Origin of the sequence: Burkholderia sp. WP9, from assembly GCF_900104795.1 — a bacterium.
Taxonomy (GTDB): Bacteria; Pseudomonadota; Gammaproteobacteria; order Burkholderiales; family Burkholderiaceae; genus Paraburkholderia.
This window is the reverse complement of record NZ_FNTG01000002.1, coordinates 1-57,671: the sequence shown is the minus strand read 5'-3', so window position 1 is coordinate 57,671 and position 57,671 is coordinate 1. Positions and strand designations below refer to the sequence as shown.

Here is a 57,671-nt window from a genome sequence, read left to right as displayed (position 1 = left end):
TTTCACGGCTGCGCCTTATTTTCAGAGCATCGATACGCCGGAGAATCATCGCGCCGTGCGACATCATCAGGCGCGCTTCGGCGCGCACACGCCAACCGACATGAACTGGGAAGCCGCCTACTATCAGATGCATATGTTCGCGGAAGCGTTCGCGCGTGCCGGCTCGGATGAGCTCGGCACCATCATGCCGCATCTGCTCGGCTCGGAGTTCACCGCGCCGCAAGGCCGGGTGCGCATCGATCCGGTCAATCATCACATGGCTCTTTATCCGCGCATTGGCCGCGTCAATGCCGATGGCCAGTTCACTATCCTGCGCGAATCGAAGTTCGCCGTCGGCCCGGATCCCTACATGACGCGTCAGACGCTCGGGGACTGGGTCACGAAATTGAGCACGCGGGACTACTGACGTGAGCGCGCGCCCGGACAGAGGCCAACGCAGCCTCACGAGTTCGATCCTCGAGCGCAATGCGCGCGTGGTCGTTTTTCATCCCGACGACGACGACGGGGTGACGCTCACGAACCACCTTCGGCGCATGGGCTTTCAGGTCGAGCGATGCTGGCCGCCCGTGGACACGCTGCCGGAGCGCGTCGACCTCGTGTTCCGTGCATTGCGGCCTGACGAGCGCGCGCCGAAGGGCGAATGGTCGGGACCGGATGCGCCGCCCGTGATCTGTGTGGTGGCCTACGAGAATCCGACCTTCATCGATCAGGCGATCAAGCTCGGCGCGGATGGCATCGTAACGACACCGGTGCGCGCTTCGGGATTGCTGTCCACGGTGGTGATGGCGCTATATCACGCAAAGCGTTCGCGCCAGCACGCGCAGCGTATCGCCAAGTTGGAACAGAAGCTGCTCGACAGCCGGCATTTGCAGGAAGCGAAAAAAATTCTGATGACCATGCATCGCGTGAGCGAACGCGAAGCGTACGACATGCTGCGCGCGCAGGCGATGGAGAAGCGCATAACTATCGACGACATCTGTCACTCCGTCATTCAGGCAGGCGAAGTGCTGCAGATTTCTCGCGGCATGACGTCAGACGAGGGGCGCGATAAAGAGTGAGCGCGCTGTCGCTCGATCGATTAACGGACACGCAAACACCTGCACAGGAGCTTCGAACATGGATCTGCAACTGAAGGGTTTGAAGGCGATCGTGACCGGCGGCACCAAGGGCATAGGGCTCGCCATTGCACGCACGCTCGCAGCAGAAGGTGCCGAGGTCGCCATTTGCGCACGCGATCAGGCTGCCGTCGAGGCGACCGTTAGCGCGCTCGCCGAACTGAGCGGCGCGCGCGCATCGGGCGCGGCAGTCGATGTATCGGATGGTGCCGCGCTGAAAGCGTGGGTCGAGCGTATCGGCTCGGAGTGGGGCGGCCTCGACATCGTCGTGGCGAATGTGAGCGCGCTCGCAATCGGCAACGACATTGAATCGTGGCGCAAGGAATTCGAAACCGATCTGCTCGGCACCGTCAATCTCGTCGATGCGGCGATGCCGTATCTCGAAGCGAGCCGGGCCGCGTCGATCGTCGCTATATCGAGCGTCTCGGGACGCGAGATCGATTTCGCCGCGGGTCCTTATGGTGTGTTCAAGGCCGCGCTCGTTCATTACATGCAGGGGCTCGCGAACCAGCTCGCGTCGAAGGGCATTCGCGCGAACACGGTTTCGCCCGGGAATGTGTATTTCGAGGGCGGCGTGTGGGACTGGATCGAGCATAACGACGCGGCGCTATTCGAACGCGCACTCGCATTGAATCCGACTGGGCGCATGGGGCGCCCGCAGGAAATCGCTAACGCGGTGGCGTTCATCGCGAGTCCGGTGGCGAGCTTTGTGAGCGGGACGAACTTCGTCGTCGATGGAGCACTCACGCGCGGCGTGCAGCTCTGACACGCGGTCAAATCAACAGGAGCATGGAATGGAACGAGGCAGTGCGATGGATATCGATCTGGACGCCCTGACGGTCGAGGCCGTGCAGGCGGGTTTCAAGGCGGGCACATTCACGGCCGAGCAGCTGGCGCGCGCCTGTTTCGACAGAATCGAGCGCGACAACGGCAAGTACAACGCAGTGATTTTCCTGAACCCGGCGGCTATCGACGACGCGCGCCGGATCGACGAACGGCGCGCTGCCGGCGAACCGCTGGGTCCGCTTGCCGGCGTGCCGGTCGTCATCAAGGATCCTATGGACATGGTCGGCTTTCCGACTACCGCGGGATGGGCGAAGTTGTACAGCAAGAGAGGCGGCGTCGACCTGATGCCAGAGCGTGATGCGCCGGTCGTCGCACGGATGCGCCGCGCGGGTGCGATTCTGCTCGGCAAAACGAACGTGCCGATCCTGAGCCACACCGGCTCGCATGCGAACGATAGCTGGGCGGGCCCCACGATCAATGTCGTGATGCCCGATCGGGTGCCGGGCGGCAGCAGTGCGGGCACGGCATCGGCGGTGGCGTCGTGCATGGCCGTACTCGGCCTGGCGGAAGAGACCGGCGGATCGATTCAGAACCCCGCATCGGCGCAGAACCTCGTCGGAATCAAACCGACTATCGGGTTGGTGCCGAATGCGGGCGTGGTACCGCTGTCGGGTAATCGCGATGTGGTGGGACCCATTGCACGAAACGTGTGGGATGCCGCGCTGTGCCTCGACGTGCTCGCGGGCTATTCGAGCGAAGACCCGAAGACACTCGCGAGCGTCGGCCGGCAACCGGAAGGCGGTTATACCGCGGCGCTGGACCCGAAAGCGCTGAACGGCAAGCGCATCGGCCTGTATGGCCCGGGCTGGCGCAATCAGCCTTTGTCCGATGAAGCTGGCGCGCTGTATGAGCGGGTGAAGGACGAACTTGTCGGTCTGGGTGCGATTCTTGTCGACGATCCGTTCGCGGGCTCGGGGTTCGCCGAACTGAGGAAGCCGACTCCGCCGCTGGCGCATTTCGATGCGCGCGGTCTGGAGTCGATTCCGTACGATCTGGAAAAGTATCTTCAGCGGCTCGGCAAGCATGCGTCGCTCAAGACCTTCGCGGAATTCGCTGCGGCGACGAAAGATGACGATGCTTTTGGGGCGCAGGGGATCCTGCGATATCTGCATAGTCTCGCGGATTTCACGGCCGCGCTGGCTGATCCATCGGTGCCGCCGGAGATGCCTGAGTTTGTCGAAGTGAAGGCGCGCTATCTGCGGATTTTCAATGCGGTGATGGATGCGCAACAGCTCGATGCACTGGTGTTTCCGCAGATGCGAGGTGAACTGCCTCCGCTTCACGGTCAGGATGTCATTCAGGAGACGACGGTAGGCGAGATCAATATTGCGGGCTTGCCGGGGATTGCGGTGCCTGCGGGGTTTTATGCGTCGGGTGCGCCATTTGGGTTGATTTTTGTGGGGCGGCAATGGGATGAGGGGGCGTTGTTAGGGTTTGCGTATGCTTATACGGCCCTCACTCCGCGCTCGGATCGGCAACGCGACGAGCGTTGATCACGATGACGTCACGCGCCAGGGTCATTCGCATCTCACCCACGGCGAATCTACGGGGCGGTCCGATCTCCTGACCGGCCCCGGTTAACCGGCGGCTGTGACGGCTTCAGGTCGCGAGCTCGCATGGAATCGTCCACTTTCACGAGCTCTCGTTGATGCGGCGAGGGCGATTTGCTGACGACGGGCTTCACGGGATATCGCGCTGATGTGGTGGTAGAACGGCGCAGCTTTCTTGGAGGTGACTGGCTCGCCGGACGAAGCCCATATGGCCGATCGAGTGCCGGGCCGAAGTGAACAGTCAACGGGTAATTGATAAGTTTACATAATATAAATTATCACCCATTTGTATGTCAGGGCTTTTTAGTAATGTCCGGTTCTGGCTCATTAGATGGAATGGTCGCCTCCCGCCTTAACGGTCTGTCCGGCGCCGCGGTCTCGCTTCCAGAACGTGCGACATTGCAGGTCCGGCAGTCCTGCCGTCAAGGAGAATCTGATGGAACCCACGATCATTGCCATCGATCTGGCGACGCGCGTCTTCCAGGTCCATTTCGTTGATTCTGACACCGGCGCAATCCACAACAAGGCTCTCAAACGCGCGCAGCTACTACCGTTCTTTGCCAACCGGCCTGTATCCCGTGTCGTGATGGAAGCCTGTGGCAGCGCTCATCATTGGGCAAGGCAACTGGCTCGGCTTGGCCACGATGTGCGGCTCATTGCAGCGCAGTTCGTGCGGCCATTCGTCAAGTCGAACAAGAACGATGCCGCGGACGCGGCGGCAATCTGGGAAGCTGCGCAGCGTCCGGGCATGCGGTTCGTGGCCGTCAAGACCGAAGATCAGCAGGCGATGCTCGCGCTTCACCGGATGCGGCAGCAACTGGTACGGTTCCGCGTCATGCAGGTCAACCAGATGCGCGGTCTGCTCTACGAGTTCGGCGTGATCCTGCCGTCAGCCCGCTCACAAAGCTCGCCTGCCCGGTCTGCTGCAGCGCGGCTTGCTGCAGCATCAGATCTTCCGCCTGCGGGTCGTAATAGAACAGCGTCGAGGACGGTTGCAGGCTCGGCGGCAGATTTTTTAGCAGGTTTTGCGGCCCCACCGAACCCAGCGCCGAACCGTCCAGCGAGCCGGTAACGTATGATGCCTTGCCAGCCACCGGTGTCGGCAGAGGCACTCCTACCGAGCTTGGCGTCGACAGCTTCAGCCCGGGCAGATTTACCATGCTTAATGAAATAACCTGAGACGGCGCATTCACACGCGGTGTGTAGGTGTTCGCCGTGGTGATGCCGTTGATGAGCTTCTGCCCGGTCAATGAGACGGACGTCCCGATCACGTTACCGACGTTCTGAATCTCCCCGTTCGCCGTAATCGACAGATTCGGGGCCTGGATCGTCGCGGCGATGTTACCCACCGGCGTCGGCGGATCTATCGTTCCCCCGGCGCTCGAATACGCCTTCCCGTACAGCGCCGTGCATTCGGCTACAGAGCCGCAAGCCCAGACGTCGTGACGCTTGTCCGGACTGAAGTCGCCTGTTTCCTGCACCCAGTGCGAGTGCCAGTAGGCGTTCAGTGTCTGGGCCTCGTTCACGACTGGGCCTGCAACGTTGATCGACGCGCTCGTGCCGGCCGCGATCAGGCTACCGATGTTGGTCAGGCTACCTGCGTTGATCTGCAGGTTGTTTCCGGCGCTGATGACCGACGAGTTTCCTGTTTGCTGGTCGACATAGCCTTCGCAGTAGCTTTCCTTGTATCCACCGGCCGTCATGCAGCCACTGTACTGCTCCGTTGTGCCGTAATTCTGATGAACGGGTACGGGCGGTGGCAGACTATTTGTAATTGCACCCGATACATTGAGCGTGATGTCGTTGCCCGCGACGATGTTGCCTGAAGTGTTATTCAGGCTGCCGGCCGGAGTAGTCGAACCCGCTGTGGTGCCTACCCCACCAATGACGATGTTGTGGCCTGCAAGGAGACTGCCATACGTGTTGTTGATCTGCCCAGCGGCAATGACAAGGTCATTGCCTGCGAACACTGTGGCACTCTGCTGTGCATATGAGAACGTGGTTGTGTTGGGATTGCCACCCTGCATGGCATTGCTGGGCTGCGTCGTCGTGACCGAATTGTATTGCCCCTGGTTGCTAAACGATTGTGCCCCGCTGGCGTTGAAATTGTTGCCGGCGTAGAGCAATCCACCGTTAACGAGATTTCCACCCGACAAGGTCATGTTCCGGCCGGCTACGATCTGCCCTTGCGATCCAAACGTCGTGGTCGTGCTGGTCGAGCTCGGAGGCACGTTAGCGCCCGGATTGAACGAGACCGTCGACTCCGGCACCACCGGTCCAGAAATGCCGACACTCACCGTCCCATAAATTCCTACGAGACCCAGCGCATTCATCTGCGCCATGAACGCATCGAGCTGGGCCTTGTCGACCGTATCTACAATCGTCGCGGTGGCATTGCTTACCGGTGCGTTGTTGAGCGACTGCAGGTTCAAATTGACGTCGAGTCCTGCGGAGATCGTGCTGCCGGCATTCGACAGCGTGCCTGCCGTGATATTCACGCTGCCGCCAGCGGCGATCACGCCAGGTGACACCGAGCCGGGCGCCGTAGTAGTCCGGTCGATCCCCGGCAGGGCAATGTACTGATGTTGTCCGGATTCAGAGTTGCCAACTTCCAGATACTGACAGGCACTAGCGTCACCGTAGCACGTGCTTCCACCGCTTCGAACGTCGACGTATCCACCACTCAGGTTCGGCAGCAGTGTAGAGATCGTCGCCGTCGACGAAGACTGGCTCAGATAGCAATCACCCTGGCTATTGTGACAAGTCCAGCCAGTAAGCATCCCGACGACGATCTGATTCACGAGGTCCGGGTTTGCCGAGGCGCCAACCAGTTGTGTTGATGTCTGTGTCGCGCCCTGCAGGGCGTCATTGATCACCGCGCCCGCGTTCATGCTGATATTGCCGCCGGCGGAAATCGTCCCGACCGTGTTGTAAACAGTCGCGCCTGTATTCAGTGAGAGATTGCCGTTCGCATGGGTCGTGCCGTACTGATTGTCATAGTTGCCACCGCCAGTGAAATTCAAATCTCCCAAGCTTTCAAGCGTGCCGCGATTCGTCACGCTTCCGGTCAGATTGAGGTTATTGCCGGCGTGCGCCACGGCACCAGCGCCATTAGACAGGTTGCCGTTAAGTCCCAGGTCGCCGCCGCTGATAAGCTGTCCGCTGTTGTTAATCGTGCCGTTGCTCGAAATACTCAACGAGCCGGTCGAATTCATCACGGCCGAGTTCGAGAAGCTCTGAAGCGCATTGATACTTACGTTCCCAGCAGTGAGGTTCCAGTTGCTCGAAATCGCCATTGAACCGACAGTCAGCGAAAGCGTGTTCCCAGCGCTGATAGTGCCCTGCATCGACCCGTCGAACGACATATTGGCTGCAGACACCGAGGCGTTCTGTATTGCGAGCACCTGGCCACCCGCGTTGTAGAACGCTCCGTCGCCGCCATTAACGGTCAGCGACAGATTGCCGGCTGCGGGCCCACTCGTAGTCCCGGCATTGCCCGAAAATATGAGGCCGTTCTGATTATTCAACGAGTCCGTATTGACGCTTAGCGCATTGACCCCCATCAGCGCACCGCCCACGTCGCTCAGTCCGGCCGCCACATTGATGTTAGTCGTCGCACCATTTACCAGACCTGCGTTCGTGAAGTTCGACGCGTTGATAGTCGTCGTGCTGGTTGACGCGAGCTTTCCGCCCGACGCGTTCGTCACGTTCGGCGCCGACACGAACAGGTTGCCGCCCGCCAACACATTACTGGCGTTATAAAACCCATTCCCGGAGGTCAGCGTAGCGGTCCCAACCGCATCCACCGCCGATCCCACCAACGATAGCTGATTCGAAGCCGATGCCGTCAACTCTCCACCGACAATCGCCGTCCCCAGCGTCACATTTGTACCGCTGAACTGCATGTTCCCCGTCGATACCATCGACGCCTGACTCGCGTCGAGCGTTCCTTGCGCGGTCACCGAGACGTTCTTCGAGCCACCTTGCGAGCCAGTCAACGTGACATTGCCGCCGCTCAACGTGAACTGCCCCGCCACCGTGCTCGTGCCGCCCAGCGTGAGCATCTGCCCGGCGCTCATCGTCGCATCGCCGTTCGACGATACGCCGGCCACGGTCACGTTGCCCTGCGTCCCCGTGATATTCACCGTGCCCATCGACGACACCGCGCCGGCCACCGTCGCGTTGCGCGCGGCCTGGATCGTCACGTTGCCGCCGGATTGCAGTTCACCACCAAAACTCACACTGCCACTCGTGGACCTGGCCGTGACATTACCCACCGCCGTCGTCGCGCCAAACGACATATCGCCGACTGAAGTCGCCGTAAACAGTCCCGCACCCTGAATCCCGCCGAGCGTGATGCCGTTGCCCGCGCCGATCGTGATGTCCTTGCCGAACGTCAGCGAGCCGCCACCGTTCACCGAACCGCCCGCGTTGATCGTCGCGAGACCGAGGCCGAGGAACGAGCCCGCCAACGTCGTGGTGCCACCCGAGTTCAGCGTCGTGTCGCCGTTAACGAGTTCACCATCGAGCACCAGCGCGCCACCGGACGTGGTCTTCAAATTTCCCTGACTCGTCACCGTACCGCCGACGCCAAGATTGCCGCCCGTCGCAGTCAGCGTCACATCGGAATTCGCACCGACAGTACCGCTTGCCGTCAGGTTACGGCCCGCCGTCACAGTGAGCTTGCCGGTCGCCGAAGCATCACCGGCAATCGTCGCATCGCGCGCTGCTGTCACATTGACCGCCGCACCGGACGCAAGCGCGCCACTCACTTTCACGTCGCCTGCGCCGTTGTGTCCTTGTGCCTGCAGCGAGATTGCGCCGCCGGCTTGCGCGGAACCCATCGAGAGATCATTGCCCACCGTCGCGTTCAACGCGCCATTGGTTGCGACACCACCGGTCACGCCGATGCTGCCGCCCGCGTTCAACGTCGCCTGCTGGCCGAATGCAACGGACGCCGCGCTGATCGAACCGCCAGCCGTCAACGTGCCCGTGTTCTGTGCACCGATGCCGCCAGTCAGCGTCATGCCGCTGCCCGACGTCAGTTGCGCGTTGCCGCCCACCGTCGTCGCGCCGGAGAACGTGAGTGCCTGCCCCACGTTCGCATTCAGATTGCCTTGCGTCGTGACATTCGCCGCACTCGCGTTGCCGCTGGTCGCAGTGAGCGTCAGATCGCCTGCCGAGTTAACGTCGGCGAGCGTGATATTGCGCGCGGCATCGATCGTCGTCGTGCCGCCTGCGTTGATCGCACCGCCCACGCCGACATCGCGTGCCGCCTGCAGCACCAGCGTGCCGAGCGCCGTAGCCGTGCCGCCGAGCGTTACGTCACCGCCGCCAGCGTTACCATTCGCGGTCACAGCAAGATTGCTTGATCGAGATACCCGGGCCTTCGTAGATGCCACGGCCGCCGGCGGCCTTGCCGATCGCGTGGATCGCCTGTTCGTACGACGCGTAGTATCGCTGCGCGTCGGCTTCGGTGGTGGCCGCTTCGCCGAGCATGTCGTACGAGTAGCGGAAGCCGCGTGCTTCGTATTTGCGGCTGTTGGCGAGCGCCTCGGAGATGTTCTCGCCCGTGACGAACTGCTCGCCCATCAGGCGCATCGCCATGTCCACGCCCTTGCGGATCAGCGGTTCGCCGCCCTTGCCGATCAGACGCGTGAGCGCCGACGAGAGGCTCGTCTCGCTATTGGTCGTCACCAGCTTGCCGGTGATCATCAAGCCCCAGGTGGCGGCGTTGACGAACATCGACGGCGCCTGGCCCATGTGCGATTTCCAGTCGCCCTTGCTGATCTTGTCGCGGATCAGCGCGTCGCGCGTGGCGCGATCGGGAATGCGCAGCAGCGCTTCAGCGAGACACATCAGCGCCACGCCTTCCTGGCTCGACAGCGAGAACTCGTGGATCAGACCTTCGACGCCACCGCCCTTACTCTTGCTGCGCAGCGTTTCGACGAGCTTGCCGGCCATGGCCTGCACGTCGCCCGCGAGGTTGGCCGGCAAGCGCGCCTGACCGAGCAGGAACGGCAGGCATTCCGGTTCCGGACGACGGTACGCCGCCGTGATCGCGGCGCGCAGCACCGATTGCGGTTGAACATTCTGGGCCAGCTCCAGAAACGGATGTACAGGCTGACTCACCGATGACTCGGGTGTCGGATCGACTGTCAATGCGTCTGAGCCATTCGTGTCGAGCTTCTCTGGCGGCGGACTTGCTTCCTCGACGCTGTCTAGATACGTGAAGATCGCTTGCTTGATAAGCCAGTGTGGCGTCCGGTCGAGTTGCGCGGCCGCTATCTTCAATCTCGCGCGCAGGCCTTCGTTTACCTTGACGCCTAGGGTAGTGCTTGCCATGTGATCCACGTCGTTTCAAATATTGGAGTTACTGATAAGGGCTGGCACGCCTCCAACGCTTTCCCCTCAACCAGAGCACCGGGCGGAATACTTTTAAAGCTTGCGCGGCAATGCTCGTCCCAAGGAAAGCGGTCAGGTAAAGCGATTCATTGATTGCGTCCGCAGGTTGTGGGGTGCGCACGCAATCGTGGACCTTCTCAAACACGGCGGCCTGATGGGAGGAGACTGGCGCCTACGGTCAGTTCGTTTGGCGTGTTCCGTCTACCCACGGCGGTACAGCAATTACGTACCATCTGCAACGCAGCTAAAACTGTCCGCCTTCGATACGTCTCCGCTGCCTTTGTATTTTGGATATGCTCCTTGAACACACAAGGGTCTGGTCATCTGTACTGATCCATCGCTCCCGAGACGCGTCGCAACTAGCCCATTGGGTTGCTGCCCCTGCTCGACCCAACTCCGCATAGCCGAAAGAGCACCAATGGAATTCGCCCCCTTTAGCGTTGAATACTGATACCCGCAGTGACCGACACCGGGCAGTATGTACATCTGGGTATTGCTAGCGGAGGCGCCTGCGGCCGCTACGACAGTTTTCTGGAAATTGATGTTGTCTTCGATAGACAGCGCGCCGTCGTCCCCCCCCTGAAAAACAAGCAGTTTTTTACCCTTCTTCAGAAAAGCTGCTACCGCAGATGGGTCGACATCAACGGAGTATGGCTGGTTGGCCGCAACAATCTGGCCATAGCCAACGTCGGTATTGAAGCTGGCTGGATTGTAGTTTGGACTGTTGAGAATGGGATACGACATCCACTGAACACCCAGATACTCCATTGCGGAAAAAAGTGATAATGTCCCGTAAAAGCTGGCCTGAGAGCCCCAACCAAATTTGTTATACACGACCGCACCGTCTGCCAACGTCAGATCTGACGTCACACTTTGAACGGTTTTGATCTCATCCGGCGAGAGGAAGGTGAGTTTCGTTGCATCGAATTTGCACGCACCCGGGTTACTGACAATTCCATCCACGATTCCATCCAAGGCGTCGCACTGTGCAACATATGCGTCGTAGACCGCCTGCCATTTGTCATTGGTAAGCGGCACCAGAGCTCCGTAGCTCGCGACCTTGGTAATCCACCCATTCAGGTGAGGCACAGGTGCCTGCGCGACGATTCCATCGTAGTTATCCGGATAATGCGATGCCGCCATCATCGCTTCCGTTCCCCCCTTCGAACACCCATCGAAATAGCTCTTTTCGAGCGGCTTACCATAGAATTGTGAAATAGCGGCTTTACCAAAATCGAACGTTGTTCCAATTGAGCGGTACGAATAATCCAGCATCCCTTCGGGGTTGTTCGCAAGCGCAGCGCCTGAATTTGCGGGATCTGGCATGTCATGCCCGCCGTTTGAGGCAATGAAGGCCAAGCCGTCGTTTAGGGGTTTGCCACTGTCCCAAGACAGCGATGTTGGCACAGGGCCGTCCAATCCGCCGCCGCCACTTTGCACGACCCCGCCGTTCCAATTGACGGGCAAAAGCGCCACCATCTGGAATGTGGGTCGTCCACTTTCTGCTGCGGTCACTTGGCAGTATTCGGGGGCAGCCGATGTCGCTGGAACGAATGAGGCGCCCTGCACCGTTGCTGGTCCAATGGTCTCTCCTAAAAAAGCGGCGCACTGAGTGGCAGGGTTGACGGCAGCCGACTGCCCTGGAGCGCTTGAAACTCCGCTGCCGTCGCAGGCCGATAGCAGCAATGCGACAGATCCCACAATCGGACCCATAGTCTTCGTACTTTTAAGCGTCTTCAGACAACTCAGCTGTCGTGTGATGATTGAACCCATTTGCTCCTCCGTTCTATCTCAGGAACTGCGTTTATGTTTCCTCGAGCAAGCGAGAGTTACGCTGCGCCTGCCGTATGGAATGCGGTTCATCGCATTCGATACGGTGTCCCAAGTAAATGTCTCAACTTGCTTTCCTATTTGCGCCTGAGCGCAATTCGTGCGATCTAGACGCTTTCCAACCCAGACGGGTCCACAGACGCTGCGGTATCCTGTTCCCTCGTTTTCTCCAGCAGAAACAGCGGTGCGCAAATGCCCGATACCAGATGGATCAATTGCTCGTCTACATGATCGTATGCGTGCCTGTGGTGCAGGAGATTCAGCGATCCGATCACGTTGCCAGCGCACCAGATGGGGACGTTGAGCACCGAGTGCAAACCGCGCTCGATCAGCAACTCGGCCTCGGAAAACACGCAGCGAATGTCGGCCTCGTCGCTGCCGATGTAAGGCAGTCCCTGGTCCAGCACGCGAGCCGACCAGGGCCCCTTGCCGGTAGTCTTATAGCCTCCCGGTGCACTGATGGTGTCGTCGGTCGAGAAGATGCGCCGCATCAGGCGCTGCTCCTTCAGGTACACCAGTCCTGTCAGCAGCCCGTAGCCATACACTGATCTGGCCAGGTGCGAGATGCCTGACCACTGGGTCGCGGCATCCTTGGCCCTCCCTAGCGCATGTGCGGCCTGTGACAGATGCGTCAGTGTCTGCTCTCGTGTCATTCGGTAATACCCTCCAAAATGGCGCCTTGCGTGTTTTTGCCGAACAGCAGAATGCCCAAACCGCCGACGATGAGCACCGCGGTAATCAGCACGAACACACCGGCGAAGCCAAGTAACGGGTAAGCCGCGCCGACGATGGTGGGCGACGCGATTGAGCCAATCCGTGCGAGCGCCGAAGCCGTGCCCATGCCGGTGGCGCGGATGTGAGTGGGGTAGACCTCGGCCGTGTAGGTGTATTGACCGGCGACGACGCCGTTCATGCCGAAGGACAGCACCAGGCTGTAAAGGATGATCTGCGTGTCGCCGACAGCAAAGGCCAGTCCCAGAGCGGCCAGGCACGACACCAGCATGTAGGCCAGAATTGTATATTTGCGGCCGATCCTGTCATTCAGATACGCGGCGGAATAGTAACCGGGAACCTGCGCGAGATAGATCAGGATCGTGAATGAGAAACTCTTGGTAATGGTGAAACCCTTGCTCACCAGCAAGCTGGGAATCCACACCAGGAAAGCGTAGTAACAGAAAATGACCGCGATCCAGAAGACCCAGACTACGATGGTCGTCGTCAGGTACTGCGGCTTGAACAGTACAGCCAGCCGGCCGAAGAAACTGCTCCGCTCAATGGCACCTGCCGTCGCCGTATCGTGCGGCAACCGTTGCACTGCTGGCAGGGGTTGGCCGGTGGCGAGTGTCACTTGCGCCTCGATCGCATCGCATGCGCGTGCCGCTTCATCGTGTCGGCCCACCTGTTCGAGCCAGCGCGGAGATTCGAACAGCGCGCGACGCATCCACAGCAGTAACACCACCGGCAGCGCCGCGAGGATCATCAGATAGCGCCAGCCATCGGGGCCCGTCGGCACAACCAGATAGCCCAGCAGCGCGGACAACACGAAGCCGAAAGAGAAGAACCCGGCGAGCGCCCCGGTGAAGCGGCCGCGATATCGGCTGCTGACAAACTCGGCCAGATACGGTGCGATGATCGCGCCCTCTGCCCCCATGCCCACACCGGCGATCATCCGCAGAATGTAGAACTCGTGGAAGTTCGTCGCAAACGCGTTGGCGAAAGTGGCGACGCAAAACAACAGCAGCGCCCACATCATCACGACCTTACGGCCGAAGCGGTCGCCGACCAGCCCCGACAGCAGTGCGCCCGCCATGAAGCCAACATACGTACTGCTGGCGATCCAGCCTGTCTGGGCGCCGGTCAATCCCCACTTCACGCGCAGGGACGGCAGGATGAAGGCAATGATGCCGGCATCCAATGCTTCAAAGGCCAGCCCCAGGCCGCCGATGATGAGAAGCTTGAAGTGAAAGCGACTGAACGGCAGCCGTTCCAGGCGTTCCGATACGGTGTACATAGACGTTTCCGAGGGACGATCGATTAGCGGGCGGTTAAAGGATATTTTTGTGGATCACGCCGTCTTGCATGACCAGCTTGATAGATGTATCAGGCTGGGTCAGCAACCCGATGTCGTCGAGGGGATTGCCGTCGATCAGCAGCAGGTCGGCATAGGCTTGCTCAACGATCTCGCCCAGCAAGCCGGTGTGATTCAGGATTTCGGCACCGATCAGCGTGGCCTGTTGAATTGTTTTGGCATTGCCGAGCACCTTTGCGCGAAGCAGCAGTTCTTCTGACTGCATGTGGTGCGTTTCGCCCAGCAGATCGGAGCCAAAACCAATCTTGACGCCCGCACGGTCAAGCACCTTCAGCGCCTCCAGGCCATTGGTGCGCACATCCGCGATTTTGCGAACCGATTCGGGCGGCAGGCCATATCTGGCGCCGTCGTTGGCCAGACCTTCGTACGTAATAAGCGTGGGTACCATGAAGGCGCCTTTTTCCTTCATTAACCGGGCGGCGGGTTCGTCCACCAGGTTTCCGTGCTCGATGGTCCGCACGCCGCAGTGGATCGCGCGAGTGATCGCCTTGGGCGTATAAGCGTGGGCCATCACATAAGTGTTGGCGTTGCTGGCTTCTTCTACGATGGCGCGCAACTCGGCTTCGGAGAAACCCATGTTGATGATCGGATCGTTCGGCGAGGCCACGCCACCCGACGCCATGACCTTGATCTGCGTCGCGCCCTTCAGGATTTCCTCACGTACTGCAAGACGGCAGGCATCGACGCCATCGACCACGCGAGCGATGTTGCCGATCTTGTAGGCGCACGCGCAGGGGTCCTCGATAATGTCATTGCGGCCGCGGAAGTCGCCGTGACCGCCGGTCTGGGACAATGCCTTGCCGGCACAGAACAGGCGCGGCCCGGTCACTTGCCGAGTTTTGACTGCCTCGGCCAGCGCCCAGTCGGCGCCGCCGGCGTCGCGCACCGAAGTAAAGCCGCGATCCAGCATGCCCTTCATGATCGGCAGGGCGCGCAGTAGCGCCAGCGCGTTAGGCATGCGGGCAACCACACCCAGATTGAAGGACGACGCCATCACATGCACGTGACAGTCGATCAGGCCCGGCATCAGAGTCATGCCCCGGGCGTCGATTTCCAATGCGTCATCGCAAGTCAGATCGGCGCTGCCGATTTTCTCGATAGCGCCGTTGCGGATCAGCACGCCATGAGTAAAATGCAATTCAAGCTTTCGCGTATCAAGAATGTGGGCGTTTCGAATAAGGGTGGGTCGCATTATGTTTCTGAGCCGCAGGACGCGAACTTTGCTGTCTTCATGTCGCTGACTGTAACGAAGACAAAAATGTCACCTTTCGGCGTAATGGCGCCGGGCATTTTCGCCGTAATGACGCCACTGGAAACGGGCAATTCGAGGGCTCGAACGGGGATCAAGGTTGCTTGATTTTGCCTCCTTTTGCAAGCTCGGTTCTGAGTGTTTCGACGCCCGGTTTGAGTCCGCGATAGCTCTCGCCGTCGAGGACGATTTTGTGAGCGCCATGACGCAAGCGGTCGAGGGTTGCAGCGCCGATCATCTTGTTACCTGGGAATGCTTCCCCCCATTCTGGGAAGTCCAAATTCGACGTTAAAATCGTTGCTGCGCGCTCATAACGCTCGGCGATCAGGTCGTGGAAGTCTTCATCGTCTGGCGAACGCAGTGGCTTAAGACCAAAGTCGTCAATGATCAGAAGTGGAAGCTTGGCGAGATACTGGAAACGACGGTCGTAAGTGCCCACGGCTGCCGCGCTGCGCAGGCTTGCTAATAATTGGCTTTGTGTTGAGAACAGCACATCGTGTCCTTGCCGAGCTGCAGCGTGTCCGAGGGCTTGCGCAAGATGGCTTTTCCCCGTTCCGCAAGGCCCGGCAATCAGGACCGCCACCTTCTCGTCAATAAATCGGCACGTGGCGAGATCATGGATAGCGGATCGATTCAGCCCTGGTAGCCGGTCGAAGTCGAATCCTTCGAGCGTCTTCTGGCTACGGAAGTTGGCGCGTCGCATGCGCAGGCTGAGCTTCTTGTTATCGCGCCGGGCTACTTCGTCGTGAATGAGCAGCGAAAGGAATTCGGTGAAGGCAAGCTTGCGATCGATGGCCTCGCGGTTTCGCGCTTCCAGCGAATCGAGGATGCCGGACAAGCGCAACTGCTTAAGCAGTGGAGTCAATTCAGGAATGGGATGCATGGCCGGCCTTATTGGAGAATGGTTTGTGTGTTGCGGCAGAAACGGCCGCCTTCGGTGTAGGTGCTCGCCAGCGCATCAAAGGCGTTTAACAGCGTCAGCTGATCCAATCCCTTTTGCAGAATGGTTTTAACGGCCGTGTAGTGCGGCGTGCCGTAGTGGTTGGCGCGCGAGCAGGCAGCTTCAAGGCGGACTGCTCCGTATTTCTGTTTGAGCCGCAAAACGCCTTGCACCGAGCGCATCTTGATTAAGACTTTGTCGCCGAAGAGCGCCTGAACCAGGGCATAGCAGGCAGGCCCGATCTGCTCAGCAGCTGCCAAACACCACTGGGTGTCCTGCAGTTGCCACGCCTGGGCAGCGGATGGCAGATGATCGTCTACCGTGCGACGGCCGCCTGCGCGAGTAAGGCGGGCGTGGGCTGCGACCGATTCCTGCCCGCGATACAGCGTCACCATGGTGTCGGTCGCCTTGAGCCACAGTTCCTGGCCGACCAGCCTATACGGGACCGAGTAAAAACTCTGCTCGAACTGGACATGAGCGTCGCGGTGCACCTTGGCCTTCGCCCACACGGCAAGCTCCGGCAGCACGTCCGGCAAGCTGATCAGCAGGCTTCGTTCAACTTCCGCGAAGCGCTTGAGCGGCATGTCGCGAGTCGTACCGTGAATGCGGTTGCCGGCTTCGTTCATCACCCACGCGTGTACCTGGCGATTGGCGTCAGCCACGCCACGAAACTCGCGTAAGGGCAAGAAGCCTCGCTTCACAAATTTGACGCCCGATTCCACGATTCCCTTTTTTTGCGGATCCCTTGGCGGACAAGCATCAATCTTGAAACCGTATCCTTCTGCGCACTCGCCGTACGCGCGTTGCACCTCGGGCTCGTAATAGCACGCGCGCGTGATCGCACACTTGCAATTGTCGATGATGACCCGAGCCGGCACACCACCAAATGCCTCGAACGCGCGCCGGTGACATCCCAGCCAGGTTGCTACCGTCTGGTCTCGGACAAACTCAACATATTGGTGGCGCGACCAGGCCAGGGTCATGACGAAGAACCATGTCTTGTGGATCTCGCCGGTGAGCGCGTCGGTCATCATCGGACCAGCGCCGAAATCAACCTGGGCCGCTTCGGCCGGCTTGAATTCCAGGCGCAGCGGCACGTCGGGCGTGTGCGATGCATCTATATGCAGAAGGAAACGATAGACCGACGAATAGCTGCCGCCGTATCCGTGGTTGCGAACGAGCGTGGAGTGGATCGTCGTGCATTGAACTCCGGTTGCCCGCCACTTGGCGATCTGCTCCCGCCACGGTTCCAACGTTGAGACGCAGCTCGATGGTAGCGGCGCCTCTTTGCGATCCAGGAAAGCGGCCATTACGTGTTCGTCGGGCAAAACCGCTTCACGCGCCAACCATCCGTTCCTGGCGGCAATCTCCCGCACCTGCGCAATCTTCTTGCGCCCCATGGTCTTCGATCGTGCGATATCCCGGTCAGAGTCGCCTCGGCGCATGCGCACCAGGATCTGTCGGTATTGGTACATCTCGAACCTTAGGTGAAGCTTCACCTAAGGTTCGTTAGGTAAGTCAGAAAATTAGGTTCGGTTGAATATGAGGCAGCGGATTGGGGAGGCCCTTCCCGGGGTTGTGAGGCTATCGTCTGGCCCGGGAAGGGAACTTGGGAGCGAGGTCACTCGCTCGAATGCTTCACCTAATAAACTCAAAGGCTTTCCAGAAATTTGAGCAGTGAATCGGGTGGGCGATAAAAAGGCACCTTGACTCTGGGCGCTTTCACCGCCGCAAGTGCTCGGCGCTTCATTGCCTGATCTGCCTCGACATAGCCGTGCGTCGTCAGGGGGCTTTCATGTCCGAGCCAGAGCGCAACCTCGGTGATACCTACACCGGCCTGCAAGAGATGCGTGGCAACCGTGTGCCTCATGGAATGCGGGGTAATATGGCGCTTCAGAAGCGATGGACAGGTCTTCGCTGCTGCCGTCAGTGCCAGCGAAAATCGTTCAGCCACGTTTGCGCGCGTCATTGGTCCGCCATGGCGACTTGGCAGCAGCGGCTGTTCCGGTTGTAAACGCTGGTTACGTATCCAGGTGCGTATCGCTGCCGCAGTTTCACGCCATAGGGGTACGGCACGCTGCTTCCGCCCCTTGCCATGCAGGCGTACCCACGGCGTCGCAGCGAGCGTTACATCGGCTACCCGCATTCCTGTCAGCTCCGACACTCGGGCTCCAGTGTTGTACAGCAGTGCGAGCAATAGACGGTCGCGCTGCCCGAACCACGTATCCGGATCGGGCGCACCCAACAAGGCGTGAACTTCCTCACGTGAGAGAAATCCGAGAAGCGGTCTCTCGAAACGTTTCGTTGGGATCGAGAGAATTTGTTGAGCCAGGTGCAGTGCTTGCGGACATCGCATCGTGACATAGTGGTAGAAGGTCCGTATTGCGGAAAGCCGGGCATTGCGACTGCGAATGCTATTGGATCGTGCAGTTTCGAGGTGGTCCAGAAAGGCAGTGATCAATGTGACGTCGAGCTCGTCGAGAGTTAACTTCTCGGGCGGCTTATGCAACACTTGCTGAGCGTAGGTCAATAGCATACGGAAGGTGTCACGGTATGATTCGACCGTTCTTGCACTCGCATTCTGCTGCTGCATTAGCCGCTCGACGAAGAACCGCTGGAGGAGCGAGGCAAACTCCTGTGGCTGGCTGGTGACAAGGCTCATGTCGATTCTCCTTTGGCATACTGATGAAAGCGCTCTCCAACGATTGCCATCAGTTCCGGCACCGCCGTACAGTACCAGTAAGTGTGGGCAACTGAAGCGTGGCCGAGATAAGTCGAGAGCGCGAGGATTGCGTGGTCAGCATCGATCCCGTGGCGGTCGGCGCGCAACAGACTGTTGGCGACAAAACTATGTCTGAAGTCATAACAGCGATGATGCGCATAATCGCCTCGTGGCAACCACCCGAGTCGACGGCATAGGGTTTCCAACGCGCACTGGAGCGTTGGTACGCCGGCTGCCTTACCTTTGTCGAGCAGAAAAAAACGGTCGCTGCCTGGCTGGCGCACGAGGCGATCACGCTGTTGAGCATACGTGCGTAGTGCCTCTGTGGTGCTCGGATGCAATGGAATCAAGCGGCTTCGATGCCCTTTTGCTTCCTGGACCAACAGCAGTCCCTGATCAAGATCGACGTCATTACGTGTCAGGCGTGTGGCCTCTATCGGGCGTAGTCCACTTGCTGCGAGCAGCCCGATCATGGTCTTGCAGGTCGCAGGACGCAGGCCATCCCGAGGCTGCAGGCCGGCGGTAGCTGCCATCAGCATCGATACTTCCTGTTGAGTGAAAATATGTGGCGTCAATCGGCGATAGGCTCTGCCGAGCAACCTTCCTGGCGGCACCTCGGTCACTGGATCGAAACGCTGCCAGTACCGCGCAAAACCCCGCAGCAGCTCAAGACGCCGAGCCCAAGTAAAGTATTGACTTCGTTTCGTCGATTGAGCCCATGCCACGGCGAGTTCGACGACAAGGTGTGACTGCGGGGGCGTCTGCCGATCAGCGAACCGCCCGAATTGCCGCAGTCTGGGCGCGTCGCCCACGACATTAAATCCAGCGTTGCGCCGATACGCAAGGTAGTCTTCGATGCGCTCGGTCCAAAGTCGGGGCGCATTCATGATCGATGCTCCGGCCATGGTTGCGCTACCTTGCGCAGACGATCAAGATCAACCCTGGTGTAAAGCGTCGTCGTGTTGAGATGTCTGTGCCCCAGTACATCGGCAACTTCTTTTAGCGATGCCCCACCTTGAATGAGGCGGGTTGCTGCCGTGCGTCGCAACACGTGGACGCCATGAAATCGCTCGTCGAGGCCTGCACGTACAAAGGCGCCTCTGATGAGGTGATTGATGGCAACGGCGTCAATCGGCATGTCGTACGGCGCGATTTGCCGGACAAAGACGGCACGATTACTCGTATCGGGCCGTCCGTATTGTAAATAGCGGACAAGTGCGTGGGCCGTTTGTACCGGCAGCGGTAGCTTGCGTTCTCGTCCGCCCTTGTTATGAGTCAGCGTCACCGTTCCATTCTGCCAATCGAATGATTCCAACTGCAGTCGCACGACTTCCATGCGACGTAGCGCCAAATCGGTCAAAAACCGTGCAATTGCGAAATCGCGCATGCCAATCGGTTTGGTCAAATCGAACGCTGCGAAAAAGAGATCCAGTTCCCTCTCGGTCATCGCAATCGGCAGAGGCGCCGGCATTGGTGGCGCCATCTTCGGGATCGCAGCGAAGAGAGCACGAGTGTCATCTCCGTTCAAGCCACGAAAGCGCAGATAACTTGCGAGATCAACGCAGTAGCTACGACGTGTCCCGTGACTCCGGCCTTTGAAACAGCGTGCGGTGAAGTCCTCAATATCCATTGAAGTCAGGTGACCGGCAGACACGGACCCCTGACCCTGACCGAAGACAGAGTCGAGGAAGCGGCGAATCCGCCAAAGGCGGTTACGGCAAGTGGTCTGCGCGTAACCGCAACTATCCACCAGATAATGCCTGTACAGTTCTAGTTCGATGTCGACCGGCGTATGCAACTGAGGTCGTACGGTGCTGCACAACCCTTCCTCCTTGAGAACGGCCAGAAGATGGCGGAGAGCCGCGCGTACCGTGTTGACATGGCGCATACACGGTCGCGGACATCTGCAATGCGGCAAATGAACATCGACAAACTCCGTCACGAGAGCATCATCGATATCGGCAAGGGTCAACCGCTTGTTCTTGTTCAGCCGATGCGTAAAGTGACGCAAGGAGGCCAGATAGTGTTGAATCGTATCGTCCGCATATCGCAGGGCAAGCAAGTGATCAACGTATTTGGAGACGATGGCGTCTACGGGGCTCCCGATAGCTATGCCACAGCGCGATGAGTCCGCCGCCAATTTGCTGACAGTCATGATGTCCTCCATGAACCAACGTATGCATCGGTAGGAGTACACCGAAATTAGGTGCGCTTCAACAAAGGTCGCATCGCGGCTCTCTACGATACAGTCCGCGTACAAGGGCACTCACCGTGTCGCCTCTGAACCTAATTTCCGCCCGTGCCTAACGAACCTCCGATTGGCCACGGCCTCTCCCGGCAAAAGGCCGGGAGTCTAGCCGATCAATGAAGTTCGAACCCTCGCTGCTCGTCATCTGGGTGGCGCCATTACGCCGCAAAACTACTGGCGCCTTTACGCCGAAAACGCCGTGGCTCCATTACGCCGGAAATCCGGTGGCGCCATTACGCCGAAAACGAAATGGCGCCTATATGCCGGAAATTCACAAAAAACGGGGGGCTGCATGTTTGTGCCTCGGATCTCCGCCAAATACTTCTACCCCTATGACCACTACTCATACGAGCCATGCGAAGACGCTGCCCTACCATCTCTGAATTGAATGCCTTCCTGGTGTCGGCGCGGTGTCTGTCTTTCTCGAAGGCGGCCAAAGAGCTGTTTGTGACTCAAAGCGCAATCAGCCGACATATCGCAGAGCTCGAGAATTACCTTGGGCATTCGCTGTTCATCCGGGCGAGAAACGGCCTCGCGCTGACCCAGATTGGTGAGAACTATCTGAGGGAGGCGAAGCCCGCAGTGGAAGCGCTGGAACGCGCCACCACGCAGGTGATGTCGACAGCCAGGCACACCCATCTGCTCAATCTGTCCGTGGCGCCCACCTTCGCAGCGAACTGGCTGCTTTGCAGGCTGGAGACATTCAGAGCACTCAATGCGGACGTTTCGATCAACTTCGTGCGCTATCACACCATCGACAACATGGAAAGCGGCCCGGATCACGACGCGTCGATTCAATACGGCTACGGGGATTGGGCGATTGCGGAGGCCACCTACCTGATCGGCAATGAAACCAGCGTCGTCTGCTCGCCCGGTTACCGGGACCGGGTTGCCATCGAGTCATTCGCGGACCTGAGAACCTGCACGTTGCTGCAACACAATGAAATTCCGTCGGCCTGGGAGGACTGGTTCATCGCATACGCAGGCGAGGACAAGGGAGCACGTATCGGCCCAAGTTTCAATCTCTTCACACTGATCATCCAGGCCGCTGTGTCCGGGCTAGGCGTGGCGCTGGTGCCCTCCTGCCTGCTGGGGGACGTCCTGGCCGGCGGACAGCTGATCGAGCCCTTCACGCAGCGCTTCGAAAGCCCGCTCGGCTACTACCTATGCGCGCCGAACTGGCGCAGCAACATCGAGAGCTATCAGCGCTTTCGTGAGTGGATAAGCCACGAGTGCTGGCACAACGGACAAACCCAGCGTCTGCTTACGGAACAGGAACAATCGGAGATCCAGCAATGCCGCTATTGTCAGTGCGACCAAAAGTGACATCCGCAGGTGCATGGCCTTCGCCTGGTCATATCACTACCGTGTATGCCATCTCGCGAAGCAATGCGTACACGAACTCATATCGCTAGATCAGGAACTTGGACCAAGGTGTGGCGGATTCTTCGCGAATCACGGCCAACCCTCTCTCGATGCTCTGCGCTCGGAGCGAGGCGCGGCATTCCAGCCGGGGACGATTGTTAGAACGATGTTTGCGTCAAGCTATCTGTTGACGCTGGTTACGGCATTGGGAATCGGTCGGTATATACCGACGCAGACATGAGCCTCGGTGAGCCGGCAACCTTCCCCGGAGTTCCGGGTCTGGGTACAGTCTAGAATCGCAGGCACTTCAAGCTACGGTGCAACTCCCTGCGCGCCAGGCGCCCGCCGCACGTGCCTGAGCGCGGATAAACGTATGAAAACGGCAAATCGACACGAAACGCACCATTATTGGAGTACTGATGAGAAGGATAGAAATCGGTCAAGTAGTGGGCTCAAAGGAGGCGGATTAACGGCAAGATAACTCAATGCTATGACCGAGGCCCTGTATCACCGGATGACCGCTGATCCAGTAAATCGGCCACCTGGCCTCCGAAGCGACGCCCCAGGCGAACGTCGCTTTGTGGCCGAACCCGGGCCATGCAAACGTCGCAGGCTCGCTGATCGCAGCAGATATGCGAAAGGCATGCACCGACCCATTCCGGTCGGCCAGCCGCAGAATTCGAACGGCGGCTATTCGAGGATGAGCTGCCGCACATGGCCACAGGCATTCCCCATTCAACCGCCTCGCGCAGGCAGGATTCCCGACGCTGGCCCCTCATCCGCAGACGCGATCCCGGTCATGGAAGCGTTGCATCCAGTAGGGGAAGGGAACTGACGGTTCAGATACTTTATCGAGCCGCGCGCACTGTTCGGAGGTTAGTGCGAGATTCTGTGCATCGAGGTTAGCTGCGAGTTGCTCGCACGAGCGGGCTCCGATAATGACAGAAGTGATCTGCTCGCGCGCAAGCAACCAACCCAATGAGACTTGAGCCGGCGTGGCCGCCAGTTCGTCGGCGACTTCACGCAATACTGCGAGGATCGGCTCCGCCCTGACTGTATCAACCGGCGGAAAGTCGAGCTTCGCACGCCGCCCGGCAGCTTCGCCATTCTGCGAGTACTTGCCGCTCAAGTAGCCACCTGCGAGCGGACTCCAGACCAGAAGGCCCATTCTGTTTGTGGCTGCAACCGGCATGATCTCGAGTTCGATATCGCGGCTCGTCAGCGAATAGTGCACCTGATTGCTCACGACATGAGCCCGATCAGTACGGGACGTTATCCCGACGGCCCGCTCGAGATCGGCTGCACTGAAATTGCACACGCCAATATGGCGGATTTTGCCCTGCGTGACGAGGTCGTCCAGCACACGAAGCGTCTCGTCGAGCGGAAGAAGCGCGTCACGGTCATGCAACTGGAACAGGTCGATGTGATCGCGACCGAGTCTCTTCAGGCTTGTCTCGACCGAGCGCATGATGTGTGAGCGGCCCAATCCCACTTCGTTCTGGCCGGTGCCGGTACGTAGCCGAACCTTCGTCGCGACGAGCATTCGATCTTCGTCCAGCCCCTGCGCTTTCAGCACATGGCCCACGACCTCTTCTGAGCGACCTTGCGAATAGGCGTCCGCCGTGTCTATCAGGTTGACTCCACGTTCCACGGCCATCGCGACGAGCCGGGCGGCCTGATCGCTATTCAAGCCGGCAATATTGCCCCAGATGCCCGAGCCAGCACCGAACGTCATTGCGCCCAGGCTCAGCCGTGAGACGCGTAGCCCGGTTCTGCCAAGTGTGCTGTATTCCATCGTGTATTCCTTGTTTGAACGAAAATCTGATGCATCGGTAGAGTAAAACCTGGAGTCCACGCGTCGCGCCCTCGGCTCTGGTCAGATTCGACGCAACACAAGCTCGCGCAGAACGGTCTCCAGTTCGACGTGGCCGCGCAAGATTTCGTCAGAGCTGCTTTCGAAATCGATCCAGTCTTCGTTGAAGCCGTCCAGCATGCGCATGCGAGGTAGAGGATGCTTCATGCCCTGCTTGCGGAACAGCGCTTCCCACGTCTGCCTTTCGACAACTTCCGCACGCACCTGACGACGCAACACGCCGGCGAAAGCGACTGCGAGATCGTTAGGACTCACCCGGCGTGGGCCCTCAAGCTCGACGATGCGCACACCGCGCCACGTCTGCTGAAGCAGTTCAGCAGCAACGCGGCCTACGTCCGCGGTGGCGACCATCGGCACCGGCTTGTCGAGCGGCTGCAGGTAACTGGCAATGACGCCATCGTCGCTTGCAGACGCAACATCCCACGCGGCGTTCTCCATGAACCAGGCAGGCCGCAGGAAGGTCACAGGCATCGGCATCTCGCGCAGCGCCTGCTCCATCAGCGTGCGTTGAGTGAGCAGGTTGACCTCGTCGGCCTGTGCGCCGATCGTCGAGAGGCAAACGACCTTGTCCGGCCGCGCGCTCAGGAGTGCGGCGGACACAGCCTCAATCACTGTGCGCGCTTCAGGAAACCCGGGCTCCGGATCGAACTCCGAAGGCGGCAGGATGAAAGCGCCTGTCGCGCCTTCGAACGCGGCGGCGAGCGACGAAGGGTCTTCCATGAAAGCCGTCGCGATCTCGCAACCTCGCTCTGCCCACGCCTCTGCCCGCGTCGCATCGCGTACGACTGCGCGCACCGGCTGACCAGTAGCCAGCAGTTCGCGGGCCAGTGCGCCGCCCACCTTGCCGGTGATTCCTGTGATTGCATACATTGCTCGTTCTCCATGTGTGGATATATCGGGTGACGCAGCGTGGATGTGCCGACGGTCAATCGCTCAGGCGCGACCCAAACCGTCGTAAAAGGCCTGCTCGAACTGTCCGTATAGGTTCACGACGCGCGCATCGTAGAAGGGCAGCATCTGCGTAAAGAGGGATCCGGCGACCCGATTCACCGGATCGACCCAAAAGTAGGTGTTCAACAACCCGGCCCAGCTCACGCTGCCAGCGCTTCGTCCGTGGGGTCCTTGCTCTGTATTGATGTCGAACGACAGCCCCCACTTGTGCGCGGTCCCCGGAAACTGATCGAAGCTGTTCGACCACGACGGCTGCGCGGTCCTCATTTCCGCGACCTGCAGATCGCCAATGTGATTGCGGAACATCGTCGCGACGGTGTCGGCGCGCAGCACGCGTTCGCCGCCATACGTGCCGCCGTTCAACAGCATCTGCAGAAACGCCATGTAATCGCGCGGTGTGCTGAAGAGTCCGCCTCCGCCCATGAAAAATTCGGGGCGCTGGTTGATCTCGAACGGCTCGGGCGCAAGTGAGCCGTCCGCCTGACGCCTGTGCATGGTCGCGACGCGCTGCTTCTGCTTGCTACCGATGAGAAAGCCCGTGTTGCGCATGCCCAGTGGATCGAAGATGTGCTCGCGGAAGTAGACTTCCAGCGACTGATCGGTCACGGCCTCGACCAGTTTGCCGACCCAGTCCATGCTGATGCCGTACTCCCAGCGCTCGCCCGGCTCGAACTCGAGCGGCGCCGCGAATGCACCGTTCATCGAATAGCCGATGTCCGGCATGCCCGTTACCGTCTCGTACCGACTGAGCTTGTCGCTCCAGATGCTGTAGGTAAAGCCGGAGGTATGCGTGAGCAGATGACGCACCGTAATCGCATTGCGCGCAGGACGCAGCTTCGACTGCCCCGAGACGTCGAATCCATCGAGGATTTGAGGCGACTTCAACTGCGGCAGGATCTCGCCCGCAGGTTGATCCAGCCGCAGTCTGCCCTGTTCGATGAGCTGCATGCACGCGGTTGCGGTAATCGCTTTTGTCATCGACAGGAGCCAGAAGACTGTGTCAGGACTAATAGCCTCGCCGGTGCGAGCATTCGCCCGGCCACACGCTCCCTCGTAAACCAGTCCGCGGTCCGTTGCGCCCATGGCGACAACACCAACCACCGTGCCGTCGTCCACCGCCCGTTGCAGGCATTGATCGATCGAACTGTGGGCCGGGTGATCGGCCAGCGCGGCGTCGCCACTCGCACGCTGCGGTACTGCCCGCGCGTCGCGGCTTGCAACGCCACCAAGTGTCGCAAGAGCCAGCAGGCTCGACGCTCCCTTCAGGAGGCGACGACGATCCGTTTGAACTGCCATTTTCCGTTCCTTTCCGAATGAATGAATCGCGGCATCACAGTGCTTCGGTGGGGGGCGAGCAACGCGCGCCGCGATCGGTTCCAGTTGATGCGTCCAGCGGTCGCCAGAGCAACGATGAAAATGGGCTGTGCATGGCGATTTCCTTTCGATTGGCGAGACCGGATGTCTCGGTGAGACGTATTCTGGACAAGCACCAAACGAAACAAAATGATATGGATGTCATCAGATAAGTGACAATGCGTCACCTATTTGGCATGATCCATGGACAGGTCCAGCACTGCTGCGCGGCGCAGCGTTCGCATTCAGGTGGTCGGTCGCGCTTTCAACACGTCTTAACCCGAGCAACCATGAGATCCAGTAGCGAGAAGCTTTCCGGCAGCATTAGCGTGTTCGCCGCCGTAGTGGATGCGGGAACGTTTGTGGCCGCTTCGGAGGTAATAGGAATGACGCCGCCCGGCGTCAGTCGGGCAATTGCGCGGCTGGAAAAAAGGTTGAACATCCGGCTCTTCAGCCGAACAACGCGCTCCGTCTCCCTGACTGAAGAGGGCCGCCGCTTTTACGAGCAGGTCATGCCCCATCTCGCCGGACTTGAGGAAGCAGCGGCCGCTGCGGCAGGCGGCGCGTCCGCTGTGCGTGGAAAGCTGAGAATCAATCTGGATCCTGTCGTCTACCGGACCATCCTCGGGCAACAACTCGATGCGTTCATGGACGCACACCCCGAACTCGAAATCGAGTTCATCGCGCGAGACAGTCTTGGCGACCTCGTCATGGACGGCTTCGACCTCGCCGTGCGATTCGGCGAACCGAAAGCGTCTACCCTGATCGCGAGAAAACTGCTCGACACCCGCATCGTGACGGTCGCTGCGCCCTCGTACGTTGCTCGCTGGGGACGGCCGGCAAAGCCCGAGGACCTGCAAGGTCGAAGCCACAGATGCCTTGAATTTCGCAACCCGGAGACAGGCAAGCCGTTCCAGTGGGAATTTCATCGCAAGCGAAGGCGCATTGTGGTCGACACTCAGGGACGACTCACGGTCAATGATCCGGGTGCCCTGCTCAACGCATGTCTCGCCGGTTCAGGAATTGCGCAGATGTTGCGGCTCGGTGCCGAGCCTCTGATTGCTGATGGCCGATTGATCAATCTCTTTCCCGAATGGGTAGACGAACGGTATCCGTTATACGTCTACTACGCGTCCCGGCACCACGTGCCGGCAAAGACCCGCGCTTTTCTTGACTTCGTGGTGGAACTGACAGGCAATCACGAGCGCGCCGGGACGCGCTAATGCTGTCGCGGCGGACTGGCGAGGCCATATCGAATGGCCGGTTACGTATGGGTTGCGGTCTGCCATGATCAGGTTACGAACGTCCAGTGCTGGCCGAACCGTGCCTCATGCAAACCGCGTGGACTTCCGAATCCAGAACGGTTGCGATCGGCAGCACGCGACCCGTTACGGCGCGTCGACCCCGCGTCACAACTATGGCGGCTGTCAAAGCTCCAACGGCCGTTCGTCGACTGGCGACAGTTCATTCGAAGCGAAGCGACCGCCTAGGGATGGCAACCCTGCCGGATCGCTATTTTGTGATGCGTGTCGGGTGCGGCTTTAAGGCGCTGCGCCCCGGGCTTCGTCAAGAATCCATTTCGCAAATGCCTGTAGTGGCCGTGCACTCAACTCGAGCGGTTCAGGAAGAACAAGGCAGAAGTTTTTGGTAATCGCTTCGCGGTCCGGCCAGGGCGCAACCAGGCGCCCTTGTTCGAGCTCTGCCCCGATGTAAAGACGCGGCACCAACGCGACGCCCAGACCAGCTACCGCCGCCTCGATCAGCATGGAATGGAGATCGTAACGTGCCCCAACCGCCGAATTGGTCAGCGCGATGCCGGCCTCGTGTGCATAAAGCTGCCACGCGTCCGGATTTTGCCGCCTGTGAAGGCGCGGCAATTCGTCTAACGCCGGCTTCGCGCCTGCGTCTGCGAGGAGCGCCGGACTACAGACCGGTACAAGCACCTCTTCCAGCAGTCGATGCAGATGCATACCCGCCCATGCCGGATGCTCGAAATGGATCGCTGCGTCGAAACCGCTTCCGGAAAGAATGAACGGTTCCATTCGTTCGGCGATATGCACGGTGATGGTCGGATGCATATTTTGAAACCGTTTCAGGCGGGGGATAAGCCAACGGGTGGCGAAGGTCGGAATTGCGGCGATATCAATGCTCGCGCCTTCGATAGGCTGCCCCATCAGATATAGGCTGTCCCGCTCCAGCCGATCCAGAATCTCGCGAACCTGCACCGCGTATCGCGTGCCGTTCGGAGCAAGCCGCACCCGATTTCCAACGCGCTCGAACAGCGCAACACCCAAAAATGCCTCCAGGCGACCGATCTGACGACTAACGGCGCCCTCGGTCAGCGCCAGTTCTTCGGCCGCGCGGGCGAAGCTGCCGTGTCGAGCGGCGGCCTCAAAAGCCTGGAGCGCGGAATTGCTTGGGATCTTACGTCGCATTGGGGTCTCCCCGATTGATATGCGTTGGACGCCAGCTTGAGCAAATGTCACCGAAGGCTGACTTTATATCGTTATATACGCCGAAAGTCTCAGATTAGCATTACGTTATCGCAATGAACACGGATCGTTTGCAGCAATCTGCTTACGCGCCACGAGGGATAATCTGATGATCTACACCGTGGAATGCAGCTTCGCCGATCCAAGCAGCGAAGCCGAATGGAACGACTTCTACAGCCTTGAGAAACTGCCCGCCCTCATCTCGGTGACCGGCTTTCACACGTCACAGCGCTTCAAGTCGTTAAGCGATGGTTGCCCGGTCTACCTTGCCGTCCACACGATCGACGGTCTCGATGTATTAACGGGAGAGGAATATCGCCAGAAAGGCGGCGGCAATTTCGCAAGGTGGCAGCAACACATTACCGACTGGCACCGAAATCTCTACAGCGATATCGGCCTTGCGCCAGCGGTAAATGCAGACGAACTCCTCGTGCTTTGTGCAAACGGCCCCGAACCGCTGATCCAGATGGGTCTCACACCGTTGGCCATGCGAGCAGTTGCGTTGGAGAAATTTCCGGAACACCGTTGGCTCGCAAAACTGCCTCGGCGAAACACTCAGCTTGTCGGGAGCATGCCCGAAGGTGTCCACCTCTATTCGCCGATGACGGGACAACTGACACGCCCCCGCACCGTTTCGACCGGACAGGAAAAATAGGTCCGCGATGCCCAATGTCACTTTCTATATTTCTACGGGGCAAATGCCGTCTGATGAGAGGCTTGCCGAGCTTTCCCGCGACTGCGTCGAACTCTGTACGAGTGTCCTTGAAGCAGCGCTCGAAAACGTTCATGTCATCTATGTCGACGTTCGCCATGGGCACGGACATCCCGTCTTCGCGGAAGTCCAATATCGCCTTGAGACGTTTCGCACGCCTTCGGTAATGAACCAGTTCATGGAAGCCCTGGACGACGCCATTGCGCGCTGCACGGGTCTCACGGCGCGCATCCGTTGTTTTGGTTATGCCGCGTCGAACATTCACGCCCGCAATTAGGAAGTCTTCTGGAGAAGAGTTGTGTCCACCATCACGTTTCCAAGTCAGCGAGCCGGGGATTTCACGATCACCGCGATCAGCGACGGCTACCTCACCGCTAGCCTGGAGTTCCTCTCGAATATCGCCCCGTCCGAAGCCTCCAGAATACAAAGTGATGCAGGCCAGAAGGAGCCTGCCGCCGTGCATATCAACTGCTACGTTGTACGCGGAGCGGGTCGCACAATTCTCATCGACGGTGGGGCTGGAGGCATCAAGCAATGGGGAGGTCGCCTGAGAACCAATTTATCGCTTGCTGGCGTCGAACTATCCGAGATCGACACAATCCTGCTCACGCACGCTCATCCCGACCATGTCGGAGGGCTAGTGGACGCGGCCGGACAAATTACCTTTCCGAACGCGGAGCTTGTTGCTCATCATCGAGAGGTCGAATTTTGGCAGGATGACGGGAATCTAAGCCGCGCCAGCGAGCGTGCCCGCGGCAACTTCCTGATAGCGCGTCAAGTGTTCGACGGCTACCGCAACAAGCTCCGTACTTTCGATGAAGGGGAAGTGCTCCCCGGTATCAGAGCGATGCCACTACCGGGACACACAGATGGACACTCCGGATATCTGCTTGAATCCCGCGATCAGAGCCTGCTTGTCTGGGGAGATATTGTTCATTTTCCTCACATCCAGATTGAACGGCCAGACGTATCGATTGCATTCGATCAAGACCCTTCCCTGGCAGTCGCCACACGATCACGGCTTCTGGACCTGGTCAGTTCGGAGGGACTGTTGATCGCCGGTATGCACTTGGGGGAACTCGGCTTCGCGCGAATAAAGCGAACAGGCCAGAGCTACGGTCTGCTTTACGAGACAGAAGCATGATACGGCGAGGAGGATCAGTCATGTCTGAAGCTACTCCAGCACTCCGCACTGAGCTACCGACGAACACTGCGATGCCGTGTCAACGGCGTTGGCCTCTTGATCCTTTTTGAGCGGCATACCCACCGCACTAGCGAACGGGCCAGTGACGAAGCGTTCGTCTTTGATAGTCGAATGGCCGGTTACGGAGGCCAGAGCCGACGCCTGAATGTCCGATCAACGGTATACGTGACCAGCCGCTTGTGGCCGAACCCGGGCCGACGCAAACCAAGCAGGATCGCTGACCGCGGCAGATATGCGAAAGGCATAGGCCGACCCTTCTCGTCCGCCCGGTGGGGCCAACCCAAACGACGGTTTTCGACCGAAAACCGGCCGTTGAACGGGCAACCGGCGTCCCCCGTGCCGCGCTGGCGCCCAAGAATGTCTGAATTGGCTCGGCGCGTCGTTCAGATTTTGGGCGTCTGCCAGAGTACGACGCGAACTGCTCGCCATTAGCCGGCTCGTCGATGATACCGACGCAGAGGTGGCCGCCAGCGCGCCCCTGTGACTTTTATCTAAAAAGGAAAAACTACGCCCAGACCACTCGCGGCCCGCTTCTCAGGTGAGTTTTCGCGAACGGAGCGATCTGAATATGTCACTTGTCGGCTCACTTGTGGCTACTTACGATCAATTCGACCAGTCGCGGTGGGACTGCACGGCACTGCCGGTGCGGACCCGATCTTCTCTCTTTCAGCAGATGCCCAGCATGATCGACCCCAATAAAAGCAGGCGTGCCAGCCTTGCGGTATTCGCGCTGCTCTACCTTGGTTATTGCATCTCGTACATCGACCGCTCGGCGATTGCACTGTCGCTCGTTGCTATCGGCAAGGAGTTTCACGTCGGCTCGGCAGCGCTGGGCGTTGTCATGAGCACGTTCTATGTCAGCTACGCGGCCATGCAGATTCCCGGCGGATGGATCGCAGATCGCTGGGGGAGCAAAAAGGTCATCGTCATATCCGTCGCGTTCTGGTCGGTGTTCACGTTGATGACGGGTCTCGCGTGGTCGCTTGCTTCGCTGATCGCGATCCGCTTTATCTTCGGTCTCGGTGAAGGCGGTTATCCCGGCGCCGCAGTGAAGGGCGTGACGGAATCGTGTGCGCGGGCCGATCGCCCGAAAATGTCGGCGTTCCTGATGTCGTCGAACTATGTCGGCAGTTTCATCGCGCCGCTTGCGATTGCGCCGCTCATTCTCTATATCGGCTGGCGTCATGCGTTCGTCGTCGCAGGCGGCGCGGGCCTCGTGTTCGCGCTCTTCTATCTGTTCGTGGTGAAGGACACGCATCAGAAACGCGATTCGGCTGGCCGTTCCGCACGCATCGACGGCGCGGCAACGCGCGCGCTCCTCAAGATGCCGCTCATGTGGAAGATTCTGCTCACATGGTTCGGCATGGGCATCGTCAACAAGGGACTCGATGCGTGGATGCCTGCGTATCTCCTGACCGAGCGTCATCTCGACCTCAAGGCAGTCGGCATGCTCACGCCGCTGCCGTTCGTAGCGGCGAGCATATCGACGGCGCTGGGCGGCTGGATTCTCACGCGCTGGTTCGATGGCCGCGAGAAGTGGCTGATGGCCGTTTGCTGCGCGATCTCCGGCTTCTTTCTCTACGAAATGTACACGGCGGAAACGGTGATGGGCGTGATCGCGTATCAGTCGATTGTCTACTTCTTCAAGTCGTTCGTGTTCGCAGGTGTCTTCGCGCTGCCGGCCAAATTTCTGCCGCAAAAGCTCATTGGCACGGGTGCGGGCATGGTCAATTTCGGCGGACAGGTCGCGGGATTCGTCGCGCCAGCAGTCATTGGCCTGCTGGTCTCGCTCACCGGCAACTACAACGCGGTATTCGGCTTCCTGATCGTGGCGACGGCGTTTGCGTTCATCACCAGTCTAACGATCCGACTGTCCCCCGAGGCCGATGCACGCCTTGGCGCCGCCGAGGAGGCCTGATCGCTTTGCCGGCCAAACAGGCGCTATGATTGCGGGCCACGTCCTCCCGTTGATCCGTCATGAGCGCCCGCATTCTTCAGGAAACCGCCGTCCGTTACTTCCTCGAAGTCGTCAACACCGGTTCCATAGCCGATGCCGCGACCCGGCTGAACGTTGTGCCCTCCGCCGTGAGCCGCCAGATCGCGCGGCTCGAAGGCGAACTCGGCGCACAGCTTTTCGTGCGGCAATCGCGCGGCATGGTGCCGAGCAAGGCGGGCGAAATGCTGGCCGCCTATGCGCGCCGTTCGCAACTCGACGCCGAACAGATTTCGCTGGAAATCGACGCGCTTCGCGGCGAAGCCGGACGCACGATCCGCATTGCCTGCACGGAAGGTTTCGCAGTCAACTTTCTGCCGCGTGCGATGGCGGACTTCCGTCGCGAGGTTGCGCCCGCATCGTTCGAAGTCGCCGTCGATACGGCAGCCAACGTCACGCAGCGCGTACGGGAAGCCGAATGTGATATCGGCCTCACGTTCAGCTTCGGGCCGGCGAAGGACATTCAGGTTGCGTTTTCCGCACCGTCGCCCGTATTCGCGATCGTCGCGTCATCTCATCCGCTGGCGCGGGCTGCGCAGGTTTCGTTTCGTGAGTTGCTCGAGTATCCGCTCGCATTGCCGGGCGTGCATTCAACACTGCACAAGCTGATTGATATCTATTGCAGCCGCGAAGGTGTCGCGTGCAAGAGCGTGCTGCGCAGCGCCACGCTCGAAACGCTGCTCGGTTTCACGCTCGCGAGCGACGCCGTGACGTTCAGCGGCGAACTGTTCGTACGCCCGCGGCTGGCCTCTGGAGAACTCGTTGCGTTGCCCGTGCCGGAGCTTGCTACCGGCGAACGCGCCATCGAAATTCAAACCCTCGCGCGGCGTGCGTTGCCGCCTTTGCTGCAATCATTTGTCGATCGGCTCAGTGGCGAACTTGCGCCGCCCGCGCGCGTTGAGCAAAAGTGAACTCACCGTTCGATAAACATCACTAGCGGTCGATTTTCGCGTCGTCTACATTGAGCGGACTCTTGCCTTGCCGCTTAAAGGACTGCCCGATGAACGACCGTTATGAACTCACGAGTCATAGTGCTGTCGCACTGCGTGCGCTATTGCAGGCGCGCGAAATCTCCGCCGTCGAATTGCTCGAAGCTTGCATTGCGCGAATCGAGACGCTCAATCCGTATGTCAATGCCATCACGGCGACGAGCTTCGAACGCGCGCGCATCGAAGCCCGTGCCGCCGATATCGCACTTGCACGCGGCAATCCAGCGGGTTCCCTGCACGGATTGCCGATCGGCATCAAGGATCTCGAAGAAACGGAAGGTCTTCTGACCACGTATGGCTCGCCGCTCTATCGCGCGAACGTGCCCGCGCACGACAATACGCTGGTGCGCCGGCTGCGCGCGGCGGGTGCGATTGTCGTCGGCAAGACCAACGTGCCGGAAATGGGCGCGGGTGCGAACAGCTTCAATGCTGTATGGGGCGCGACGGGTAATCCATTCGATCCCCGTCTGAACGCGGGTGGTTCGTCGGGGGGCTCGGCGGCTGCGCTGGCGCTGGACATGGTGCCGCTGGCCAGCGGCTCCGACACGGGCGGCTCGCTGCGCATTCCCGCGGCGAAATGCGGCGTGGTCGGGTTGCGTACCTCGCCGGGACTCGTGCCGAGCGACCGGAAGCCGCTTGGTTGGACGCCGATTGCCGTGGTTGGGCCGATGGGGCGCACCGTCGAAGACACGTGGCTGCAACTGGCGGCGACGGTTGGTCAGTCGGGCAGCGATCCGCTCGGCTATCCGTTCGCGATGAATCCGACGATGGATGGCCGCGCGCTCACAGATGTATCGAAGCTTCGCATCGGTTACACGGAAGATTTCGGCGTGTGTGAAGTCGAAGAGGATATTCGCGCTGTATTCAGCCGCAAGATCGAGTTCCTGCGTCGCGAGGTGGCCGTATGCGAACCGATCGAAGTGGACTTCGAGGGCGCGCATCGCTGCTTCGACGTGTTGCGTGCGGAGGCTTTCGTCGCGGGGCTGCAAAAAGCGTATGAGACCAACCCCGATCTGCTCGGCCCGAATCCGCGCGCGAACTATGAAATGGGTATCGGCCTGGGTCTTGCCGATTGCGTGCGTGCGCACAGCGCCCAGACGCGCTTGTTCCGCCGCTTCCAGACGCTGTTCGACCGTTACGACGTGATTCTTTCGCCGACAACGCCTGTCTCGCCGTTCCCGTGGACGCAGCCGTATCTGAAATCGGTGAATGGGGTCGAGCTGGAGAACTATTATCGCTGGCTGTCTCTCACGTATGTGGTCACGCTCGCGACGAATCCGGCGTTGTCGTTGCCGTGCGGTGTTGATCATCGCGGCATGCCGTTCGGCTTGCAGATGATCGGCACGTTCCGTGGCGATCTCGCGCTGCTCGATGCGGCGCGCGCGTTCGAGACGCTCTTTGCTTCATCCGATGAAACGCGCCGACCGATTCCCGATGCCGCGAAGCTGCGCACAACGGATGTGGACCTGAAGTCCATCGTCACGCATCCGCCCATACTCGACGCCGTCTCGTCTCCCAATGCTTCCGCTTCCGCAGTCTGACCCGAACATGATCGATTCTATTTACGGCAAGCCGCTCGATACGTGGCTGCGAGACTTCCCGCTGCTGCGTGAGCTCATGGCGCTCGAACCCGTCGAGTGGTTCAATCCGGCGGTCGCGCCGATGGCCGACGCACTTCACGATATTCCACTCGATGGGTCGCATATCGCCGATGCCAGCGCGCGTCTGCAACGTTTCGCGCCGCTGCTCGCGCAAGCCTTCGCCGATGTGCGCGAAACGGGCGGCATCATCGAGTCGCCGTTGACTGAAGTGTCCGCGTTCGCACAAGCGTCGAGCCAGCGCTACGGCGTCGAAGCGCCGCGCCGTCTGCTGCTTAAACAGGACAGCCATCTGCCGATTTCCGGTTCGATCAAGGCGCGCGGCGGCATCTATGAAGTGCTCTTTCACGCGGAACAACTCGCGATGCGTCACGGTTTGCTGAAGGAAAGCGACGATTACCGTGTGCTTGCGGGCGACACATGCCGTGCGCTGTTTCGCGAGCACCGCATCGCGGTGGGCTCGACGGGCAATCTGGGTATGTCGATCGGCATCGCGAGCGCGACCCTCGGCTTCACCACGACCGTGCACATGTCCGCCGATGCGCGCCAATGGAAGAAAGACCGCTTGCGCGCACATGGCGTGACGGTCGTGGAGTATACGGGCGATTATGGCGAAGCGATCGAAAGCGGACGGCGTCTCGCGTCGAACGATCCGATGTGTCACTTCGTCGACGATGAAAACTCGACGACGCTCTTCCTCGGCTATGCGGTTGCGGGCGAGCGCCTGAAGCGGCAACTCGATGCGGCGAATGTGCGAGTGGATGCTGCGCAGCCGCTGTTCGTGTATTTACCGTGTGGTGTCGGCGGCGGCCCTGGCGGTGTTGCGTTCGGTTTGAAACTCGCGTTCGGCGATGCGGTGCATTGCGTGTTTGCGGAACCAACCCATTCGCCTTGCATGTTGATGGGCGTGATGACCGGATTGCACGAACGGCTTGCGGTTCAGGACTTCGGCATCGACAACGTGACGGCTGCCGACGGACTCGCAGTAGGGCGTCCGTCCGGTTTCGTGGGCCGCGCGATGCAGCGGATGATCGACGGCTATTACACCGTCGGTGACGACGAACTGTACGCGCTGCTCGCGCTGATGGCCGAGACGCAGAACATCCGGCTGGAGCCGTCGGCTCTCGCGGGCGCTCCGGGTTTCGCGCGCGTGTCGAACGAGCGGCAGGGCTATCGCGGACGCATGAATATCGACGAATCGGCCATGCACAATGCGACGCACATCATCTGGGCAACGGGCGGCGGCATGGTGCCGGATGCAGAGATGGGCTCATATCTCGAGACGGGGCGGCGGGCACTGGTTGCAGCCTAATAGCCGCGTCAAGGTTCTAAGCTGAAAGTTGTCTGACCCAGTCCCATGTTCGGAATGGCAATAAAGCTGGTTTTCGATTGAATGGAATTTTCTTTAGCCCTATTGGATTAGGAGCTGATGTCTGATCCGAAGCAGTCGTTCGTCCGAGTTCAACGAAGGGCTGCTTGAGGCCGTGCACTGACTCTTGCAAAACGCATCGGCGGCTCGCCCTCCGTTGATCTCGATCGACGCCAGGCGACCCGGAGTGGTCGTTCAATGCCATGTCAACTGACGGCCGCTTCCGGCGCTAGAAGCGACGATCGCCAGTCGGACGCTGGGGCGCGGCTGGAAACTCCCGCACGGGCAGCTCCCGTTGCAGACGACGTCAGCGAGAAACCAGTCCCACAAACGGCAATAAGTAGGCCCCCCCGGCACAGCATGACAACCACAGCCGACGCGCAACGTCACCGCAGACTACTGAACAATTGAGCCACCACACCGCGCAGCCACCGATTCCCCGCTTCGTGGTGATAGCGGGCGTGCCAATGCTGCCGCACTGCAAACCCCTCCACCGGTATCGGACACGGATGCACCGACAGGTCGTTGACCTTCGCCAGCGTCTCGCCGATATGCCGCGGCAACGTGGCGATCAGATCGGTGCTTTTGATGATGGCCCCTAGCCCGAGAAAACCCGGCAGCTCGAGCACGACGTCCCGTTCGATGTGCTCGCGCACCAGCGCCTGCTCCAGCAATTGCGCCCCCGTGCCTGCCGCGATGGCGACATGGCCCTCCGTGCGGTACTGCTTGAGCCCAAGCTTGCCGCGCATGCGCGGATGATGCCGGTTCATCAAACACACCCAATCCTGCATGTATAGCTGCTGCTGGTAGATGCCGCCGCCGAGCCGGGGCACGTGACCGATTGCCAGGTCGGCCTCGCCCGATTCCAGCGCGCGTTCGGTATTGCCGTCGATCCTCGCGGCTTCGAGACGGATTCCCGGCGCCTGCGCTCGCACGTGCGCCAGCATGCGTGGCAGCAGCGTGATGTGGCTCGCGTCGGTCATGCAGATGCGGAAACGCCGCCTGGCGGTGGTGGGATCGAAGGCTATTTCCCACGCCGCAAAGCGCCGCAGCGATTCGAGAATCTCCCGGCACGGTCCGATCAACGCATCGGCTTGCGGTGTCGGCGCCATGCCGCCTGGCGTTCGTATGAAGAGCGGGTCTTGCAGATGCTCCCGCAAACGGCCGAGCCAGATGCTGACAGTCGGCTGGCTTTGTCCAAGCTGCTCCGCGACGCGCGTGACGCTGCGAACGTCGTAGAGAAGATCGAAAAGCTGCAGCAGTTTCAGATCGGGTAGTTCTGCCGGGTTCATGGCGATATTGTCTGGCGCAATGACCGCATTGTATCCATTGCATTGCCAGCATGCGTACCCGATCGTATCTTGATCTCCAGGTCAAGGAGACGATAGTGAAGATTGCGATTCTGGGTGCTGGTGCGCTGGGCTGCGCCATCGGCGCGGCGCTAACCGAAGGCGGCAACGAGGTCTGGTTGCTGAACCGCTCGGCGGCGCATGTAGACGCAATACGGCGCGACGGACTGCTCGTCGACGATGCGAACGGCTCGCGACTCGTGAATGCCAAGGCTACGACGCGGGCCGCCGAGGTAGGTGCCGTCGATCTGGTCGTCGTGCTGGTCAAGTCCTTTCATACCGATGCGGCGATGCGTGGCGCTCCGGAACTGATCGGACCCGAAACCGTGGTGCTGTCGCTGCAAAACGGCCTTGGACACGAAGATGTGCTCGCCGACATCGTGGGTCGTGAGCGCGTGCTGGCGGGCAAGACTTACGTCGGCGGCGTGCTGCGCAATCCGGGGCACATCGAGTCCGGCGTCGCCGGCAAGGCGACTTACATCGGCGAACTCGACGGCCGCATCACATCCCGCGTGATGGCGATCGCCGCAACCTTCAACGCGGCCGGACTGGCCACCACGGTCAGCGACGACATCGTCGGCACGATGTGGGACAAGTTGCTGGTCAATGTCGCAACGGGCGCGCTGACGGGCACCACCGGCCTGACCTACGGCCAGCTCTACGACGAGCCGCTACTTAAAACAGCCGCCCTGGCAGCCATCGCCGAAGCGATCGCAGTCGCCCAGGCCGCCGGCGTGACGCTTTCCTCCACCGATCCTGAACGCCCGTGGACCCTCGCCGGCGAAGGCCTTTCCGCTGGCTTCAAGACTTCGATGCTGCAGAGCCTCGAAAAAGGCTCCATCACCGAAATCGACTTTATCAACGGCGCGGTCGTGCGGTGGGGACAACGGCACGGTGTGCCGACGCCCGTCAACGCGACGCTGGTGGCATGCATCAAGGGCATCGAACGCGCGATGACCGACCGAAAAGCGCAATAACTGGCATGAGATCCGGGCAAGTGCTTCGCACCAGCTCGGGTCGACAACGGAGACAACCTGATGAACGGCAGCAAAGCCTATCTGGAACATGTCGCTATCTGGGTGAAAGACATCCACTGGCACATCCGCTTTTTCGAAGACGTGCTCGGCATGACGATGCGCGAGGTCGACGGCACGGTAGAGGAACCCCGTCAGTACTGGACGCTCGGCGGCCTGCAATTCATCCATAACCCGCAGCACGACGCACCCGAAGGCCGCCTCGGCCACCTCGGCGTGATGTGCGAGGACATGGAGGCCGCGCTTGCCGCGGCGCAAACATACGGCGTCAGCGAAATGCCGCAAGGACGCAACTGGTTGCGCCTGCCCGACGGCCTCGCCGTCGAACTGATTCAGGCGAGGCCTGCCACATGTGTCGCGCAGGCACTGGCGATCAACCCACGTTCAGAGGCGTGACATGACGATCATTGAAAAATACTGGGACGACGCCCGCGAAGGCGATCAGTGCGTGAGCCCGACTTATACCGTTACCAAACAACGCATCCTGGCCTACGCCGACCTCACAGGCGACCACACGCCCGTCCATGTCGACGAGGATTACGCGAATGCGAGCCACTTCGGTTCGATCGTCGCTCACGGTCTGTTTGGCCTGTCTATCGCCGATGGCCTCAAAACGCAAAGCGATTACCGTTTCCTGCCGGGTATGTCGCTCGGCTGGACATGGGACTTCAATCTGCCCATCAAGGTCAACGACGTGCTGCACGTCAAGTTCCGCATCGGCACAATGCGCGCGAGCAAGAGTCGCCCTGGCTGGGGGATCGTGGTGCTCCCATCCGAGTTGGTCAATCAGGAAGGCAAGGTCGTCCAGCATGGCGAGCATCGTCTGATGGTGCCGCGCCGCCCGGGAGCATTCTGATGCAGGCACGTCCTCTTGAAGGTATTCGCGTTGTCGATTACAGCCATTTTCTGGCCGGTCCGTATGTCGGGCGCTGTCTCGCGGCGCTGGGCGCCGAGGTCATCAAGGTCGAGCGTCCCGGCAGCGGCGATGCGGGACGTCAGCATGCCACGGTGCTGGATGACGAACAGAGTGGCTACTTCCTGCAACTCAACATGGGCAAGCGCGGCGTCTGCGTCAATATGCGCGACCCGCGCGGGAAAGAGTTCATGCAACGGCTGTGCGACTCGGCGGATGTGTTCGTCGAGAACTACCGGCCGGGCGCGCTGAACAAACTCGGGCTGGGTTATGACGAACTGTCCGCGCGCAATCCGAAACTGGTCTACTGCTCGATCTCGGCTTATGGCCATACGGGACCCGATGCGCATCGCGCCGGCTTCGGTCTGATTGCCGAAGCAAAGAGCGGGATCATGCAGATGATCGGCACGCCCGGCGAACCGCCGCCGCTGATGCGCATTTCGCTCGGCGACATGTACACGGGCATTCACGCGGTGGCGGCGATCAACGCCGCGCTGCTTGGTCGCGTGAAGAGCGGCCGCGGACAGCATATCGACATGGCGCTGTACGACACGCTGCTGTCGATGCACGAGTACGCGGTGCAGTGCTACACGATGCAGGGCATCCTTCCGGAGCAGACGGGTCACGACATGCCCACGTCGACGCTGTACGGCGTATTCCGTGCCGCCGACGGCGACCTCGTCATCGCCGCGCAGGTGGACGATGCGTGGAAGCGCTTCGCAGCGCTCGTCGAAGCACAGGGCGGCCCGCCCGGCTTCGGCGCCGACACTCGCTTTCACACGCTCGCAGGCCGCAATGCGAACCGCGTGGACATTCTGTCCGTCGTAAAGCCCTGGGTGGCCAGCCAACCCGTTGCGCAGGTGCTCGAGATGCTGGATGGCGTCGACGTGCCGTGCGCCAAGGTGCAGCGCATCGACGAAGTGCTTGCCGATCCGCAGATCGTCGCGCGCGGCATGGTGGTCGAGCAGGAGCATCCGCGCTACGGCAAATTGCGCATGCCGAACCTGCCCTTTCGTTTCTCCGACTGCGACACGACGATCCGCGAGGTCGCGCCAGACCTCGGTCAGCACAACGCGGAAGTGGCGCAAGCGCTGGGCTTCGACGCCGCCGAAATCGACGCGATGCAAGCCGACGGCGTGTTGTATTCAAAAGTGAGGCCATGATGAGCGACCAGTACGCAGTGATCGGCAACCCGATCGGACACACGAAATCACCGCTGATCCACGGTCTCTTTGCACAGGAGACGCAGCAGGACATGGCCTATACGGCCATCGAAGGTCCACTGGAGCCGCAGGACGCATTCGCAGCAACTGTGCGTGCGTTCATTGCGGCGGGCGGCAAAGGCATGAACGTGACCGCGCCGTTCAAGCTGAAGGCCTTCGCCATGGCCGACGAGCAAAGCGAACGGGCGGAACTGGCGGGCGCAGCCAACGCGCTGAGCTTCAGGGACGGCCGGATCATCGCCGAGAACTTCGACGGCGTAGGCCTGTTGCGCGATATCAAGGTCAATCTGAAACTGCCGATGAGCGGCAAGCGCGTGCTGATCCTCGGCGCAGGCGGCGCGGTGCGTGGCGCATTGCTGCCCTTCCTCGCCGCGCAGCCTGCGGAACTGGTCGTCGCGAACCGGGACCTGGCGAAGGGCAAGGCGCTGGTCGCGCAGGTCGTCGCCGGCGGCCCACTACTCGCCTGTGGCTACGGCGATCTCGAGGCCATGGGACAGTTCGATCTGGTGGTCAACGCGACTTCGGCCAGTCTCACCGGCGATCTGCCGCCCGTTCCACCGAGCGTGTTCAGTCCAACGGGCGCGGCTTATGATCTGGCCTACGGAAAGCGCCTGACGCCCTTCTTGCGACTCGCGCGCAATGCGGGTGTCCAGCACGTCGCGGACGGAGTCGGCATGCTGGTCGAGCAGGCAGCAGAGGCCTTCGCGTGGTGGCGTGGCGTGCGGCCCGAGACGCGGGCCGTAATCGACCGGCTTACGGTGCCGCTGGATTGAACGCGCGCTGGACTCAGGATTGGAAAGGATATCCCGATGACAAGTTGACAGGTGAGGATCGCAGGCGCATCACGACTCGTAGCAATTGCAGAGGTCGATTCTCCCCTGCTGTCGACGCTGTCTGAGGCCGTGCTGGCTGCTGCTCGAAGTAGCCTCGAAAATACTGACTCAGATACCTGACTTCGATCTACTTGGGATTCGCCAGGGGACAGCGGGGGGGCACGGCGATAGAGACACGGACCATCGATGCTTTAAATGGCTGCCATGGCGCCATGACCGGCCATTCGGTGGCGCCGAACAGCTGTCTCTTCATGGCCGACTGTACTCGTTCAGCAACCGCCACGGTGAGCAGCCATTCGCAGGTTCGCTCGACGCCAACGGCCGCTTTGTGGCGTCCTCGCCGAACGGATACAACCGGCCATGAGCCGCCGTTCGAGGTCGCCATTCAATTTGAATCGCTAAGGTCTCGTCCGCCCCTGCTCAACGGCCGGTTTCCAGCGAGCAAATTGCCGGTGGCATCGCCTCAACCCGGCCAGCAGCGGCCCTCCGTAGCTCGTCAGCGATCGTCCGCTTGTTCACCGGGTTCAGTCATTTGAAAGCAGGTCGAACGTTTTCGTCGTGCGTCTACCCCGCTTGTAGGGAATTGCTTATCCCTCAAGTGGGAATACGTGATCGCACTCTTGTTTGTTCTAGCTGTGCGCGATTTAGCCCCTTCAATCGGTTAGCTTGTTCGTCGATCGCGCGCGGATAATCTCCACTGCTGATGAGGTTTGCTAGCCATGCATACTCGTCGCTCATACCTGAACCGCGTATGCGTCCTGCTAGATAGTTCGCATCTGCAATCAAACTGAAGCTTTCAAGGCTATTGAACAAACTATCTTCAACGTGAACTGAGAGAAACTTCCTGAGCCCATCATCAGTCGAGCAAATGCCACTTACGATCTTGTAGGTTTCGTCGTATGCGAAATTCAATTGTGCAAAGCGATATAGGATCGAATGTACTCGCGTCTCGTTGATCAAATCCCCATCCGACGCACTTTTTCGCACGCGATCTGACCATACCACTATAGCGCTATCAACCGCCTGACTGTCTGGGATCAATTGTTGCTCTCGCGGCAATAACATTTCCGGACGTATGATCCACTTCCCTTGTTCTGCGGCTGCTTCGAGCAAAACGATCTCAGCGATTGACAAGGGACCATTGCTGGCTATCTGGCTGAGACACTTGGAGCGCTCTTCGTCGGGCGCTCGTCTCACGAGTCGCAAAATCACCTTGCCAAACAGCTCTGCTAACCCGTCTGTGAGCTCGCCTCCCGCTAGAACTTTCGATGCTGCATCGACAAGCTTCTCAATGCTGCCGTATGCAGCGAGGGAGTGGCATGAAGGCGTGTAATTGAAGATCCATTCAAGTAAAAACGCGAGGTCGGTGTAGTTGCAGGTCGTCAGCGCTTCCTCAAGGAAGTCGGCGTTCTCTAAATATTGATGGATGCTGGCGGCTTCTGGAACGCTGTCCAGTGAGGCCATTCGAAAGAAGCGTGCGAGCCGGTCCGGATCAACCATGCGAAGCTCATCTTCGGGCACTTTCCTTTGCTTGTCGGGGGTCACCGCGAATAGAAAAGCGCATGCCCTTCTTGCAACGTCACGCTCGGACTCATCTATTGGCAGATGCTTCTCCCACGGATGCTCGTGTTGCTGTTTTAGGGAATCGGTCCATGTGCCCCAGTCAGTCACTCCAGCTGCGGCGTCTTCGACTCCAGAATCGCCTCTAAATGATTGCCCTATGAAATCCGTAGGGTGACGATGTACGCTGTCGCGAATGCTTGGAAAGCGCTGGGAGATTGCCTCGAAGACGATCACATCAACTGCGTTTACTTCGCCGCGCGTTGCTGGAAGACTTAGCAGAAGGCGGTTCAAGAGCCGAACGATGTCCCGAGGGTGACGTGCGATATATGTAACGACTTGCATCCCCGATTGATAGATGGCTGATTCGTAGTCGCGCAGTTCGATATGGATGCCCGTGAAAAGCTCCTGCAACTTCGTATCGAGGAATCCACGAAGTTGATATCGAAACAAGGGCGGTATTGGATATGCGACTTGGACGATTTTTTCTAGATATGATTGCCCTCTGGCAACGTTGCCGCCTCCCAAAGCGGCCGCAACGATCTCGCGGTCATATGCTAGGAGATAGGTAGTTCGAGGAAAATCTGCGACTGCCTTTATCGTTTGCACGACGAGTTGAATTTCGTCCTCTGGCAATCGGTCGAGATCATCCACGATCACCACGATGTTGCGATTGAGCTTTCGAAGCGCTTCCACTGCTTCGGCCTTTTTCCTGGTTAGATCTAGCTGAGGAAGCATTTTTTCGACATCTTCGAGCGCTTTCTGAGCACCTTCTACGCCTCCGGCAATTGCCTCCGCAGCTTCTGCCGCGTCTTGGGCTATATGCCCTGCAAAGCTGACTCCCGGCACGTACTTCAGATACTTGAGGTGCTTGATCAGTCCGATATAGCTCAGAAGTTTCTCACCCACTTTTAGTTTTTCTTCCTGTGCGCCTAGCGTCACGTTAAGTGCCGCAGCGATCTGGGTGACCAGCGCATCGACCATCGCGCCTGTGTTGCTCACCATCCATGGATTGAATTCGACGATAACGGTCTTTGAGTGGTCACTATTCGGATCTATTAGATGCTTTTTGATGAATCCGATCACCGTACTCTTGCCTGTACCCCAGCTTCCCTCGATCCCAATCACTAGACCGTCGTCCGCTCCGACGGACACGATGGACCGCGCAAGCGATCTTGCGAAGTGATTGCGCCCAAAGGCGTCCGTTTCTGCGGGGCGATCAGAGATATGGAGGGTTTCCGGCATGATCAGTCTTCGTGGATCGTTAGCAATTTGGTAGGCGAGAGGCGGAACGGGCGATACCGTTGCATCCGAGCCAGTATAGTGAAATTGGTGACAAGCACCTACCGGCTATCAATAGCTATTCGAGCGCCCATCGCGAGCGACCGGTTCAAACGGCAAATCAGCCCTTCGGGCAATCGAGCGAATTGTCTGCAACGGGTCGGAAGTGCGCGTTGACGACCGGCCGCTTTCGGGAGGCGAAATACCAATGACCGCTTTGCGGCGATGAGCCTGAAGCGCGGATGGTCTCAGCCCGACCGAGATGGAATGGACACCGCCCTCCCTTCGGGGACGTCGAGCGCGACAGGAGTGACGAGCCCTCCAGAACCGATCGGCATCAATGTGCCAGAGTGGAAGTTCGACACGTCCACTTGAGGAACGGAGGGCCCAAATGAATGCTACGACATACGGACTGGATGTTGCAAAGCTGGTTTTCCAGATGTACTGGGTCGATGCGCAATCCGGCGAGATAACCAATCGGCGCTTCCGACGCGATGAGCTATTAGTCTTTCTAGCGCAGCGGTCGGCGGGCCGTGTGGCGCTTGAAGCATGCGGTAGTGCCCACTGGTGGGCCCGCAAGATCAAAGCGCTTGGACACGAGGTGGTGCTGTTACATCCGAAGTTCATCCGACCGTTCGTTCAGACGAACAAGACCGACGCGGCTGATGTGCGCGCAATCTGGACGGCGGTTCAGCAACCGGAGATGCGAACGGTAGCTCCAAAGACTGAAGACCAGCAAGCGATGCTTGGTTTACACCGAATGCGCTCGCTGCTGATCAAGTTCCGGACCATGCAGGTGAACCAGTTACGAGGCCTTCTGTATGAGTTCGGTGTGTCGTTCCGCGCCGGGCGCGTCGCCGGACTCAACGAGATCCGGACGCGCATGGCGGAGCTCGAGGACACCCTGCCGGGAACCATGATCAGCAGTCTGCAGGACCAGTTGAAACGGATCGACAGCATCGAACAGGATATTGATCAGCTGGAGAACAAGATAAGCGTGTGGCACAAACAGGAGGCGGCATGCCAGGCTATCGCCGCAATCCCGGGGATTGGCAAGCTCAGTGCAACTGCACTGGTCGCCACCATTGGGGATGCATCGACATTCAGGTCAGGTCGTGAGTTTGCGTCGTTCATCGGGTTGGTACCCCGGCAAAGCGGTACCGGTGGCAAGGTCTGGCTGGGAGGGATATCGAAGCGGGGTGATCCTTATCTGCGCACGCTGCTGATCCACGGTGCGCGCTCCGTCATGTGTCATACCAAGGTACCGGGAGATTGGCAGAAGGCAATCCAGGAGCGACGACCAGGCAATGTGGTGGCAGTGGCCCTAGCCAACAAGATGGCGCGCACGGTGTGGGCTATTCTCGCGCACGGAAGCACGTACGACAAACATCATGTAAGCATTAAACCCGCCTAGCCGGGCCAACATCAAGGCAAAGACGGGAGTACCGATAGGTTGCTGAGGTTGATTCACATGTGATGGCGAAACAGGTCGGACCGCAGGAACGCAAACCTGAACACGGCCTTGCGCTTAAAAGTGCGTGACCGAGACGAGGACGTTCCCGGCGAAATCCATCAGGGCCCGCAGGCTTCGGCTTGCATCACAGGCCGGATATAAGACTGCAGCCGGTACCTCGTTTTAAGATCACATCAAGATCAATCTGGCAAACCGGGCGGTGTCCATATAAGGATTGCGGTAGGGATGCCCATTACTGAGCACCCCCCGCACAGATCCCGGCGTGCCCAATTCGGGCACCGGGCTCCTACCTCGGGTGTTTGACGGCGAAGCGCCGATCAGGCCACGGATGAAGGATTCGAGGGGGCGGAAGCCAGGCATTGGCGATTCGTCTCATTCGCTCCCACGTCATGGCGTCCTTCTGACTGCGCCGCCGGAGCGTGCGCCGCCATAGATCGGTGACGTGATGTCGGAATGCGACGAGTGCCCGCGAGTTGGTAGGCACCGCGTGATACGCGAAGTATCCGCGAACCACCTGCCTGAGCCATTGCCCTTGCACTGGAATCGGTTCGTGCATGCGCTTCCGGAGCGCCTCCTTGATCTGCCTGAGTCTCGCCCGCATGCGATCCCCTCGGGTCTTCCGCTGTAACTGGAAAGCCCCGCGACGAGATCTGCCGCAGATAAAGATGAAACCCAGAAAGGTGAAGGTCTCCGGTCGGCCAAGACCCCGTCTCTGGCGGTTGACCGCTGCATAGCGGCCGAACTCCAGCAGTCTCGTCTTGTCCGGATGTAGCTCAAGCGAGAACTCTTCCAGCCTCGATCGCATCGCGTCCCAGAAGCGCCGCGCGTCAGCTTCGTGCTCGAAGCCGACAACGATGTCATCCGCATACCGCAGGATGATCACGTTGCCCGTTGCTTCCCGCCGTCGCCACCGGTTGGCCCAGAGATCGAAGACATAGTGCAGGTACACGTTCGCGAACAGCGGTGAAGCCACTGATCCCTGTGGTGTACCGGTCTCACTGACGCTCAGCTCTCCGTCTTCCAGAACACCCGCCTTGAGCCACTTGCGCACAAGGCGGATGATGCGCTGGTCGCCGATCCGGTGCTCAATGAAACGGACTAGCCAACTCTGGCTAACCGAGTCGAAGAAGCTCCGAAGGTCCGCGTCCAGAATCCAGTTCACCGGGGTGTGGGTGATGGCCGTCGCTAACGCATCCAGCGCATCATGTTGACTACGCCCGGGCCGAAACCCGTACGAGAAACCAAGAAAGTCTTCCTCGTATATCGCGTTCAGCACTTCCACCACCGCACGCTGGACGATCTTGTCTTCCAGCGCGGCAATCCCCAGCGGGCGCTGTTTGCCGTCCGGCTTCGGTATGTACTGTCGCCGAACAGGCAGTGCCCGGTACGCTCCGCTCTGTACCTGCGAGAACAGGCGCTGGAGATTCTCTTCCAGTCCTGCCTCGTAGTACCGCCACGTCAGGCCATCCACTCCGGGAGCCGCACTGCGTTTGAGCGCAAAGAATGCCATCCGAAGTCGGTCGACTGTGACGTGGTGTAGAAGCGCGGTGAACCGCTCCTTCTTCCGCTGTCTTGCAGCCTGCCGTACACGTTCCAGCCGCTGTGGCACGCTTGCCCGGTTCTGCGCCCGGTGCGTGTGTGGCTGACCCGTGTTCCCCTTGGTCCCCGCCCTTGGCTCCACCCACTCCGCAGCTGGTTCCCCAGCCTTGTTCGCAGGCTTCATCGCTACTACGGCGGAGTCTGACTTCTCCCGTCCGTTCATCATCGGCTACGGCTCCTCGCCTTCCCGATGCGGACCTGTCCATCCTGCGACAGGCCAGACTGGAGATCTCCCGGTTCCCTAACAAGGAGCGTGCGCACATGCCAGGTTCTACGACCACGCCGGGTCATCCGGGCGCTCGCGATTGCGCGCTCAGACGTTTTGCCTTCCGCTACACAGACAGCGTCGGCACCCGGAATCAGTTTTCTATCGTGGCTCAATGGCTGGCCTGCACGTACCCCTGCCGACGCTTCGCCGACATCCTCGCGGATGCCTGCGCACGGCTCGGGGCCGATGTGGTTCGCTATTCCTTCATCGCAGTGGACTTGCACCACTTACTCCTTGCCGGTCTCCCGGCGCACCCGTGTGAAAACGCGCGCTCAATGCGCCACCCTGAAAAATCGACTCTTCAGATCGCGCTGTATTGGCTTGGTAGTCACTCGGGAAGGGTAAAGCGACACCCGAAAACCTTGCACTTTCGCGTTTTCACACGGGTGCGCCGGGAGACCGGCAAGGAGTAAGTGGTGCAAGTCCACTGCGATGAAGGAATAGCGAACCACATCGGCCCCGAGCCGTGCGCAGGCATCCGCGAGGATGTCGGCGAAGCGTCGGCAGGGGTACGTGCAGGCCAGCCATTGAGCCACGATAGAAAACTGATTCCGGGTGCCGACGCTGTCTGTGTAGCGGAAGGCAAAACGTCTGAGCGCGCAATCGCGAGCGCCCGGATGACCCGGCGTGGTCGTAGAACCTGGCATGTGCGCACGCTCCTTGTTAGGGAACCGGGAGATCTCCAGTCTGGCCTGTCGCAGGATGGACAGGTCCGCATCGGGAAGGCGAGGAGCCGTAGCCGATGATGAACGGACGGGAGAAGTCAGACTCCGCCGTAGTAGCGATGAAGCCTGCGAACAAGGCTGGGGAACCAGCTGCGGAGTGGGTGGAGCCAAGGGCGGGGACCAAGGGGAACACGGGTCAGCCACACACGCACCGGGCGCAGAACCGGGCAAGCGTGCCACAGCGGCTGGAACGTGTACGGCAGGCTGCAAGACAGCGGAAGAAGGAGCGGTTCACCGCGCTTCTACACCACGTCACAGTCGACCGACTTCGGATGGCATTCTTTGCGCTCAAACGCAGTGCGGCTCCCGGAGTGGATGGCCTGACGTGGCGGTACTACGAGGCAGGACTGGAAGAGAATCTCCAGCGCCTGTTCTCGCAGGTACAGAGCGGAGCGTACCGGGCACTGCCTGTTCGGCGACAGTACATACCGAAGCCGGACGGCAAACAGCGCCCGCTGGGGATTGCCGCGCTGGAAGACAAGATCGTCCAGCGTGCGGTGGTGGAAGTGCTGAACGCGATATACGAGGAAGACTTTCTTGGTTTCTCGTACGGGTTTCGGCCCGGGCGTAGTCAACATGATGCGCTGGATGCGTTAGCGACGGCCATCACCCACACCCCGGTGAACTGGATTCTGGACGCGGACCTTCGGAGCTTCTTCGACTCGGTTAGCCAGAGTTGGCTAGTCCGTTTCATTGAGCACCGGATCGGCGACCAGCGCATCATCCGCCTTGTGCGCAAGTGGCTCAAGGCGGGTGTTCTGGAAGACGGAGAGCTGAGCGTCAGTGAGACCGGTACACCACAGGGATCAGTGGCTTCACCGCTGTTCGCGAACGTGTACCTGCACTATGTCTTCGATCTCTGGGCCAACCGGTGGCGACGGCGGGAAGCAACGGGCAACGTGATCATCCTGCGGTATGCGGATGACATCGTTGTCGGCTTCGAGCACGAAGCTGACGCGCGGCGCTTCTGGGACGCGATGCGATCGAGGCTGGAAGAGTTCTCGCTTGAGCTACATCCGGACAAGACGAGACTGCTGGAGTTCGGCCGCTATGCAGCGGTCAACCGCCAGAGACGGGGTCTTGGCCGACCGGAGACCTTCACCTTTCTGGGTTTCATCTTTATCTGCGGCAGATCTCGTCGCGGGGCTTTCCAGTTACAGCGGAAGACCCGAGGGGATCGCATGCGGGCGAGACTCAGGCAGATCAAGGAGGCGCTCCGGAAGCGCATGCACGAACCGATTCCAGTGCAAGGGCAATGGCTCAGGCAGGTGGTTCGCGGATACTTCGCGTATCACGCGGTGCCTACCAACTCGCGGGCACTCGTCGCATTCCGACATCACGTCACCGATCTATGGCGGCGCACGCTCCGGCGGCGCAGTCAGAAGGACGCCATGACGTGGGAGCGAATGAGACGAATCGCCAATGCCTGGCTTCCGCCCCCTCGAATCCTTCATCCGTGGCCTGATCGGCGCTTCGCCGTCAAACACCCGAGGTAGGAGCCCGGTGCCCGAATTGGGCACGCCGGGATCTGTGCGGGGGGTGCTCAGTAATGGGCATCCCTACCGCAATCCTCGACCCTGAGCCGCCGGTCATTTTTCTCGGAAGCGGACCTTCGAATGCCCAACCTATCGAGAGACCTCGCTTCGCGGTTCCGTGCAAAAATCTGGATTTTTCTAATATGGATCGACTTGACTCATGACTGAATATCGCTGCAGCAGGTTAGAAATGAGAAGGCTGTCGCCGCCGGAATGGATGCAGGCATACCCTGTCATCGCTCAACTTCGGTCCCTCGAAGAACGCGAATTCCTAGAGCGGACCCGCCTGCAATCGTATTCGGGCTACGAGCTTGTGGCAGCATTTCACGATGGGAAGATTATCGGAGTGATGGGCATGAGACCCGTCCGCACGTTGGCGCGCGGGGCACACCTTCATATCGATGACCTCGTGGTAGATACGACGGGCCGAGGGAGCGGTGTTGGCCGATCCTTGATGGAATATGCCGAATCCGACGCCCGTGCTCGTGGTATGACCGCGATATTTCTCGACGCGCGACCCGACGCCGTTCCGTTCTATGAGCGAGAGAACTATGTGTTACACCCCGCACCTTCAATGAAGAAAGTTCTGGTGCCTTAAGGCAAGCCGGCCACGGTTGGCGCGATTCGCCTACGTCGTCAGCCTATGAATTGTCAAAGATTTGCAACCACTGCGAGAGGTCCGTTCTTGGCCGATAGGGTGGAATCGCCAATGGCCGCTTGTTGGCGCTTCGGTTCGCAGAATATGAACTCGGCCGAGTGACCGGTTTGGAGAATGTCATCTGACCGCAGTGGGTCGACTTGGGTCGAATGCGGCCTGATCGACGACGGCGCGTTGTGGCGGTCCGTGTCAAACCGGGGTCGGCCATCTGCGGACGTCCGTTTAGGTGCTCACATTGAGGTCCGTGAGTCGGCTCCGCCGCTAAAAGCGGACTATCACGCGTAGCTGATACTGGCGAGTCATACCCGTCGCGTCCACGGAACGATAAATTTTGGAAGATCCTGAAAGGACTGTGCTTGCTCCGCTGACTACGCGCTTACGGCTGACCGTAGAAAGTCGACAAACGCACGCACTTTCGCTGATAAGTGGCGATTCTGTGGATAGAGGATGGAGAACGGGCGGGAGCGTCCACCATATTTCTGAAGAACCTCCACGAGATCGCCACGCTTTAAAGCTTCTGCCGCGGCGAAACGGTAGGTCTGGTAAAGGCCGCCGCTCGCATTGACCCAGGCGACGCACCCTAGCGCATCATTGAGTACCCGCATTCGGCTCTTTATCGGTTGTTCAATCTCGGCCCCTTTTTCATCAGTAAACAACCACTGCATCGGTCGCCCAGTATTAGGGGACACGTATTGAATGCAGTTATGCTTCTCAAGGTCATTGAGCGATAGCGGCGTGCCTCTTCTACGTAAGTAATCTGGTGTACTGAAAACGCCTAAAGACGCATCCTCCAGCTTATATGCCACCAGTCGCGAATCACGCTGGATGCCTAATCGGATAGCAAGATCAAACCCCTCTTCAACAAAATCAATGATCTTGTCGGAGATACTTATCTCGATGTCGATCTGTGGATAGGCCTCGGTGAACCTGGGCATCAAAGGCAGTAAGCGATATGTCCCGTAAGCGGCACTGACGCTGATGCGCAGCAGCCCACTCGGCACTGTCTGTGCGCCGGTGATCGCGCGCTCGGCCTCGGCGATTTGATCGAGCGCTATCTGACACTCCTTCCAATAAAGCTCCCCTTCATTTGTGACCTTGACGCTGCGCGTTGTCCGCGAAAACAGGCGCACACCAAGGCGCTGTTCGAGCCGACTGATCGATCGACTGACCGCTGCCGGGGTTACGCCAAAAACCTCGGCCGCGCCTGTGAAACTTCCCAACTCCGCGGCTTTACAAAATTGCTCGATGCTGCCGAGCTGGATCGATTCGATGGCGGCCATTGTTTGTTCCAAAATGTAATAGATGAATTGATGTTTACACCATTTATGTATGGACAGCAAGGTAATAAAGTGCATTCACTGCTCGCGCAGACAAGGAATTGTGACCAGCTCCTATACGCATACGGGTTGGCGCCATCTTCAACTTACATTCAGGAACGACGCAAATGACTACCAAACTGCACGTCTTCACCTCGCCCTCGGCCTTCCCCAACCCACAGCGCCTGCGTCTGTTCATGCATGAAAAGGGGATCGCAGATCAGTTTGACGAAACCATCTATGACATGACGCCGGTCGGCGAACAGCGTGGCTGGCGTCACTTGAAAATGAATCCATGGGGCGAAACGCCGACGCTTGAACTTGCTGACGGTAGCTTCCTTTCCGAGACTGCCGCCGTTGTCAGATATCTCGACCAGTCCTATCCCGGTCGAAAGATTATGGGCGACACGCCCTTGGAGCAGGGCTTGGACAATATGTGGGACAACCGCATCTGGGTTCACATCCTGTATCGGATTGTCACGGCCTTCCACGTTTTGCATACGGGTCTCGGTTTCAAGCTTGAACTGACGAAGAACGAGGCATGGGGTGAGCACTGCCGCAAGGAAGCATTGGCCCATGCCGCGCTGGTCAACAAGCATCTGTCGGACGGACGGCAGTGGCTGCTGGGCGGTGATGAACCGACCTTCTCTGACATAACGCTGGCGACCGCAATCGCGTTCTCGAAGTTCCCGGTGAACGCCACTCCGCTCGACGAGCGTTTTGAATTTTTGGATGCCTACTGGCAGCGTTGGCAACAACGGCCGAGCTTCAAGGCCGCCTATGCCGACGGTAACAGCGGCATACCGGAGCTGGATAATCGGGCATAAAATGGGCTGGGCATCGCGCGACGCTCAGGAAAATGAGCCCGCGCGATCCGGCGACGTCATACCTCACGACGCGTTGGGCACTTTATACTCAGCAGCTTACACAGGCGGCGGTACTGGCCGCCCCAACCATCGCAGGCGCACTATCCATTGCTGTGCTCAATGACATTACGAATGTCGGCGCTTGTTCGGCCCAATATTTTCGGCATAGGAACATTGCGCGATATGGTCAAGAAAACCTCTCCCGAACAACGCCGTGAGCTAGGTACCTTCCTCTCCAGTCGACGGGCGCGTCTGCAGCCTAAGGAATTTGGTCTGCCTGAGGGCCCGCGGCGCACACCGGGCTTGCGGCGCGAAGAAGTCGCCGTGCTCGCAGGCGTCAGCGTCAGTTGGTACACCTGGCTCGAACAGGGACGCGACATCCAGCCCTCCGCAGACGCACTGCGGCGCATCTCGAAGATTCTCAAACTCGATCGGGTCGAATCCTCTCATCTCTTTGCGCTTTCGGCCCGTGAGGAACCGGCCGTCGTGACCACCGGCGGAGTTACCGAAGGTCTGGATAGGCTGGTTCGCGCGATCAACCCCATCCCTGCCTACGTGCGCAACACGCGATTAGACATACTCGCCTGGAATGATGCGATTGCGGACCTTTTCGTCGATTACGGCTCGCTGCAGCCGCACGAGCGCAATACGTTACGCCTGCTGTTTCTCTATCGCCCCTATCGCACGCTGATCCTCGATTGGGAGCAGATGGCGCGCGGCATGATCTCCACGTTCCGCGCCTCGCGCGCGCATGCGCAGGACAAAGTTCCGTTCGACGATCTGATTAATGAACTCTCGCAACAGAGCGCTGAGTTCCGTGACTGGTGGCAGGACACGGACGTGAAAGGTTTTGATGAGGGCAGCAAACGTCTGCGGCATCCGACTTCCGGACATATCGATTTCACGTATGTTGCGTTGACGCCGGAGGGTCGGCCCGACCTTTCGCTGGTGACGTATATCCCGCGCCATACTGCCTATGACACGCAGTCATAGGATTACAAGACGCCTTCTTCACTCGAATCGCTTTGTCTAGACTGGCATCACTAAATCGCAAACGGGTGTTTGCGAACAAAACCCAAGTCTGGAGGTAAGTATCATGAAACTCATTCAATCACTCGTCGTCGCCGCTGCTTTTGCTATTCCGGCTGTATCGTCGTTCGCCCAGTCAGAGGCACCTGTTAGCCGTGCGCAAGTGCGTGCTGATTTGGCTCAACTTGAACAGGCGGGCTACCAGCCGGGTGCTGGCGACCAAGCAACTTATCCGGTGCAGATTCAAGCCGCCGAAGCACGTGTCACCGCGAAAAATAACGCCGCTTCGGGTTACGGTGGAGTCTCGGGCGGATCATCCTCATCAGGCGCCTCGCTTAAGCCAACCGCCAATATCGCTACGAAGTCGATCAATTCGGGTCACTAAGCTGATCTGGAGCATCGGCAAAATGCGGCCTAAGGCTGGTTGCTGTCTTGATCGATAGCAAGCCAGCCATCTTGTTTTAGTACCTCCTCCTACGGCATATTTGCCGGTGGATCCCGCCCAGCTACGGCTGGCTTTTTTTTCGTACGCCGAGCTACCGCTAGATAAAAAATCAAAATGCGTTTGCTCAATTTCTTTGCCATTCGATAGCGGCACCTAGCGGCTTATCTTGATCGGAACTGGATGGTCCGCGCCCGACCCGCATTTCTGCCCATGTGGGCATCACGCGTATCGATCTCACGTATGTCGCAATGACGCCAAGGGTCGGCCCGACCTTTCCCTGGTGACGTATATCTCACACCATGCTGCCTATGACCCGCAGTCATAGGATTACGAGACGCCTTCTTCACTCAGATCGCTTTGCCTAAACTGACCATCAGAGCAGCACCTCATTCGCTGATTTCATCTGTCAAGGAGGCAATAACGATGTCGAATCACAACGCTCAGCCAAACACTAACGCGGTCAACGTCGCGACCTCGCGTAACCCTGCGACCAACGAACTGATCGCAACCTATACATTCCAGTCTGCCAACGAAGTGGAGCGCCTGCTTGTTGATAGTGCTGCAGCTTTCCGCCTGTGGCGGGCGACGCCGATGCGAGAACGCGTCGCTGCCTATCATCGCCTGTCGGCGATCTTGCGGGAAAGATCAGATAGCCTGGCCGCTCTCATCACCGCCGAGATGGGCAAGACCATCGGCGCAGCGCACGCAGAGGTCGAAAAATGCGCCGCCACCATCGAGTGGATCGCAGAAAATGGCCCTGCGATCATCGCAGACGAACCGGTCTCAGTCGATAGCGATGACGAGGTCCATGTTTCGTATCTGCCCATCGGCACGGTTCTGGCCGTCATGCCATGGAACTTCCCTTTGTGGCAGGTGGTACGCGCCTCTGGTCCGATCATGTTGTCGGGTAACGGCTTTTTACTGAAGCATGCGCCCAACGTTATGGGTTCTGCTTATGCCCTGCAGGAGGCGTATGAAGCTGCCGGCTTTCCAAAAGGACTTTTCGCCAATCTGAATACCGACAACGAGACAGTAGCCCGCACGATCGAGGATGATCGGATCGCGGCGGTCACGCTGACAGGAAGTATGCGCGCGGGCTCGGCGGTGGCTGCCACAGCAGGAAAAGCACTCAAGAAGAGCCTGCTGGAGTTGGGCGGCGCTGACGCCTTCGTTGTCCTGTCCGATGCGAATATCGATCTGGCAGTGGAAGCGGGCATTAAAGCGCGATTCCAGAACGCCGGGCAGGTCTGTCTGGCCGCCAAGCGGTTTATTCTTGAAAAGCCCATCGCCGAAGAATTTACTCGCAAGTTCGTTGCTGCCGCAAAGCAAGTAAAGGCGGGGGACCCGCTTGATCCTGAGAGCACGATCGGGCCGATGGCGCGCCACGACTTGCGCGACGAACTACACCAGCAGATCGAACGTACCATTGCGGCCGGCGCGACCCTGCTGCTCGGTGGCAAGAAAATTGAGGGCACCGGCAACTTCTACGAACCAACGGTGCTAGCTGACGTCACCCCGGGCATGGCGGCATTCGACGAGGAAACATTCGGGCCGGTGGCAGCGATCACGGTGGCAGACAACGCAGAACACGCGATTGAGCTTGCCAATACCAGCGATTACGGACTGGGCGGCAGTCTCTGGACCAACGACATCGCACAAGCACAACGCATCGCACGTCGCCTGGAGACTGGTGGCGTATTCATCAACGGCTATCCCGCCTCGAATGCTCGCATTCCGGTCGGTGGGGTAAAAAAGAGTGGCTACGGGCGCGAACTGTCGCATTTCGGCTTACGCGAGTTCACCAACGCCCAGGCGGTCTGGGCCAAGGTCGTGGCCTGATCCACAACCATCACATCGAAAAACAAACGACTAATTCTCGAAGGAATAGCCATGATGTCTAATCTCAAATCCAGTCCTGTTTTGCAAGCGGCTACAATCGGCGGCTTGCTCCTGAAGAACCGCGTTGTGATGGCACCGATGACGCGCAGTCGCTCGGACGATGCCGGCGTGCCGCCTGACTATGCCGCCGATTACTATTCGCAGCGCGCTGATGCAGGTCTAATCATCACAGAGGCGACCAATATCTCGGCACAAGCGCGTGGCTACCCACGCACGCCGGGGATCTGGACTAGCGAACACATTAAGGCGTGGAAACACGTGACCGAGGCGGTGCATCGCCGAGAGGGCAGGATCTTCCTGCAGCTCTGGCACACGGGACGGATGTCACACCCCGATATGCATGCCGGTGCGCTGCCTGTCGCACCATCGGCGATCAAACCGGCCGGACAGATCCGCGTCCACGATGGCATGAAAGATTTTGTCACGCCTCGTGCGCTCGCGACGGACGAAATCCCGTTGATTGTCGAGGAATATCGCCGTGCTGCGGAAAACGCGAAGCTTGCCGGCTTCGATGGTGTCGAAGTGCATTCGGCCAATAATTACCTACTCGAACAATTCATTCGTGACAGCACGAATCATCGTTCGGGCAGGTATGGTGGTTCGGTAGAGAATCGATTGCGTTTCCCACTCGATGTCGTCAAAGCCGTTATCGATGTTTGGGGCGCAGACCGCGTCGGCATCCGCATTTCGCCAGTCACTACGACCCCGGGTGACACACCGCCCGACAGCAATACGATGGAGACATACGGTGCATATGTAGACGCGTTGTCA

At 59.5% G+C, this 57,671-nt stretch carries 46 protein-coding genes and 3 pseudogenes (1 of these 49 running past the window's edge); 29 read left to right on the top strand and 20 right to left on the bottom strand.

Features of this window, described 5'->3' with window-relative positions; translation table 11 throughout:
- From BLW71_RS21565 to BLW71_RS21545, 5 genes and pseudogenes are all read left to right on the top strand, one after another.
- Positions 1-406, top strand: partial view of a transporter substrate-binding domain-containing protein gene (locus BLW71_RS21565; RefSeq protein ID WP_091808686.1) — the 3' portion only. The gene continues 749 nt to the left of window position 1, outside the view; the window shows 406 of its 1,155 coding nt (coding positions 750-1,155); its start codon lies off the left edge, out of view; it ends in the stop codon at positions 404-406.
- Between the two features lies 1 nt (position 407).
- Complete coding sequence (locus BLW71_RS21560) at positions 408-1,058, top strand: ANTAR domain-containing response regulator (RefSeq protein ID WP_091801231.1); 651 nt, start codon at positions 408-410, stop codon at positions 1,056-1,058.
- A gap of 58 nt (positions 1,059-1,116) precedes the next feature.
- A complete protein-coding gene (locus BLW71_RS21555) occupies positions 1,117-1,881 on the top strand; it encodes an SDR family NAD(P)-dependent oxidoreductase (RefSeq protein ID WP_091801228.1) in 765 nt (254 codons plus the stop codon).
- A gap of 28 nt (positions 1,882-1,909) precedes the next feature.
- Positions 1,910-3,454 (top strand): amidase, encoded by a 1,545-nt coding sequence (locus BLW71_RS21550; RefSeq protein WP_091801225.1) that lies wholly within the window; start codon positions 1,910-1,912, stop codon positions 3,452-3,454.
- Positions 3,455-3,947: 493 nt separating this feature from the next.
- Positions 3,948-4,415 (top strand): annotated as a pseudogene (locus BLW71_RS21545) (IS110 family RNA-guided transposase); the annotation flags it as partial.
- On the opposite strand, the gene BLW71_RS42330 reads toward BLW71_RS21545, so the two are convergent.
- Positions 4,354-8,283, bottom strand: coding sequence for a beta strand repeat-containing protein (locus BLW71_RS42330; protein WP_353615892.1), 3,930 nt, complete (start codon positions 8,281-8,283; stop codon positions 4,354-4,356). The pseudogene BLW71_RS21545 and the gene BLW71_RS42330 sit on opposite strands and share 62 nt — an antisense overlap.
- Before the next feature lie 57 nt (positions 8,284-8,340).
- Between BLW71_RS42330 and BLW71_RS42790 the strand changes: the two genes are divergently transcribed.
- Positions 8,341-8,883, top strand: coding sequence for a hypothetical protein (locus tag BLW71_RS42790; RefSeq protein WP_143048385.1), 543 nt, complete (start codon positions 8,341-8,343; stop codon positions 8,881-8,883).
- Here the strand turns inward: BLW71_RS42790 and BLW71_RS21535 are convergent.
- From BLW71_RS21535 to BLW71_RS21490, 11 genes and pseudogenes are all read right to left on the bottom strand, one after another.
- Positions 8,873-9,631, bottom strand: a pseudogene (locus tag BLW71_RS21535) (proline dehydrogenase family protein); the annotation flags it as partial. The gene BLW71_RS42790 and the pseudogene BLW71_RS21535 sit on opposite strands and share 11 nt — an antisense overlap.
- A 95-nt stretch (positions 9,632-9,726) precedes the next feature.
- Positions 9,727-9,856, bottom strand: a pseudogene (locus BLW71_RS42955) (hypothetical protein); the annotation flags it as partial.
- Between the two features lie 282 nt (positions 9,857-10,138).
- Entirely contained in the window at positions 10,139-11,689 is a 1,551-nt protein-coding gene (locus tag BLW71_RS21530) for a tannase/feruloyl esterase family alpha/beta hydrolase (protein WP_091801220.1), read from the bottom strand.
- Positions 11,690-11,853: 164 nt separating this feature from the next.
- Positions 11,854-12,399, bottom strand: coding sequence for a GAF domain-containing protein (locus BLW71_RS21525; RefSeq protein ID WP_091801217.1), 546 nt, complete (start codon positions 12,397-12,399; stop codon positions 11,854-11,856).
- Positions 12,396-13,757: an MFS transporter gene (locus BLW71_RS21520; protein WP_091801214.1), complete on the bottom strand. Its 1,362-nt coding sequence runs from the start codon at positions 13,755-13,757 to the stop codon at positions 12,396-12,398. Before BLW71_RS21520 ends, BLW71_RS21525 begins: the two co-directional genes overlap by 4 nt.
- 34 nt (positions 13,758-13,791) lie before the next feature.
- Positions 13,792-15,027: a metal-dependent hydrolase family protein gene (locus tag BLW71_RS21515; RefSeq protein ID WP_091801211.1), complete on the bottom strand. Its 1,236-nt coding sequence runs from the start codon at positions 15,025-15,027 to the stop codon at positions 13,792-13,794.
- 151 nt (positions 15,028-15,178) lie between these two features.
- The gene (gene istB, locus BLW71_RS21510; RefSeq protein ID WP_091794129.1) at positions 15,179-15,967 is read right to left on the bottom strand and encodes an IS21-like element helper ATPase IstB; all 789 of its coding nucleotides are present in this window, start codon (positions 15,965-15,967) and stop codon (positions 15,179-15,181) included.
- 8 nt (positions 15,968-15,975) lie between these two features.
- The gene (gene istA / locus BLW71_RS21505) at positions 15,976-17,499 is read right to left on the bottom strand and encodes an IS21 family transposase (RefSeq protein ID WP_091794127.1); all 1,524 of its coding nucleotides are present in this window, start codon (positions 17,497-17,499) and stop codon (positions 15,976-15,978) included.
- A 176-nt stretch (positions 17,500-17,675) separates the two neighbouring features.
- Positions 17,676-18,686 carry a tyrosine-type recombinase/integrase gene (locus tag BLW71_RS21500; protein WP_091794125.1) on the bottom strand — a complete coding sequence of 337 codons (1,011 nt, stop codon included), beginning with the start codon at positions 18,684-18,686 and terminating at the stop codon, positions 17,676-17,678.
- A complete protein-coding gene (locus BLW71_RS21495) occupies positions 18,683-19,633 on the bottom strand; it encodes a tyrosine-type recombinase/integrase (RefSeq protein WP_091794123.1) in 951 nt (316 codons plus the stop codon). The genes BLW71_RS21500 and BLW71_RS21495 overlap by 4 nt, the downstream gene beginning before the upstream one ends.
- Entirely contained in the window at positions 19,630-20,901 is a 1,272-nt protein-coding gene (locus BLW71_RS21490; protein ID WP_177204981.1) for a tyrosine-type recombinase/integrase, read from the bottom strand. Before BLW71_RS21490 ends, BLW71_RS21495 begins: the two co-directional genes overlap by 4 nt.
- A 477-nt stretch (positions 20,902-21,378) precedes the next feature.
- On the opposite strand from BLW71_RS21490, the gene BLW71_RS21485 reads away from it, so the two are divergent.
- Positions 21,379-22,320: a LysR substrate-binding domain-containing protein gene (locus BLW71_RS21485; RefSeq protein ID WP_091801208.1), complete on the top strand. Its 942-nt coding sequence runs from the start codon at positions 21,379-21,381 to the stop codon at positions 22,318-22,320.
- An 814-nt stretch (positions 22,321-23,134) separates the two neighbouring features.
- Here BLW71_RS21485 and BLW71_RS21480 read toward each other — a convergent pair.
- The 3 genes from BLW71_RS21480 to BLW71_RS21470 form a co-directional block, all read right to left on the bottom strand.
- Positions 23,135-24,154: an aldo/keto reductase gene (locus BLW71_RS21480; protein WP_091801205.1), complete on the bottom strand. Its 1,020-nt coding sequence runs from the start codon at positions 24,152-24,154 to the stop codon at positions 23,135-23,137.
- 81 nt (positions 24,155-24,235) lie between these two features.
- Entirely contained in the window at positions 24,236-25,102 is an 867-nt protein-coding gene (locus BLW71_RS21475) for an NmrA family NAD(P)-binding protein (protein ID WP_091801200.1), read from the bottom strand.
- Positions 25,103-25,165: 63 nt separating this feature from the next.
- Positions 25,166-26,479, bottom strand: coding sequence for a serine hydrolase domain-containing protein (locus BLW71_RS21470; RefSeq protein ID WP_091801197.1), 1,314 nt, complete (start codon positions 26,477-26,479; stop codon positions 25,166-25,168).
- 347 nt (positions 26,480-26,826) lie between these two features.
- Between BLW71_RS21470 and BLW71_RS21465 the strand changes: the two genes are divergently transcribed.
- Complete coding sequence (locus BLW71_RS21465; protein ID WP_091801194.1) at positions 26,827-27,759, top strand: LysR family transcriptional regulator; 933 nt, start codon at positions 26,827-26,829, stop codon at positions 27,757-27,759.
- A gap of 318 nt (positions 27,760-28,077) precedes the next feature.
- Here the strand turns inward: BLW71_RS21465 and BLW71_RS21460 are convergent, their stop codons facing one another.
- Entirely contained in the window at positions 28,078-28,971 is an 894-nt protein-coding gene (locus BLW71_RS21460; protein ID WP_091801191.1) for a LysR substrate-binding domain-containing protein, read from the bottom strand.
- 166 nt (positions 28,972-29,137) lie between these two features.
- Here BLW71_RS21460 and BLW71_RS21455 point away from each other — a divergent pair, with 166 nt between their 5' ends.
- The 7 genes from BLW71_RS21455 (at position 29,138) to dsdA (ending at position 36,836) form a co-directional block, all read left to right on the top strand.
- Positions 29,138-29,683 (top strand): sugar ABC transporter, encoded by a 546-nt coding sequence (locus tag BLW71_RS21455; protein ID WP_091801188.1) that lies wholly within the window; start codon positions 29,138-29,140, stop codon positions 29,681-29,683.
- A 7-nt stretch (positions 29,684-29,690) separates the two neighbouring features.
- Positions 29,691-30,017: a hypothetical protein gene (locus BLW71_RS21450; protein WP_091801185.1), complete on the top strand. Its 327-nt coding sequence runs from the start codon at positions 29,691-29,693 to the stop codon at positions 30,015-30,017.
- Between the two features lie 21 nt (positions 30,018-30,038).
- Entirely contained in the window at positions 30,039-30,884 is an 846-nt protein-coding gene (locus tag BLW71_RS21445) for an MBL fold metallo-hydrolase (protein WP_091801182.1), read from the top strand.
- A 742-nt stretch (positions 30,885-31,626) separates the two neighbouring features.
- Positions 31,627-32,862, top strand: coding sequence for an MFS transporter (locus BLW71_RS21440; protein ID WP_091808684.1), 1,236 nt, complete (start codon positions 31,627-31,629; stop codon positions 32,860-32,862).
- Positions 32,863-32,921: 59 nt separating this feature from the next.
- The gene (locus BLW71_RS21435) at positions 32,922-33,848 is read left to right on the top strand and encodes a LysR family transcriptional regulator (protein ID WP_091801179.1); all 927 of its coding nucleotides are present in this window, start codon (positions 32,922-32,924) and stop codon (positions 33,846-33,848) included.
- Positions 33,849-33,937: 89 nt separating this feature from the next.
- Positions 33,938-35,467, top strand: coding sequence for an amidase (locus BLW71_RS21430; protein WP_091801176.1), 1,530 nt, complete (start codon positions 33,938-33,940; stop codon positions 35,465-35,467).
- A 7-nt stretch (positions 35,468-35,474) separates the two neighbouring features.
- Entirely contained in the window at positions 35,475-36,836 is a 1,362-nt protein-coding gene (gene dsdA, locus BLW71_RS21425; protein ID WP_091808682.1) for a D-serine ammonia-lyase, read from the top strand.
- Between the two features lie 443 nt (positions 36,837-37,279).
- On the opposite strand, the gene BLW71_RS21420 is transcribed toward dsdA, so the two are convergent.
- Positions 37,280-38,185 carry a LysR family transcriptional regulator gene (locus BLW71_RS21420; protein WP_091801173.1) on the bottom strand — a complete coding sequence of 302 codons (906 nt, stop codon included), beginning with the start codon at positions 38,183-38,185 and terminating at the stop codon, positions 37,280-37,282.
- A 95-nt stretch (positions 38,186-38,280) separates the two neighbouring features.
- Between BLW71_RS21420 and BLW71_RS21415 the strand changes: the two genes are divergently transcribed.
- The 5 genes from BLW71_RS21415 to aroE are packed head-to-tail and all read left to right on the top strand — an operon-like array spanning position 38,281 to position 42,185.
- Positions 38,281-39,219, top strand: a complete 939-nt coding sequence (locus BLW71_RS21415) for a ketopantoate reductase family protein (RefSeq protein WP_091801170.1) — start codon at positions 38,281-38,283, stop codon at positions 39,217-39,219.
- Positions 39,220-39,279: 60 nt separating this feature from the next.
- Positions 39,280-39,672, top strand: coding sequence for a VOC family protein (locus BLW71_RS21410; RefSeq protein WP_091801167.1), 393 nt, complete (start codon positions 39,280-39,282; stop codon positions 39,670-39,672).
- A 1-nt stretch (position 39,673) separates the two neighbouring features.
- Positions 39,674-40,132: a MaoC family dehydratase gene (locus BLW71_RS21405; RefSeq protein ID WP_091801164.1), complete on the top strand. Its 459-nt coding sequence runs from the start codon at positions 39,674-39,676 to the stop codon at positions 40,130-40,132.
- Positions 40,132-41,352 (top strand): CaiB/BaiF CoA transferase family protein, encoded by a 1,221-nt coding sequence (locus BLW71_RS21400; RefSeq protein ID WP_091801161.1) that lies wholly within the window; start codon positions 40,132-40,134, stop codon positions 41,350-41,352. The genes BLW71_RS21405 and BLW71_RS21400 overlap by 1 nt, the downstream gene beginning before the upstream one ends.
- A complete protein-coding gene (aroE, locus tag BLW71_RS21395; RefSeq protein ID WP_091801158.1) occupies positions 41,352-42,185 on the top strand; it encodes a shikimate dehydrogenase in 834 nt (277 codons plus the stop codon). Before BLW71_RS21400 ends, aroE begins: the two co-directional genes overlap by 1 nt.
- A gap of 654 nt (positions 42,186-42,839) precedes the next feature.
- Here aroE and BLW71_RS21390 read toward each other — a convergent pair.
- Positions 42,840-45,050 (bottom strand): KAP family P-loop NTPase fold protein, encoded by a 2,211-nt coding sequence (locus BLW71_RS21390; RefSeq protein WP_091801155.1) that lies wholly within the window; start codon positions 45,048-45,050, stop codon positions 42,840-42,842.
- Between the two features lie 427 nt (positions 45,051-45,477).
- Between BLW71_RS21390 and BLW71_RS21385 the strand changes: the two genes are divergently transcribed.
- Entirely contained in the window at positions 45,478-46,500 is a 1,023-nt protein-coding gene (locus tag BLW71_RS21385; RefSeq protein WP_091801152.1) for an IS110 family RNA-guided transposase, read from the top strand.
- A gap of 346 nt (positions 46,501-46,846) precedes the next feature.
- Here the strand turns inward: BLW71_RS21385 and ltrA (BLW71_RS21380) are convergent, their stop codons facing one another.
- On the bottom strand, positions 46,847-48,325 hold the full coding sequence (gene ltrA, locus BLW71_RS21380) for a group II intron reverse transcriptase/maturase (RefSeq protein WP_091801149.1): 1,479 nt from the start codon (positions 48,323-48,325) through the stop codon (positions 46,847-46,849).
- A gap of 95 nt (positions 48,326-48,420) precedes the next feature.
- On the opposite strand from ltrA (BLW71_RS21380), the gene BLW71_RS41735 reads away from it, so the two are divergent.
- From BLW71_RS41735 to BLW71_RS21360, 3 genes are all read left to right on the top strand, one after another.
- Positions 48,421-48,840: a hypothetical protein gene (locus BLW71_RS41735; protein ID WP_177205104.1), complete on the top strand. Its 420-nt coding sequence runs from the start codon at positions 48,421-48,423 to the stop codon at positions 48,838-48,840.
- Positions 48,841-49,169: 329 nt separating this feature from the next.
- The gene (ltrA, locus tag BLW71_RS21365) at positions 49,170-50,648 is read left to right on the top strand and encodes a group II intron reverse transcriptase/maturase (RefSeq protein WP_091801149.1); all 1,479 of its coding nucleotides are present in this window, start codon (positions 49,170-49,172) and stop codon (positions 50,646-50,648) included.
- A 199-nt stretch (positions 50,649-50,847) separates the two neighbouring features.
- The gene (locus tag BLW71_RS21360; RefSeq protein WP_091801146.1) at positions 50,848-51,285 is read left to right on the top strand and encodes a GNAT family N-acetyltransferase; all 438 of its coding nucleotides are present in this window, start codon (positions 50,848-50,850) and stop codon (positions 51,283-51,285) included.
- 428 nt (positions 51,286-51,713) lie between these two features.
- Here BLW71_RS21360 and BLW71_RS21355 read toward each other — a convergent pair whose 3' ends face one another.
- Positions 51,714-52,625: a LysR family transcriptional regulator gene (locus tag BLW71_RS21355; protein WP_091808680.1), complete on the bottom strand. Its 912-nt coding sequence runs from the start codon at positions 52,623-52,625 to the stop codon at positions 51,714-51,716.
- Positions 52,626-52,789: 164 nt separating this feature from the next.
- On the opposite strand from BLW71_RS21355, the gene BLW71_RS21350 reads away from it, so the two are divergent.
- The 5 genes from BLW71_RS21350 to BLW71_RS21330 all read left to right on the top strand — a co-directional run.
- The gene (locus tag BLW71_RS21350; protein ID WP_091801144.1) at positions 52,790-53,488 is read left to right on the top strand and encodes a glutathione S-transferase family protein; all 699 of its coding nucleotides are present in this window, start codon (positions 52,790-52,792) and stop codon (positions 53,486-53,488) included.
- Positions 53,489-53,659: 171 nt separating this feature from the next.
- Entirely contained in the window at positions 53,660-54,520 is an 861-nt protein-coding gene (locus BLW71_RS21345; protein WP_286162067.1) for a helix-turn-helix transcriptional regulator, read from the top strand.
- Between the two features lie 103 nt (positions 54,521-54,623).
- Complete coding sequence (locus tag BLW71_RS21340; protein ID WP_502686832.1) at positions 54,624-54,941, top strand: DUF4148 domain-containing protein; 318 nt, start codon at positions 54,624-54,626, stop codon at positions 54,939-54,941.
- Positions 54,942-55,424: 483 nt separating this feature from the next.
- On the top strand, positions 55,425-56,840 hold the full coding sequence (locus BLW71_RS21335) for an NAD-dependent succinate-semialdehyde dehydrogenase (RefSeq protein WP_091801134.1): 1,416 nt from the start codon (positions 55,425-55,427) through the stop codon (positions 56,838-56,840).
- 51 nt (positions 56,841-56,891) lie between these two features.
- Positions 56,892-57,671 (top strand): alkene reductase (locus BLW71_RS21330; RefSeq protein WP_502686831.1); only part of this gene is annotated, 780 nt, incomplete at its 3' end.

Coding starts and splice junctions, on each gene's coding strand:
- BLW71_RS21555 (WP_091801228.1), top strand. CDS start 1,117: ATGGATCTGCAACTGAAGGGTTTGAAGGCGATCGTGACCGGCGGCACC.
- BLW71_RS21550 (WP_091801225.1), top strand. CDS start 1,910: ATGGAACGAGGCAGTGCGATGGATATCGATCTGGACGCCCTGACGGTC.
- BLW71_RS21530 (WP_091801220.1), bottom strand. CDS start 11,689: ATGGGTTCAATCATCACACGACAGCTGAGTTGTCTGAAGACGCTTAAA.
- BLW71_RS21525 (WP_091801217.1), bottom strand. CDS start 12,399: ATGACACGAGAGCAGACACTGACGCATCTGTCACAGGCCGCACATGCG.
- BLW71_RS21520 (WP_091801214.1), bottom strand. CDS start 13,757: ATGTACACCGTATCGGAACGCCTGGAACGGCTGCCGTTCAGTCGCTTT.
- BLW71_RS21515 (WP_091801211.1), bottom strand. CDS start 15,027: ATGCGACCCACCCTTATTCGAAACGCCCACATTCTTGATACGCGAAAG.
- istB (WP_091794129.1), bottom strand. CDS start 15,967: ATGCATCCCATTCCTGAATTGACTCCACTGCTTAAGCAGTTGCGCTTG.
- istA (WP_091794127.1), bottom strand. CDS start 17,499: ATGTACCAATACCGACAGATCCTGGTGCGCATGCGCCGAGGCGACTCT.
- BLW71_RS21500 (WP_091794125.1), bottom strand. CDS start 18,686: ATGAGCCTTGTCACCAGCCAGCCACAGGAGTTTGCCTCGCTCCTCCAG.
- BLW71_RS21495 (WP_091794123.1), bottom strand. CDS start 19,633: ATGAATGCGCCCCGACTTTGGACCGAGCGCATCGAAGACTACCTTGCG.
- BLW71_RS21490 (WP_177204981.1), bottom strand. CDS start 20,901: ATGACTGTCAGCAAATTGGCGGCGGACTCATCGCGCTGTGGCATAGCT.
- BLW71_RS21480 (WP_091801205.1), bottom strand. CDS start 24,154: ATGGAATACAGCACACTTGGCAGAACCGGGCTACGCGTCTCACGGCTG.
- BLW71_RS21475 (WP_091801200.1), bottom strand. CDS start 25,102: ATGTATGCAATCACAGGAATCACCGGCAAGGTGGGCGGCGCACTGGCC.
- BLW71_RS21470 (WP_091801197.1), bottom strand. CDS start 26,479: ATGGCAGTTCAAACGGATCGTCGTCGCCTCCTGAAGGGAGCGTCGAGC.
- BLW71_RS21465 (WP_091801194.1), top strand. CDS start 26,827: ATGAGATCCAGTAGCGAGAAGCTTTCCGGCAGCATTAGCGTGTTCGCC.
- BLW71_RS21460 (WP_091801191.1), bottom strand. CDS start 28,971: ATGCGACGTAAGATCCCAAGCAATTCCGCGCTCCAGGCTTTTGAGGCC.
- BLW71_RS21455 (WP_091801188.1), top strand. CDS start 29,138: ATGATCTACACCGTGGAATGCAGCTTCGCCGATCCAAGCAGCGAAGCC.
- BLW71_RS21450 (WP_091801185.1), top strand. CDS start 29,691: ATGCCCAATGTCACTTTCTATATTTCTACGGGGCAAATGCCGTCTGAT.
- BLW71_RS21440 (WP_091808684.1), top strand. CDS start 31,627: ATGATCGACCCCAATAAAAGCAGGCGTGCCAGCCTTGCGGTATTCGCG.
- BLW71_RS21435 (WP_091801179.1), top strand. CDS start 32,922: ATGAGCGCCCGCATTCTTCAGGAAACCGCCGTCCGTTACTTCCTCGAA.
- BLW71_RS21430 (WP_091801176.1), top strand. CDS start 33,938: ATGAACGACCGTTATGAACTCACGAGTCATAGTGCTGTCGCACTGCGT.
- dsdA (WP_091808682.1), top strand. CDS start 35,475: ATGATCGATTCTATTTACGGCAAGCCGCTCGATACGTGGCTGCGAGAC.
- BLW71_RS21420 (WP_091801173.1), bottom strand. CDS start 38,185: ATGAACCCGGCAGAACTACCCGATCTGAAACTGCTGCAGCTTTTCGAT.
- BLW71_RS21410 (WP_091801167.1), top strand. CDS start 39,280: ATGAACGGCAGCAAAGCCTATCTGGAACATGTCGCTATCTGGGTGAAA.
- BLW71_RS21405 (WP_091801164.1), top strand. CDS start 39,674: ATGACGATCATTGAAAAATACTGGGACGACGCCCGCGAAGGCGATCAG.
- BLW71_RS21400 (WP_091801161.1), top strand. CDS start 40,132: ATGCAGGCACGTCCTCTTGAAGGTATTCGCGTTGTCGATTACAGCCAT.
- aroE (WP_091801158.1), top strand. CDS start 41,352: ATGAGCGACCAGTACGCAGTGATCGGCAACCCGATCGGACACACGAAA.
- BLW71_RS21390 (WP_091801155.1), bottom strand. CDS start 45,050: ATGCCGGAAACCCTCCATATCTCTGATCGCCCCGCAGAAACGGACGCC.
- BLW71_RS21385 (WP_091801152.1), top strand. CDS start 45,478: ATGAATGCTACGACATACGGACTGGATGTTGCAAAGCTGGTTTTCCAG.
- ltrA (WP_091801149.1), bottom strand. CDS start 48,325: ATGATGAACGGACGGGAGAAGTCAGACTCCGCCGTAGTAGCGATGAAG.
- BLW71_RS41735 (WP_177205104.1), top strand. CDS start 48,421: ATGCCAGGTTCTACGACCACGCCGGGTCATCCGGGCGCTCGCGATTGC.
- ltrA (WP_091801149.1), top strand. CDS start 49,170: ATGATGAACGGACGGGAGAAGTCAGACTCCGCCGTAGTAGCGATGAAG.
- BLW71_RS21360 (WP_091801146.1), top strand. CDS start 50,848: ATGACTGAATATCGCTGCAGCAGGTTAGAAATGAGAAGGCTGTCGCCG.
- BLW71_RS21355 (WP_091808680.1), bottom strand. CDS start 52,625: ATGGCCGCCATCGAATCGATCCAGCTCGGCAGCATCGAGCAATTTTGT.
- BLW71_RS21350 (WP_091801144.1), top strand. CDS start 52,790: ATGACTACCAAACTGCACGTCTTCACCTCGCCCTCGGCCTTCCCCAAC.
- BLW71_RS21345 (WP_286162067.1), top strand. CDS start 53,660: ATGTCGGCGCTTGTTCGGCCCAATATTTTCGGCATAGGAACATTGCGC.
- BLW71_RS21340 (WP_502686832.1), top strand. CDS start 54,624: ATGAAACTCATTCAATCACTCGTCGTCGCCGCTGCTTTTGCTATTCCG.
- BLW71_RS21335 (WP_091801134.1), top strand. CDS start 55,425: ATGTCGAATCACAACGCTCAGCCAAACACTAACGCGGTCAACGTCGCG.